Annotated in this window: 55 protein-coding genes, 1 tRNA gene, 1 other RNA gene and 4 pseudogenes (1 of these 61 running past the window's edge); 24 read left to right on the top strand and 37 right to left on the bottom strand. The window is 42.9% G+C overall.

From position 1 onward, the window contains the following. Positions 1-163: the final stretch of a helix-turn-helix domain-containing protein gene (locus tag AC6ER8_RS01950; RefSeq protein WP_497078894.1), read on the top strand. The gene continues 233 nt to the left of window position 1, outside the view; only the last 163 of its 396 coding nucleotides appear in the window; the start codon falls outside the window, past its left edge; it ends in the stop codon at positions 161-163. Positions 164-739: 576 nt separating this feature from the next. On the opposite strand, the gene yacG (AC6ER8_RS01945) is transcribed toward AC6ER8_RS01950, so the two are convergent. The 8 genes from yacG (AC6ER8_RS01945) to AC6ER8_RS01910 form a co-directional block, all read right to left on the bottom strand. Beyond that, complete coding sequence (gene yacG, locus AC6ER8_RS01945) at positions 740-880, bottom strand: DNA gyrase inhibitor YacG (RefSeq protein WP_497079563.1); 141 nt, start codon at positions 878-880, stop codon at positions 740-742. A 505-nt stretch (positions 881-1385) separates the two neighbouring features. Next, positions 1386-1526 carry a DNA gyrase inhibitor YacG gene (yacG, locus tag AC6ER8_RS01940; protein ID WP_497079561.1) on the bottom strand — a complete coding sequence of 47 codons (141 nt, stop codon included), beginning with the start codon at positions 1524-1526 and terminating at the stop codon, positions 1386-1388. A gap of 299 nt (positions 1527-1825) precedes the next feature. Continuing rightward, the gene (gene yacG, locus AC6ER8_RS01935; protein ID WP_497078892.1) at positions 1826-2080 is read right to left on the bottom strand and encodes a DNA gyrase inhibitor YacG; all 255 of its coding nucleotides are present in this window, start codon (positions 2078-2080) and stop codon (positions 1826-1828) included. Between the two features lie 113 nt (positions 2081-2193). After that, a complete protein-coding gene (locus tag AC6ER8_RS01930) occupies positions 2194-2958 on the bottom strand; it encodes a Maf family nucleotide pyrophosphatase (RefSeq protein WP_497078890.1) in 765 nt (254 codons plus the stop codon). Between the two features lie 222 nt (positions 2959-3180). Beyond that, positions 3181-3399: a translation initiation factor IF-1 gene (gene infA / locus AC6ER8_RS01925; RefSeq protein WP_007346335.1), complete on the bottom strand. Its 219-nt coding sequence runs from the start codon at positions 3397-3399 to the stop codon at positions 3181-3183. A 1587-nt stretch (positions 3400-4986) separates the two neighbouring features. Next, positions 4987-5142, bottom strand: a complete 156-nt coding sequence (locus AC6ER8_RS01920) for a hypothetical protein (protein WP_497078888.1) — start codon at positions 5140-5142, stop codon at positions 4987-4989. 2242 nt (positions 5143-7384) lie between these two features. Beyond that, positions 7385-7960, bottom strand: a complete 576-nt coding sequence (locus AC6ER8_RS01915) for a disulfide bond formation protein B (protein ID WP_497078886.1) — start codon at positions 7958-7960, stop codon at positions 7385-7387. Between the two features lie 10 nt (positions 7961-7970). Then, positions 7971-8123 carry a DUF5993 family protein gene (locus AC6ER8_RS01910; RefSeq protein ID WP_497078884.1) on the bottom strand — a complete coding sequence of 51 codons (153 nt, stop codon included), beginning with the start codon at positions 8121-8123 and terminating at the stop codon, positions 7971-7973. Between the two features lie 841 nt (positions 8124-8964). On the opposite strand from AC6ER8_RS01910, the gene purE reads away from it, so the two are divergent. The 11 genes and pseudogenes from purE to AC6ER8_RS01855 all read left to right on the top strand — a co-directional run bounded on the left by purE (position 8965) and on the right by AC6ER8_RS01855 (position 17517). Further along, complete coding sequence (purE, locus tag AC6ER8_RS01905) at positions 8965-9474, top strand: 5-(carboxyamino)imidazole ribonucleotide mutase (RefSeq protein ID WP_497078882.1); 510 nt, start codon at positions 8965-8967, stop codon at positions 9472-9474. Between the two features lies 1 nt (position 9475). Continuing rightward, positions 9476-10813: a 5-(carboxyamino)imidazole ribonucleotide synthase gene (locus AC6ER8_RS01900; RefSeq protein ID WP_497078880.1), complete on the top strand. Its 1338-nt coding sequence runs from the start codon at positions 9476-9478 to the stop codon at positions 10811-10813. A 973-nt stretch (positions 10814-11786) separates the two neighbouring features. Beyond that, positions 11787-11912 (top strand): type B 50S ribosomal protein L36, encoded by a 126-nt coding sequence (gene ykgO / locus AC6ER8_RS01895; protein ID WP_013545486.1) that lies wholly within the window; start codon positions 11787-11789, stop codon positions 11910-11912. Between the two features lie 202 nt (positions 11913-12114). Continuing rightward, positions 12115-12918 carry a tetratricopeptide repeat protein gene (locus AC6ER8_RS01890; protein ID WP_497078878.1) on the top strand — a complete coding sequence of 268 codons (804 nt, stop codon included), beginning with the start codon at positions 12115-12117 and terminating at the stop codon, positions 12916-12918. A gap of 40 nt (positions 12919-12958) precedes the next feature. Further along, positions 12959-13175 (top strand): annotated as a pseudogene (locus tag AC6ER8_RS01885) (hypothetical protein); the annotation flags it as partial. 73 nt (positions 13176-13248) lie between these two features. Then, a pseudogene (locus tag AC6ER8_RS01880) lies at positions 13249-13444 on the top strand (hypothetical protein); the annotation flags it as partial. Positions 13445-13535: 91 nt separating this feature from the next. Further along, positions 13536-13732, top strand: a pseudogene (locus AC6ER8_RS01875) (hypothetical protein); the annotation flags it as partial. Between the two features lie 878 nt (positions 13733-14610). Then, a non-coding RNA gene (gene ssrS, locus AC6ER8_RS01870) (6S RNA) lies at positions 14611-14772 on the top strand. 717 nt (positions 14773-15489) lie between these two features. After that, positions 15490-15906: pseudogene (locus AC6ER8_RS01865) on the top strand (5-formyltetrahydrofolate cyclo-ligase); the annotation flags it as partial. A 171-nt stretch (positions 15907-16077) separates the two neighbouring features. Then, positions 16078-16677 carry a 5-formyltetrahydrofolate cyclo-ligase gene (locus tag AC6ER8_RS01860; RefSeq protein WP_497078876.1) on the top strand — a complete coding sequence of 200 codons (600 nt, stop codon included), beginning with the start codon at positions 16078-16080 and terminating at the stop codon, positions 16675-16677. Between the two features lie 18 nt (positions 16678-16695). Next, complete coding sequence (locus tag AC6ER8_RS01855) at positions 16696-17517, top strand: TIGR00282 family metallophosphoesterase (protein ID WP_497078874.1); 822 nt, start codon at positions 16696-16698, stop codon at positions 17515-17517. Positions 17518-17865: 348 nt separating this feature from the next. On the opposite strand, the gene AC6ER8_RS01850 is transcribed toward AC6ER8_RS01855, so the two are convergent. Then, on the bottom strand, positions 17866-18564 hold the full coding sequence (locus tag AC6ER8_RS01850) for a hypothetical protein (protein WP_497078872.1): 699 nt from the start codon (positions 18562-18564) through the stop codon (positions 17866-17868). A gap of 1192 nt (positions 18565-19756) precedes the next feature. Here AC6ER8_RS01850 and AC6ER8_RS01845 point away from each other — a divergent pair. Continuing rightward, positions 19757-20131, top strand: a complete 375-nt coding sequence (locus AC6ER8_RS01845; protein ID WP_497078870.1) for a helix-turn-helix domain-containing protein — start codon at positions 19757-19759, stop codon at positions 20129-20131. 318 nt (positions 20132-20449) lie between these two features. On the opposite strand, the gene murA is transcribed toward AC6ER8_RS01845, so the two are convergent. Further along, positions 20450-21745: a UDP-N-acetylglucosamine 1-carboxyvinyltransferase gene (gene murA, locus AC6ER8_RS01840; RefSeq protein ID WP_497078868.1), complete on the bottom strand. Its 1296-nt coding sequence runs from the start codon at positions 21743-21745 to the stop codon at positions 20450-20452. Positions 21746-21902: 157 nt separating this feature from the next. Then, on the bottom strand, positions 21903-22049 hold the full coding sequence (locus AC6ER8_RS01835) for a hypothetical protein (protein WP_497078866.1): 147 nt from the start codon (positions 22047-22049) through the stop codon (positions 21903-21905). A gap of 177 nt (positions 22050-22226) precedes the next feature. Here AC6ER8_RS01835 and AC6ER8_RS01830 point away from each other — a divergent pair. Continuing rightward, positions 22227-22301: transfer RNA gene (locus tag AC6ER8_RS01830), tRNA-Thr, on the top strand. Positions 22302-23821: 1520 nt separating this feature from the next. Here the strand turns inward: AC6ER8_RS01830 and AC6ER8_RS01825 are convergent. Then, positions 23822-24586 carry a lambda exonuclease family protein gene (locus AC6ER8_RS01825; protein WP_497078864.1) on the bottom strand — a complete coding sequence of 255 codons (765 nt, stop codon included), beginning with the start codon at positions 24584-24586 and terminating at the stop codon, positions 23822-23824. 1116 nt (positions 24587-25702) lie between these two features. On the opposite strand from AC6ER8_RS01825, the gene AC6ER8_RS01820 reads away from it, so the two are divergent. After that, positions 25703-25972 (top strand): hypothetical protein, encoded by a 270-nt coding sequence (locus tag AC6ER8_RS01820; protein WP_497078863.1) that lies wholly within the window; start codon positions 25703-25705, stop codon positions 25970-25972. A 371-nt stretch (positions 25973-26343) separates the two neighbouring features. Further along, positions 26344-26577 carry a hypothetical protein gene (locus AC6ER8_RS01815; protein WP_497078861.1) on the top strand — a complete coding sequence of 78 codons (234 nt, stop codon included), beginning with the start codon at positions 26344-26346 and terminating at the stop codon, positions 26575-26577. Between the two features lie 731 nt (positions 26578-27308). Here AC6ER8_RS01815 and AC6ER8_RS01810 read toward each other — a convergent pair. The 3 genes from AC6ER8_RS01810 to AC6ER8_RS01800 form a co-directional block, all read right to left on the bottom strand. Further along, a complete protein-coding gene (locus AC6ER8_RS01810) occupies positions 27309-27497 on the bottom strand; it encodes a hypothetical protein (protein ID WP_497078859.1) in 189 nt (62 codons plus the stop codon). A gap of 2 nt (positions 27498-27499) precedes the next feature. After that, positions 27500-27889, bottom strand: a complete 390-nt coding sequence (locus tag AC6ER8_RS01805) for a hypothetical protein (protein WP_497078857.1) — start codon at positions 27887-27889, stop codon at positions 27500-27502. Between the two features lie 313 nt (positions 27890-28202). After that, positions 28203-28520 (bottom strand): XRE family transcriptional regulator, encoded by a 318-nt coding sequence (locus AC6ER8_RS01800; protein WP_497078855.1) that lies wholly within the window; start codon positions 28518-28520, stop codon positions 28203-28205. 458 nt (positions 28521-28978) lie between these two features. Between AC6ER8_RS01800 and AC6ER8_RS01795 the strand changes: the two genes are divergently transcribed. Together AC6ER8_RS01795 and AC6ER8_RS01790 are read left to right on the top strand one after the other, a co-directional pair. After that, positions 28979-30040, top strand: a complete 1062-nt coding sequence (locus tag AC6ER8_RS01795; protein WP_497078853.1) for a YdaU family protein — start codon at positions 28979-28981, stop codon at positions 30038-30040. 2 nt (positions 30041-30042) lie between these two features. Further along, the gene (locus AC6ER8_RS01790; RefSeq protein ID WP_497078851.1) at positions 30043-30186 is read left to right on the top strand and encodes a hypothetical protein; all 144 of its coding nucleotides are present in this window, start codon (positions 30043-30045) and stop codon (positions 30184-30186) included. 699 nt (positions 30187-30885) lie between these two features. Here the strand turns inward: AC6ER8_RS01790 and AC6ER8_RS01785 are convergent. Next, a complete protein-coding gene (locus AC6ER8_RS01785; RefSeq protein WP_497078849.1) occupies positions 30886-31275 on the bottom strand; it encodes a hypothetical protein in 390 nt (129 codons plus the stop codon). A 42-nt stretch (positions 31276-31317) separates the two neighbouring features. On the opposite strand from AC6ER8_RS01785, the gene AC6ER8_RS01780 reads away from it, so the two are divergent. Next, a complete protein-coding gene (locus AC6ER8_RS01780; protein WP_497079707.1) occupies positions 31318-34104 on the top strand; it encodes a toprim domain-containing protein in 2787 nt (928 codons plus the stop codon). Positions 34105-34136: 32 nt separating this feature from the next. On the opposite strand, the gene AC6ER8_RS01775 is transcribed toward AC6ER8_RS01780, so the two are convergent. From AC6ER8_RS01775 to AC6ER8_RS01735, 9 genes are all read right to left on the bottom strand, one after another. Further along, complete coding sequence (locus AC6ER8_RS01775) at positions 34137-34829, bottom strand: hypothetical protein (protein ID WP_497078848.1); 693 nt, start codon at positions 34827-34829, stop codon at positions 34137-34139. A 320-nt stretch (positions 34830-35149) separates the two neighbouring features. Then, positions 35150-35614, bottom strand: coding sequence for a hypothetical protein (locus tag AC6ER8_RS01770; RefSeq protein ID WP_497078847.1), 465 nt, complete (start codon positions 35612-35614; stop codon positions 35150-35152). A gap of 121 nt (positions 35615-35735) precedes the next feature. Next, positions 35736-35957 carry a hypothetical protein gene (locus AC6ER8_RS01765; protein WP_497078845.1) on the bottom strand — a complete coding sequence of 74 codons (222 nt, stop codon included), beginning with the start codon at positions 35955-35957 and terminating at the stop codon, positions 35736-35738. 5 nt (positions 35958-35962) lie between these two features. Further along, the gene (locus AC6ER8_RS01760) at positions 35963-36262 is read right to left on the bottom strand and encodes a hypothetical protein (RefSeq protein ID WP_497078843.1); all 300 of its coding nucleotides are present in this window, start codon (positions 36260-36262) and stop codon (positions 35963-35965) included. A gap of 133 nt (positions 36263-36395) precedes the next feature. Next, complete coding sequence (locus tag AC6ER8_RS01755; RefSeq protein WP_497078841.1) at positions 36396-36560, bottom strand: hypothetical protein; 165 nt, start codon at positions 36558-36560, stop codon at positions 36396-36398. Positions 36561-36611: 51 nt separating this feature from the next. Next, positions 36612-36785 (bottom strand): hypothetical protein, encoded by a 174-nt coding sequence (locus AC6ER8_RS01750; RefSeq protein ID WP_497078839.1) that lies wholly within the window; start codon positions 36783-36785, stop codon positions 36612-36614. A gap of 495 nt (positions 36786-37280) precedes the next feature. Next, on the bottom strand, positions 37281-37466 hold the full coding sequence (locus AC6ER8_RS01745; RefSeq protein WP_497078837.1) for a hypothetical protein: 186 nt from the start codon (positions 37464-37466) through the stop codon (positions 37281-37283). A gap of 221 nt (positions 37467-37687) precedes the next feature. Beyond that, a complete protein-coding gene (locus AC6ER8_RS01740; protein WP_497078836.1) occupies positions 37688-37810 on the bottom strand; it encodes a hypothetical protein in 123 nt (40 codons plus the stop codon). Between the two features lie 33 nt (positions 37811-37843). After that, positions 37844-38077, bottom strand: coding sequence for a hypothetical protein (locus AC6ER8_RS01735; protein WP_497078834.1), 234 nt, complete (start codon positions 38075-38077; stop codon positions 37844-37846). 74 nt (positions 38078-38151) lie between these two features. On the opposite strand from AC6ER8_RS01735, the gene AC6ER8_RS01730 reads away from it, so the two are divergent. After that, positions 38152-38715: a hypothetical protein gene (locus tag AC6ER8_RS01730; protein ID WP_497078832.1), complete on the top strand. Its 564-nt coding sequence runs from the start codon at positions 38152-38154 to the stop codon at positions 38713-38715. 4200 nt (positions 38716-42915) lie between these two features. Beyond that, positions 42916-43239 carry a hypothetical protein gene (locus AC6ER8_RS01725; protein WP_497078830.1) on the top strand — a complete coding sequence of 108 codons (324 nt, stop codon included), beginning with the start codon at positions 42916-42918 and terminating at the stop codon, positions 43237-43239. 207 nt (positions 43240-43446) lie between these two features. Here AC6ER8_RS01725 and AC6ER8_RS01720 read toward each other — a convergent pair whose 3' ends face one another. The 3 genes from AC6ER8_RS01720 to AC6ER8_RS01710 all read right to left on the bottom strand — a co-directional run bounded on the left by AC6ER8_RS01720 (position 43447) and on the right by AC6ER8_RS01710 (position 46503). Then, a complete protein-coding gene (locus tag AC6ER8_RS01720; RefSeq protein ID WP_497078828.1) occupies positions 43447-43602 on the bottom strand; it encodes a hypothetical protein in 156 nt (51 codons plus the stop codon). A 1338-nt stretch (positions 43603-44940) separates the two neighbouring features. Continuing rightward, complete coding sequence (locus AC6ER8_RS01715; RefSeq protein ID WP_497078826.1) at positions 44941-46113, bottom strand: DUF6990 domain-containing protein; 1173 nt, start codon at positions 46111-46113, stop codon at positions 44941-44943. A gap of 21 nt (positions 46114-46134) precedes the next feature. Further along, positions 46135-46503 carry a hypothetical protein gene (locus tag AC6ER8_RS01710; protein ID WP_497078824.1) on the bottom strand — a complete coding sequence of 123 codons (369 nt, stop codon included), beginning with the start codon at positions 46501-46503 and terminating at the stop codon, positions 46135-46137. Between the two features lie 1035 nt (positions 46504-47538). Between AC6ER8_RS01710 and AC6ER8_RS01705 the strand changes: the two genes are divergently transcribed. Next, positions 47539-47856: a hypothetical protein gene (locus tag AC6ER8_RS01705; RefSeq protein ID WP_497078823.1), complete on the top strand. Its 318-nt coding sequence runs from the start codon at positions 47539-47541 to the stop codon at positions 47854-47856. 330 nt (positions 47857-48186) lie between these two features. Here the strand turns inward: AC6ER8_RS01705 and AC6ER8_RS01700 are convergent, their stop codons facing one another. The 4 genes from AC6ER8_RS01700 to AC6ER8_RS01685 all read right to left on the bottom strand — a co-directional run bounded on the left by AC6ER8_RS01700 (position 48187) and on the right by AC6ER8_RS01685 (position 50230). Further along, positions 48187-48759: a hypothetical protein gene (locus AC6ER8_RS01700; RefSeq protein WP_497078821.1), complete on the bottom strand. Its 573-nt coding sequence runs from the start codon at positions 48757-48759 to the stop codon at positions 48187-48189. Positions 48760-49153: 394 nt separating this feature from the next. Then, positions 49154-49354 (bottom strand): hypothetical protein, encoded by a 201-nt coding sequence (locus AC6ER8_RS01695; RefSeq protein WP_497078819.1) that lies wholly within the window; start codon positions 49352-49354, stop codon positions 49154-49156. A gap of 572 nt (positions 49355-49926) precedes the next feature. Continuing rightward, positions 49927-50130 carry a hypothetical protein gene (locus AC6ER8_RS01690; RefSeq protein ID WP_497078817.1) on the bottom strand — a complete coding sequence of 68 codons (204 nt, stop codon included), beginning with the start codon at positions 50128-50130 and terminating at the stop codon, positions 49927-49929. Further along, positions 50102-50230, bottom strand: a complete 129-nt coding sequence (locus AC6ER8_RS01685; RefSeq protein ID WP_497078815.1) for a hypothetical protein — start codon at positions 50228-50230, stop codon at positions 50102-50104. Before AC6ER8_RS01685 ends, AC6ER8_RS01690 begins: the two co-directional genes overlap by 29 nt. Before the next feature lie 621 nt (positions 50231-50851). On the opposite strand from AC6ER8_RS01685, the gene AC6ER8_RS01680 reads away from it, so the two are divergent. Beyond that, a complete protein-coding gene (locus tag AC6ER8_RS01680) occupies positions 50852-51409 on the top strand; it encodes an NADPH-dependent FMN reductase (RefSeq protein WP_497078813.1) in 558 nt (185 codons plus the stop codon). Positions 51410-51447: 38 nt separating this feature from the next. Then, positions 51448-51963: a Rossmann-fold NAD(P)-binding domain-containing protein gene (locus AC6ER8_RS01675; protein ID WP_497078811.1), complete on the top strand. Its 516-nt coding sequence runs from the start codon at positions 51448-51450 to the stop codon at positions 51961-51963. A gap of 1884 nt (positions 51964-53847) precedes the next feature. Here the strand turns inward: AC6ER8_RS01675 and AC6ER8_RS01670 are convergent. From AC6ER8_RS01670 to AC6ER8_RS01650, 5 genes are all read right to left on the bottom strand, one after another. Beyond that, positions 53848-54096, bottom strand: coding sequence for a hypothetical protein (locus tag AC6ER8_RS01670; protein ID WP_497078809.1), 249 nt, complete (start codon positions 54094-54096; stop codon positions 53848-53850). Positions 54097-54361: 265 nt separating this feature from the next. Then, complete coding sequence (locus AC6ER8_RS01665) at positions 54362-55510, bottom strand: DUF6990 domain-containing protein (protein WP_497078807.1); 1149 nt, start codon at positions 55508-55510, stop codon at positions 54362-54364. 13 nt (positions 55511-55523) lie between these two features. Continuing rightward, positions 55524-55886: a hypothetical protein gene (locus AC6ER8_RS01660; RefSeq protein WP_497078805.1), complete on the bottom strand. Its 363-nt coding sequence runs from the start codon at positions 55884-55886 to the stop codon at positions 55524-55526. A 305-nt stretch (positions 55887-56191) separates the two neighbouring features. Continuing rightward, positions 56192-56560 carry a hypothetical protein gene (locus tag AC6ER8_RS01655; protein ID WP_497078803.1) on the bottom strand — a complete coding sequence of 123 codons (369 nt, stop codon included), beginning with the start codon at positions 56558-56560 and terminating at the stop codon, positions 56192-56194. Between the two features lie 861 nt (positions 56561-57421). Next, a complete protein-coding gene (locus AC6ER8_RS01650; RefSeq protein ID WP_497078802.1) occupies positions 57422-57601 on the bottom strand; it encodes a hypothetical protein in 180 nt (59 codons plus the stop codon). Positions 57602-57671 lie beyond the last annotated feature (70 nt).

The raw sequence follows: 57671 nt of genomic DNA, 5'->3' as shown, positions 1-57671 counted from the left end.
AGATCTTTTAACAAAAGATATTGCCACAAAAGAAGATCTTCAAAAAAATCCCTCACACCATGATCAATACATGTTCAGCGAAAAAGAATTTTCCCTTGTGAAAAACTTTAGAGAGCTTCAGCCCAAAAAACAGAAGGCAATCTTGTGCTTGATTTCAGATTAAGCACCCTCAAACATTCTGTGTTCATATATGCAGCCTCCCCCTGCTTAACCTTTTCCATGTCTCATATCACCGCCCCCTCAAAGGATAGTGTCTTACGGCATGAGAGGATAACAAAAGCCTAACCACCCCCTAAAAGACACACAACGCATAAACAAAGCACGCACAAAGCATAAATCACCTATGCCTTAAAACTTCCCCTTAACTTTCACGATTCCACGTTTTTACAGTTTCACAGAAAACAGTCAATGAAACTTGCAAACCACCACCGCCCCCTTTCTTTACAAAATTCTCCAAAGGATAAAATCTCCCTTCCCCCACGCTGCTCTGTAAACCCCACACTGCTCTGTAAACAAAGATCTGTAAACGATAATCCAGCCATTTACCCCGCGCGCCCTATCTCAGATCATCCTTCTCAACGCACATGCTAGTGCTTTGTCGACATCCCACCTTCTCTCAAACAAACTCAAGCCCCTTACTTCACTGCTTTCTCCCTAAGCCTGCTTTTAAATTCAATCCGCAAAGCTAAAGCAGCATCCCGCTTCAAAACGCACGCCCTCCACCATAGGCATATCCCTCTTAAAGAATGCTCCCTTTATTCTTCTTCATCACGAACCTGTGGTGGGGGTGGTAAGATATAAGAACTTGGAAAAGCCAGCGATTAAGATCAAGAGCGCGGCATCGGGGAGAACAAAAAGGATAAGCAGACTTTTGTGACATCTTACCACCAATAGAAAAAATACGAAAGGCTATCCCCCCAGTCACACAACTCTAAAACTTCTTCTGATAACACCCATGCCTTAAAATACCTACGCTTTCCCTGCACTCAAATGCCTAGTGCTTGCCTAACATCCCACCTTCTCTCAGACAAACCCAACCCCCCGACTTCACAGCCCCCCTTACTGCACCACTTTTCCCCAAACCTTGCCTTTTAAATGCAAAGAGCTTAGGCAGCATTCTCCAACCGTTTCCGAACCTTCAACTTTTTCATCCCCAACCTTACTCTCCGAAAATTCTCTTGCAACCCCATATCTTTTTTACCCAATCTCCCCTCTCAACGCAAATGCCTAGCGCTTTGTCGACATCTCAACTTCTCTCAGCCAAAGCCAGCTCCCCTTACTTCACTGCTCTTCCCTAAAACCTTGCCTCAATCCACAAAGTTTACGCACGCTATTCCACCTCAAGACACAAAGCGCACGCAAGCTCCACCATAGGCATATCCCTCTTAAAGAATGCTCCCTTTATTCTTCTTCATCACTAACCTGTGGTGGAGGTAGTAAGATATAAGAACGTGGAAAAGCCAGCGATTAAGATCAAGAGCGCGGCATCGGGGAGAACAAAAAGGATAAGCAGACTTTTGTGACATCTTACCACAAATAGGAAAAAAATACGAAAGGCTATCAGCCCCAATCATACAACTTTTTTCTGATAACACCCATGCCTTAAAATGCTTGTATTTTCTTACAAATCAAATACCTAGTGCTTTCCTGACATCCCAACGTCTCTTAAAGAATACCCCCTTATTTCACCGCTTTCCCCCCAAGCTTGCCTTTAAATTAAATCCGCAAAGCTTAAGCAGCATTCCGCTTCAATCCACAAAGTTTACGCAAGCTATTTCACCTCAAAACGCAAAGCTTGCGCAAGCTCCACCGTCGATTCTCTCCTTTATTCTTCTTCATCACTAACCTGTGGTGGGGGTGGTAAGATATAAGAACCTGAAAGCCAGCGATTAAGATCAATAGCGCGGCATCGGGGAGAACAAAAAGGATAAGCAGACTTTTGTGACATCTTACCACAAATAGGACAAGGATGCGGAGGACGAGACTCTTGGAGCACATTTGTCTCTTTTAGCTCAGAGCGTTCTTTTTGGCTACAGAGCTTCTCTTGACTTTGAGAGAGCTGTTTTTTTTCCTCTTTCATTAAATTTTCTTCTGTTCCTATTTTTTCATTTTTCTTTATTTAATTTTCGCTTTGCACTTTTGGGTATTTTTTTGCTACCTTTTACCCTGCATAGCTCTTGCCTTAAAATTTCTCTACTGCATTTCTTCAATCCACTGAGTGTAAAGTGGATAATGATAAGCAGTCAAGAGATCGGCTGTTTCAGCCAAAGGCAATCCCACGACATTGGAGTAAGATCCAGCGATATAGACCACAAAAGCCCCAGCTTTTCCTTGGATAGCGTAGCCACCGGCTTTTCCTTGCCATTCTCCTGAAGCAAGATAAGCCTTCATCATGGAAGAGGTTAAACGTCTAAAACGAACACGGCTTTCAACCAATTTTACAGTTATTTTTCCCTGTTCATTTAAAGCACAAATGGCGCCATAAACCTTGTGTGCCCGTCCAGAAAGGTATCGTAAACATTCATAAGCCTCATCCTCACCTTCTGGTTTTGGAAGAATAGTGCGCCCCACAGCCACCACCGTATCTGCGGCCAAAATAATCATTTTCTGCCCAGGCAATTTTCTTTGAACGTCCTGCAATTTTTCTTTCTGCAATTTTTCTTGGAGATTTTTATTTTCTTGGATCTTTTGCGTGTACCAATGCAAATTCTCTTGTGCTTTGAGCGCTTTTTCTTTTGCCAAACGTTTGGCAAGGTTTGCGGGATGTTCTTTTAATTTTGGTGTTTCATCAATATCGCTTGCATAAACCTGCTGCGGCTCAATACCCATTTGCGCTAAGAGCATTAAACGCCGTGGTGAAGCGGAGGCAAGCACCAAATGAATTTCTTCCCCCAAATGAATTTTTCTTCCAAGAGTTTCTGCCAAATGTTTTTTCCCCCATTCTCTTATAATTTTCATTTCTACCCCTTGTAACAATTGGCTTTTCTCTTACCCCATTGTGCCCTTGATCTCCTTATTCTTTTTATGCACTGATTTTACATTTTTTCAAGGTCATGATAAATCTTCGCCTTTTTTCATGTATTGAAAACGCCCGCAAAGTTTACGAAAAACAACAGAAATAATATTGTAACTTTTTATACAAAAGCACAAACCATTCCATGCAATTTCTTAAACATGCAATTACTTATAACGGTATGTAATGCGTCCTTTGGTCAAATCATAAGGGGTCATTTCCACCATGATTTTATCACCCACCAACACCCGAATACGATTTTTTCGCATTCTTCCAGCAGTATGTGCAATAATTTCATGATCATTTTCCAGTTTCACACGAAACATCGCATTGGGTAAGAGTTCAGTAACGATACCAGAAAATTCTAAAACTTCTTCTTTTGACATAAACCATTATTTCCTTTACAGTGCATTATTTTTCAGCGTTCATACCCTATTTTCTCGAATTTGTGAATAAAAATTGCACAAAAAGGGAAAGGTTTTTCAAGTTTTCTCTCTTATGTTCTCAAAAAACCACCCCAGACTCTGAGCATAAAAACTTCTTCCCAGCCATTTTATCCACCAATTTCTGCTCATTTTTTAAGATGATTTTTCTTTCAGCGTAACAAGAAATAACGCTCAATACCCAAACTTTTCCCTCTCCATACTCTCAACACGCCCTCCTCCTTTCGTGCTTCCCTCTCCCATCAACACCCCCAATACATCATCTTACCGCAACTTACTCTCTCCATTCACAAGCCTCTTCCCTCCAATTTTCCCCCATTCCACACCATAATAAAAGCCTCCCCCCAAAGCACACACGACGCATAAACAACACATAAAAGCCTTCACACCCTAAAAACTTCCTCTTCTCTTTTACGTCTATACGTTTTTACGCTTTACCAGTTTTACTGAAAAAAACAGCCATTGCCAGCCACCACCGCTCCCCTTTCTTAAAAAAGTCTCCTAAAGCATAAAACTTGCCACTCACTGCCGCCGCCTCATCTTAAAAAAAACGCCCTTAAAAGACACAGAATTTCCACTCCGCACCACTAGAAGTAAATAAGGCCTGAAAATAACAACAAAGCTTCTTACCCCGCACGGCGTGCCTATCTTCCTCCTCAAAGGCCCCCTATTGCAAAAAAAGCACCAAGCAAGCCTACCCTTAAACTATTCACCACGCACACACAAAAAATACCTATATGGATCAATCTATAATCCAACATCAAAGAGCATTTTTACCCCATAAAAAGAGTTATTTTTTTACAGCATGATAGGGTAATTATTGAGATCTCCAAAATGATTTCCCCAAAATGGTTGCATTGTCTAAATGTTTTCATTTTTCTTGCCAATCTTTTGCAATTCCTTTATTGATAAGCATGTGTTTTTGATCATCTACGCACCGCTCAAGAGGGAACTAAAAGCCCTAAACCGGAGCGTACAATTAAACCCATTTTTGTGGGTATCCTGGAATTCCGGGAGATTTTGCACTGTCCAGGTGCTCGACCGCACTAAAAGCAAAAAGCTGACTCGGATTCAGTACTTGTTACTCTCGGAATACCAACGCGAGGACGCTCGCACTAGGCAGGGGCTTAAAGTGCAAACCAAAAATCCACGTTTTACCAAAAATCCGCATTTCATTGATATTTCAATTGGCAAGAGAATTCGTCACGAGACGCATTGCACAACATTTCTCCTGCTTAACATTTCCCATATCTTATATCACCGCCCCCTCAAAGCACAGTGTTTTACGGCATAAAAGGATAATAAAAACCCAAACCACGCCCCCAATATCCCCCCAACACATACCTCCACACACCCTAAAACTTCCCCTTTTACGGTTCTACATTTTTACGCTTTTACTGAAAATGGCCAATGAAACTTGCCAACCACCTCTGCCTCCTTCTAAAAAAATAAAAAAAACAAAGGACAAAAGGAGTACCTCGCAGCGCTCTATAAACAACAATCTAGCCTCTTAACCCAATGCCTCCCACTTCATCGAAGCTTACCCCGCACCAACCTATCGTTAAATCCTCCTTCAAACGACACTGCTTCATCAGATACAATAGACAAATCGCATTCCTTCACGCTATTTTTCACGCATCTCGTTACAGCAACTCTCATCCATACCACCGCCTTTTCCTCCTCCACGCCACACTCCCTCGTCCCTTCTCCCATCACCCCCTACACTTAACATCGCTCTTCATTCTAACTTATCCCTTCATTCTCCTCGTCATACCCTATGCCCCAACAGCGCTCTTTATCCCAAACCTATCGCTCCATTGTCTCTTGCCTCCAATCCTCTCACGCCACACCATGCCACAAGCCTTATATCACCAGCTCCCCAAAATGGTGTTTTACCGTATGGATAGGATCAAAAAAAGCCTAAACCACGCTCCAACACACCCCATCCCCCCAAAAAACATACACGAGGCATAAACAACACATAAAAGCCTCCACACCGCAAAACTTTCCTTTATCCTTTTTACGGCTCCACATTTTTACGCTTTTACAGTTTTAAAAAAATCTCTGTGCAAAATGCATAACACAATAATATTTAAAAAAACTCCTTTAAAATCTCATCCCTCATTCTCACTTAAACTCCCCCCATTTTTTACGCTCATTATTAAAGACAAAACCGGTTCATTATCGCACGACTTATCATCGCACGACTTATCATCGCACGACTTATCATCGCACGGCTCATGATCACATTGACCAACACAAAGCTTTACAGCCAAATTTTAGCAAAGGCTAAATCTGAACAATTGAAGAATTCTGAAGAAGCATTTTTACAGTTTTTTTAAGCGTTTTTCTTCACAAGCAGTATTTTTTGTGACAGACACAGATCATGTAAATTGCTTCACGCGAAAAAAATGGGATATGGAAAACAGGACATGGGAGAACTTTTGCACTTTTTCCCCTAGCATATCCTCAATGATTTGGCATATTCCCAATGATAAAGTATCCTTACTCAAGTCGACATTGTTTCATCACCAAGAAACATTGTCAAAACACTTCCCCCTTTTCTAGGATAGAAACTTCACACTGAAAAGAAAACATCTAAAAAGGAAATAAAAAAAAGGTCCGTCTTTTAAGAACAAACCTCTAGAGAAAACCATTTAAATAGTTTTCAAAATTGTTAAGCGTTCTAGAAGCACTCAAGACATCTCAGAAGCACCAAAATGAATACCAGAATTTATTTAACACAAAGTTAAGAAAAGTCAAGAGCCCATAAGAATTATCGTTAATAAACCTTTAAAAAACAAGGATTTTCCTTGCTCTCAACAATTTTCCAGTTCAATAACGCAATCCTCCAATTGAGTAATCTGTCTCCCTCTTTACCACCGTGTCCCGTGACAGTGTAAAAACTTTACCAAGCCAATCTTCTCTTACAAACTCAATCACAAGCACGCTTAGGAAGAAGCCAGTACATCTTATCCCCTCCATCGCTGGTAATCCCTCCATCGCTGGTAATGGTTTTATGCTGTTGTTAACCTTAAAAGAGCTTTTGTTTTTTTCTTGCCTGTAAGTCAACATTCACGCCCAGAGCCTCCACATGTTGAAGACAACGATTAAGACGATTTAGTACAGCACAAGCTGTTCCAGCTTTTCTATGTCAAATAGGAGCAAGTGTGTTCGCATTTCTTTAGGTTGCGTAATCCATAAAACCGCCAGCCCCCCTAATTTGACAGCCTAATTTAGGCAGAATCTGCAGTTTTAAAGGTGATTCCCATTTTTATCGTCCTTTTTTAATTCAGTTTTACGACTTAAAGTATCGAGAACCATGTCTTTTGAATAATGGAGATATTGTAAATAATAGAGATATTGCCTTTTGTTTTTCACATGGTCTTTCATGAGATCTCAGCCCTTCCCGCAAAATAGAATGTCCCAAATAGAATATCGATATATTGCCAATTCACGGGCTTGTTTTAAAGAGAGACATCTCGCAAAACGCGCGCCCCATTTTGTGACAGCCCCTGTCAATAGGATAATGGTAAATCCATTGAAGACCCAACTTTAAAGCTTATGGCGTAACAAGCCGGCGCTATCCACACGACTTTTAGCCGGCCTTTGAGTGTTGCGAACCATTCCTTGGGCATCTCTTAGGCTTGTAAGATGATTCATGGAAAACCACTTTTGGTCTTTTCTTATACAGTTTCACGCCATGCACCAACCCCGCTTGTGCCGTACCAGCAAGTGATTTTTATTGATTCAACATGGAAAGATTTGAAATGAGAGAATCTCACGCTATCTGATTTTTGCGTTCAAGTTGAATAACACGAGATTATTATAAATCAAAGTTTATACCCAAAAAAAGAAGCGGATATCTTGAGATATCCGCCTCTTTAACAGTAAAATTATGACGAGGGATAATTAAAAAAATTCAAGACTATGAAGGGAACCAATTTGACAACAATTCATATCTTACAGGATCATCTGCGCATTGTCCGCCACCACATTCTAGTATGGTCGAAATCAAATTTGCCGCAATTAAAAATACAAATAAGAAACTTGCCGTTTTACCGAGGATTGGGAAAGGAGAAAATTCTTTAACCTTGTGTGCCAATTCGCCTAAAATCATGAGGCAAGTCACAGCAAAGATACAAAGAACAGAAATAATGAAGGCCCAAGTATAAAAATGCAATCCAAAAAATGTTGAACCATATCCCAAATCATCCGGTGTAATATGCAAAAATACCTGTCGAGCCGCAATAACACTGGTTACCATACACCCCAGAATAACCATACCATAATGCGTATTTTTCACCTTATGGTGAATATTAAGCAAGAACCCACATCCTGCCAGAATCAATCCAACGCGCTGCAGCAAACAAAGGGGACAAGGTAACTCAAACTTTGCCAATTGATAATAAAAAGCCACCAACAAGACAATGGATAACCCAATCAATCCTAGTGTATTCATAAAGATGACGAAATGGGGATTTTTTTGTTCGACATTTTCCATGATTATTCTCTCAAAAAGATAGATTTAAAGTAGAAGTTGCGTGATGATTAAAGGTTAGAAGAATGACAACAAACAAAATTACCCACAAAGCATAACTTATATTTTTCTTGCCATACACCGTCGTTATTGCAGTGCCTAAAGCGATTAAAAATGGAAAAAACATTTCTTTTAAATCTCCTTTCTTAAAGATTTCCGGTTTCTTAAATATTCCGGTGTTTAATACTTAACTTCTTAAATTCATCAGCGTTCAACATATTACAAAATTGGGCAAAAAAGAGACAATCAATTTATTATTCACATCTCATCCTTCACTTTTATTTTCATTATATTGACGTGAAGAAATACACAGCTCTATGTGTGCTCTTTAATGCCTCGCAATAAACGAACGAAAGCGTTGATTATCCGCCTTCTTTATCCCAGAATTTATTTTTTATTTTAGCCGTTATGAAAAAGCCTTTTCCCCCCACCACTGATTAAACAATAAAAATAAGGCGTTTTAAAATTGAAAGAGTTTCCACTCTCTTATTCCCCAAAAACACCCTTATTTATACCACATTTTCAACATAAAGCTTCTTTTTTTTGTCAAAAACGTTTCAAATTGCGTCATTTTTTCCCAGTATATGGTGCAAGTGCTTATTTTAGCAAACAAAAAATGAAATATTTTCTAAAAAACCTTTGTATCCCAGAGATGTATTTGAGCCAGAAATGTCGATGTATTTGAGTATGTATTTTTTTTGCTTTTTCTTAAAGTAAATGCCAATCCATCAGTATAACAGCCCCCCTTTAAGCTCAAAAGCTCAAAGAACGATGTTTTCATGCGCTTGAAAACGATCATTTTTCAGCTGTTATTGCACCTTTTAAATTTTGATCTTTCAATTTTATAAAAAAAACTGTTTCTCTCTCATCAATTAGCTTTGCAAAGAGCGTATAAAACTCTTAAAAAAAACAATGGTAAAGAATCGCCTTGAACCTTTGAAAAGGATGACGTTTGAAAAGGATAGGAAATGATAAAGAAATCATGTGATGTCGGGATTTTAATGGGGAGCCAATCAGATTGGCAAACGATGTGCCATAGTGCAGATATTTTGACGACTCTTGGTATTTCTCATAGTTCGCATATTGTCTCAGCCCACCGAACCCCTGAACGCCTTTACCACTTTGCCAAAGAAGCAAAAACAGCAGGGTTTAAAATTTTAATTGCCGGTGCTGGTGGGGCTGCCCATCTTCCTGGTATGCTGGCAGCACTCACGCCCCTTCCTGTTTTTGGTGTTCCTGTACACTCTCATTCTCTCTCTGGTCAAGATTCTTTGCTTTCAATCGTGCAAATGCCCGCAGGAATACCGGTTGGGACACTCGCCATTGGCAAAGCAGGCGCTATTAATGCCGCCCTTTTAGCCGCCGCCGTTATGGCCGTTTACGATCCTGATCTCGCTCAACGGTTAGAAGATTGGCGTCAACAACAAACAGCCAATGTCGCTCAAACGCCTGTATCGACACCTGTATCGGAGGTTTAAAATGGCACCGTCTTCCCACAGCAACACTACGCCCTCCAACACCCCAACACCCTCCAGCACCACTCCTTCATCCAACACGTCTGCACCCTCTCACACGCCCACGCCCTCTCACACGCCCACACCCTCCAGCGCCACCACGCCATCCGATACCCTCGCTTCATCAGATACCCCTGCACTCTCTAACACCACTCCTTCATCCAATGCGCCCATATCATCCAATGCGTCTGCACCCTCTCACGCGTCTGCATCCTCTAACATGCTTTCTCCTGGCAGTGTCATTGGTTTAATCGGTGGTGGACAGTTGGCACGCATGCTCGCCATAGCGGCCGCAGAATTAGGTTTTCGAACTGTTATTTTCTGCCCTGAAGCCGATTGTCCAGCGGCTCAAACAGCCAACAATCACATTGTTGCTGCCTATGATGATCACGCCGCCCTAGATGAGTTTATTGCTCAGTGTGATGTTGTCAGTTATGAATTTGAAAATCTTTCCCTTCAAACAATTCAATATGTAGAAAAAAGCAAGGCTGTTTATCCTGCTTCCAACGCCTTAGAAATCACACAAGATCGACTTTTTGAGAAACAATTTTTACGTCATCAAGGAATCAGCACCGCATTATGGCATGCTGTTGACGATTTTTCTGCGCTTGTTTCTGCTCTTGATACCTTAGGTGGCCGTGGTCTTTTAAAGACGCGTCGTTTTGGGTATGATGGAAAAAACCAGATCAAGCTTGATCACCCTGATGAACAAACCCTTGAAGAAGCCTTCAACACTTTTCAAGATCAGCCTTGTATTTTGGAAGAAATTGTTCCTTTTTTATCGGAAATTTCAGTTCTCTCGGCCCGCACAAAAAAAGGAGAGCATATTTTTTATGACTGTCCTGAAAATCAACATAAAAACGGGATTCTTCACAAGTCCTTTGTTCCCTCCCATATTCCCCTTGAGGTGCAAAAAACCGCTCAAGAAATCAGCGTTACAGTGATGAATGCCCTTAATTATGTTGGTGTTCTTTGCATTGAATTTTTTGTTTTAACGGATGGTCGTCTTTTAGTGAATGAATTAGCACCGCGTGTGCATAATTCTGGTCATTGGACACAAAAGGCATGCATTACTTCACAATTTGAGCAGCATATCCGTGCTATTTGTGGCCTTCCCCTAGGCAGTCCCTATCGCCATAGCGATTGCCAAATGACCAATCTTCTTGGGAACAATTTGAACACCTTAAAATATTACCTTACCCAAGAGCGCACTTCGATCCATTTATATGGAAAAAGTACGATTCTCCCCCACCGCAAAATGGGACATGTTATCCAATTAACCGGCCCCGCCAGCAAGTCTTAACCCCCACAGATCCAAACGCACACTTTCACACCTTTTCATACCTTGTTCACACATTGCTTCTCCATGCCCCTATAAAAGACCACCCCACCATTCTTGTCACACCACTTAAAAATCCCATGGCTCAGCAACGCCCTCCTCCCCTCAACAAACCAACGGCCCAGCAATTTTCCCTCCTCCTTACCAACAGCCCTCCTCCTTACCACACTCCGCTGCAGTGCCCCTCACTCTCTCAAACACCACCCCTAATCCTTACCACACCCCACCGCAGTATCCCTCATCCTTACCACACCACCCTCTTTCCAAAAAGCATCCCAAAAACGTAGAACCATCCTCCCACCCCTCCAACGACTCTCCCCTCACCTTGACACAGCACCATGCTTCTCTCACGCTATATCCCTTAACAGCTCCATATTTCTTCACAGCCCCATTAAATTCTCATCGTTAAACCCATCGTAAAAAAAGCCTCCCATCAAAGATCAAGCCCACCACCCGTTTATACTGCTATCCAGCAACTCAATGGTTTTCCCTCCGCTTTCATTCCCTTCAACATTTCCCTTAACAACATTGATTTGTTTAATGCTTTATTTCATGGCGAAAAACTTTTGGTTTGTTCTCATCCCTTATCCTGCTTTTGCTTTTTTACGTTCAAAACAACCATCAAGATACCCTAGGAAATTTGTAAGACACCCTTGACAAAAATAAGACTTCTTGTTAGGTTAGCACTGTTTTTTTGCAATTTTCACTTACGCGTTGTGTTAATGAAGTGGGCTAATACGTGCCTTAAAGGTACGTTTTTTCTTTTTATGGTCACAGTGAATAAAGTGTGTTGTATAATGTTATGATGCAATGATAATCGCCTAATGCAATGTTTATGTATACGGTGTTATCGTATTGGGGTTGCAGCATAATGTTATCGTTTGCAATTATTGTGTTATAATGTTGTGTTATGTAAACTGTTTAAACGGTGAATAGAATGAAAATTAAAAATTCGCTTAAAGCACTCAAGGAACGTCATCGTAACAACCGTTTGGTGCGTCGTAAGGGTCGTATTTATATTCTTAATAAAACCAATCCCCGTTTTAGAGCACGTCAAGGTTAATTCTTTCAGATATTTTTATGCCTACTTTTTGTAGGCTTAAAAATTGAGAGGTTTAAAGTTTTTTTAAATCTGGTTTAAAGTTTTTTTAAATCTCTTGGGGGATACTTGGGTGGTATAAGTCTGTTGGTTGCAAATCCACTATTTGATTACGAGTCTATTGTTTGATAATGTTTGGTGATTTATCTTTTAAGGGCTTGTTTTTATGGATCTTTCTATTTCAAAGGCTTTTCGATTTTTTTTAAAGGCTTTTCGATTTTTTAAAGTGCGTTTTTTTTGCATTTTTCAGCGCGCTTTTTTTCTTTCTCTTTTGAGTATTTTTTGTTTCATGTCTTTTAGCTATGGACAAAATCCCCCTTCACTTCCACAAGATCGACCTTCTCCACAATCGCTTTTACCGTTAGATGATCTGATTCCCAATTCTCCTCCCTCATCCTCCACGCCTTATGATTCTGATTCATCTGCGATTATTCTTGAAGATTTTGACTCAGAGCAGCTTTCCTCCGTTGACAGGATTAAGCAACACAAAGAGGCAGAAATTTCACGTTTACTCAAAGAATTAAAATATTGTGCTGATGTTGCGAAAGCAAAAAAGATCAATCAACAACTTCAACTTTTATGGTCTCAATCGGGGAGTGAAACGATTGATCTTTTAATGTCATGGGCTGAAAATGCGATCAGCAGTGATGATTACGGACTTGCGCTTGATTATATTGATAATGCTCTTGCTCTTTTACCAACATACGCTGAAGCTTGGGTAAGACGTGCTTGGATTCACATTCAACTCAGTGATTTCAAGCTTGCCATGCTTGATCTCAAACATGCTCTTGAACTTGAGCCGCGCAATTACAGTGCTTTTTTTGAACTTGGTATTACCATGGAAGCAACAGAGCGCCCAAAACTTGCTCTTAAAGCCTATGAGAAGGCATTAGATTACTATCCACAAATGCAAAAGCTTCAAAAGCACATTGAGGATCTGTTAGACGAACAAACACCCCAAGCGCTTTAAACCCAGAAACAAAACATTGTACCCCTATTGGCAAGCTTGAATAAAACGAGCTTGGTTTCACATTCAACTCAGTGATTTCAAACTTGCCATGCTTGATCTCAAACATGCTCTGGAGCTTGAGCCGCGCAATTACAGTGCTTTTTTTGAACCTGACATTACCATGGAAGCAACAGAGCGCCCAAAACGTGGATCTTAAGACTGATGAGAAGGCATTAGATTACACTCCACAAATGCAAAAGCTTCAAAAGCCGCATTGAGGATTGACGAACAATCCCCCCCAAGCGCTTTAAACCCAGAAACAAAACATTTTACCCCTATGTGCAAGCTTGAGTAAAACGAGCTTGGATTCACATTCAACTCAGTGATTTCAAACTTGCCATGCTTGATCTCAAACATGCTCTTGAACTTGAGCCGCACAATTACAGTGCTTTTTTTGAACTTGATATTACCATGGAAGCAACAGAGCACCCAAAACGTGGATCTTAAGACTGATGAGAAAGCATTAGATTACACTCCAAAAATGTAAAAGCTTCAAAAGCACATTGAGGATTGACGAACAATCCCCCAAGCGCTTTAAACCCAGAAACAAAACATTTTACCCCTATTGGCAAGCTTGAGTAAAACGAACTTGGTTTCACATGCAACTCAGTGATTTCAAACTTGCCATGCTTGATCTCAAACACGCTCTTGAACTTGAGCTGCGCAATTAAAGTGCTTTTTTTGAACCTGACATTACCATGGAAGCAACAGAGCGCCCAAAACGTGGACTCTAAAGACTGATGAAAAAGCATTAGATTACACTCCACAAATGTAAAAAAACTTCCCAACACTTTCCCCCAATCGACCTCCTTATCGTCTCGCGCCATTGGCTTACAAAGAACATTCATTGTTTTGCAGCTTGGCTAAGAGCCCCTTAGTCGCTTCTCTCATTTCCAATTTATTCCCTATTGAATCAATCAAAACCATGTCGCGTGTATGTCATAAGCAGGGGAAGCCCCGTAGATAAAAATTATATAAGAAAAACAATAGCTTTTCATGAATCATCTTACAAGCCTAAGGGATGGTCCTCAACACTCAAAGGCTGGAGTCGTGTGGATAGCGCCGGCGCACTTCTTCACAAGCATAAAAGTGGGGGGATCAGTGGATTTACCGTTATACTATTTACAAACCGCCATCGCGAAATAGGCTTGGTATGCGCTTTGAGAAATGTCTCTTTTAAACAAGCGCGTGCATTGGCAACATGCCTATATTCCATTTGGGGCATGCTGTTTTGCAAACAAATGCCTCACGCATTGCCTTCATTTTTTCTTTCGACCACCACAGATAAAAATTTGCAAAACACACCCCAACATATTTCATGAGAAAAGCAGCAATCCACGCGTCTTTAATAAACTGTCATCATCTATTTTTTATTTTTATGCCCTTCAACCATCGTTTTACACGACCGCCTCAGCTCTCTTTTTCTCAAGACAAGACACAGCGAAAAGCCTTTAAAATAGAAAGATCCATAAAAAAAGCCCTTTAAAAGTCAATCACCCAACATGATCAAACAGAAGACTTATCACCAACAAACGGATCCCCCCCAATCCTCAGTGAAGTTGTAAAACTTTCTTGAAAAACTTTATGAGAAATAAGCCATTGCGGTTATTTTCTCTCTAGTAAAAAGTCTGAAATTGTTTTACATTAATGGTGGGTGTTCTGCGCTTCTCGACAGGAAAATAACGCATTCCTGAGACCTTAGTGATCTCCAAGGGAGCTGTCCCTGATTAGGCCCGTGGGCTTTTTCATATGGCGCCCACCTATTTGTATAGGTTCCCGGGATCAACCTTTTCCATCGGCCGTTGTGGATCACCCTTTTTTTGCATCATTTTTCCCCCTAACTTTCCGCTCCTAAAACTTTCCCTCCCTTAATTTTCCCCTCTAAAGCTTTATCAGAGACAAAATTTCCAGAAACAAAGTTGATCATGCCCTTTTGCATGAACGCCTCCTTTTGCAAGAGCCTCCCTCTTCTACAATTCCAGATATTGATTTATAAGGAATATTCATTTTTTTGCGTGTTAAATGAAAATATCCATTCTCTCATCACAACCCCTCTCATAGTGCATTCACCAAATTGAATCCATTCAATCTATTTTTCTTGCGCACCACCAACACGGTTGGCATGGGGGTAAAAACGGGACAAGAAAACGATACCTTTTCATAAATCGTCGAGAAATACCAAAAGTTAATCCCCAATAATATTCTTGTTCCACTTTCTGCGTTTGATCATCACTGTCAGCATCTTGACTGTTAGCATCTTGGTTATGGAGATAGCTGATACTTATTTCATAAGCACAGCTTTTATCCCAAAAGCAGTTGATAAAAGATCAGCCATGGATACAATGGATAAATACCGGTAGCTTATAAAAGAGCTTAATAAAATGCCTGCACTTATAAAACGCCGGGACCTATAAAACGCCAGATTTGGAAAGTGATATTGACGAGACTATGCCGCAATCTGATAAAACAATTTCAGCCCACCGCACCGAACTACGCAAGAGTGGTTTAGCGCCTCAAGATGCTCTTTAATGAGAAGAGCGAGCGCTCTTTTCACAACATGTTTGTCGCCATTTTATGGAAGTTTTTGAAAAAAAAGCAACGGATTTTTCACGCTTGCATTTAGCAGGCTATTGGCCTATCAAATCAGAAATTGACCCACGCCCTCTTCACAGAAGCGATAGCAGCACGCGGTGGACGTTTAGCCTTACCCGCCGTGCTTGATTCCACCACCATGATTTTTCGTTCTTTTTCACCCAACACGACTCTTAAAACCCATGCGTTTTGGCACTTTTGAACCCCAATATAGAACCAAAGTGTAGACCCCAAGACTAGGGCCCCAGTGCAGATCTAAGTGCAGAAAATGCCACTGTTGATCCCCAATAATATTCTTGTTTGCTTTCTGCGTTTGATCATCACTGTCACCGTCTTGGTTATGGAGGGGGGGTACACGGCTTATTTCATGAGCACAGCTTTTATCCCAAAAGCAGTTGATAAAAGATCAGCCATGGATACAATGAGTAACATACCGGTAGCTTATAAAAGAGCTTAATAAAATGCCTGCACTTATAAAACGCCGTTATTTATAAAACACCAGATTTGGAAAGCGATATTGACGAGACTATGCCGCAATCTGATAAAACAATTTCAGCCCACCGCACCGAACTGCGCAAGAGTGGTTTAGCGCGCCGTGATGCTCTTTCAAAAGAAGAGCGAGCGCTCTTTTCACAGCATGTTTGTCGCCATTTTATGGAAGTTTTTGAAAAAAAAGCAACGGATTTTTCACGCTTGCATTTAGCAGGCTATTGGCCCATCAAATCGGAAATTGACCCGCGCCCTCTCATGGAAGCGATAGCAGCACGCGGTGGACGTTTAGCCTTACCCGCCGTGCTTGATTCCACCACCATGATTTTTCGTTCCTTTTCACCCAACACGACTCTCGAACCCATGCGTTTTGGCACTTTTGGACCCGGTGCAGAAAATGCCACTGTTGTCCCCAATAATATTCTTGTTCCGCTTTCTGCGTTTGATCGTCACTGTCACCGTCTTGGTTATGGAGGGGGATATTATGACCGTGCCATTGAAGTGCTTGAAAAACAAGGACATCAAATGATGCTATGGGGCATAGGCTTTTCGTGTCAGGAGGTTTCTTCTATTCCAGCGGCTGAACATGATTTACAGGTTCAAGGAATTTTTACAGAAAAAGGTTTCTTAAAATGCTAAAATGTGATTAAAGCGCCTATGCGTTTTTTATTTTTGGGTGACATTGTTGGTAACACAGGCTGTAAAGTCGTTTTTGAACATTTGCCTCAACTGATTGAGAAATGGCAACTTGATTTTGTTGTGGTAAATGGTGAAAATGCCTCTGATGGTTTTGGTCTCAAGCAAGAAACATATCAAGATCTTTTAATGGCTGGGGTTGATGTTATTACCACTGGCAATCATGCTTTTTCTCAAAAAGAAGCCTTACAATATGCCCATGAGAGTGATCGTTTTTTACGTCCTGCCAATTTCTCGAAAGAGACTCCAGGAAGAGGGGCTGGTGTTTTTACAGCAAAAAATGGTGCACGTGTTCTTGTCGCCAATCTTTTGGGCAGTGTTTTTATGCCATATAAAGTTGCCGATCCCTTTGAAACAGCGGAAAATATTCTGCTTGCTTGTTCGTTGATGGAGCAAGCCGATGCCATTATTTTTGACTTTCACGCAGAAACGACGAGCGAAAAGCAATGTTTGGGTCATTTTCTTGATGGTCGTGTCAGTGTGCTTGTTGGTACGCATACACATATTCCCACGGCTGATGCGCAGATTTTAGAAGGTGGAAGTGCTTATTTAACAGATGCCGGCATGTGTGGCGATTACAACTCATCTCTTGGTATGGATAAAGAAGAGCCGTTACACCGTTTTCTTTATAAACAGAAGCAAGATCGTTTTGAACCGGCGCATGGTCCAGCCACCCTTTGTGGTTTTGCCGTTGAAATTTCAGATCGCACAGGCTTAGCAGAAAAAGTCTCGGCAGTGCGCATTGGTCCGCATTTAAAGCCTGAAGTTCCAGATTTCTGGTAAGCTTCAGTCCCTTTTAAAGCCGCTCTCCTCTTTTAAAGCCCGCACCTTTTTATTAAGCCCCCTTTTATGCCCACAGGCCCCTTGTCCTTTTGCAAACTCAGCAAGACGATTTTTCACGCCCTCTCCCCACAAAAACTTAAGCACCAAAGAAAGCAAACTATTGAAGCAGCTATAGGCATCCCCCTCCTCTTGCCTTCAAAACACACGCTTTCAAAGGACTCGCCTCCCCCCCCACCTTCTACAACACTCACCCCCAAAGCCAATCTTACCCTCCCCCCCTTCTATTGAATAATGAAAAGAAAACGGCTCACTTCTACCCCTTTATCAAGCAGAGATTTAAGCCCCCCATTAGGACTCGCCACCAAACATATCTGGAAAATGCCTGATGATGCCTGATGCCTGATGCCTGATGCCTGATGCCTGATGCCTGATGCCTGATGCCTGATGCCTGATGCCTGATGCCTGATGCCTGATGCCTGATGCCTGATGCCTGATGCCTGATGCCTGATGCCTGATGCCTGATGCCTGATGCCTGATGCCTGATGCCTGATGCCTGATGCCTGATGCCTGATGCCTGATGCCTGATGCCTGATGCCTGATGCCTGATGCCTGATGCCTGATGCCTGATGCCTGATGCCTGATGCCTGATGCCTGATGCCTGATGCCTGATGCCTGATGCCTGATGCCTGATGCCTGATGCCTGATGCCTGATGCCTGATGCCTGATGCCTGATGCCTGATGCCTGATGCCTGATGCCTGATGCCTGATGCCTGATGCCTGATGCCTGATGCCTGATGCCTGATGCCTGATGCCTGATGCCTGATGCCTGATGCCTGATGCCTGATGCCTGATGCCTGATGCCTGATGCCTGATGCCTGATGCCTGATGCCTGATGCCTGATGCCTGATGCCTGATGCCTGATGCCTGATGCCTGATGCCTGATGCCTGATGCCTGATGCCTGATGCCTGATGCCTGATGCCTGATGCCTGCCCCTTGAAAGGAATTCCTTTCCCCCCAAAAAAATCAAGTACAAAAAAGCAAATCATTAAAAAAAATACACATCACCCTCCTCCTACCTCCAAAGGACACGCCTCCCCAGCACACCAGCCCCCTCAAAATATGTCTTAACGCAAACGCCCCAAACAACCGTACGGCATTTTTAAAACCCATAAAGCCATGCTCTGATAAATTTTACACTCTTGACAAGTTTCACACAGATATCCGTTGAATTTTCGCGACCACAATGGATTTCTTCCAACCTCTCAAAAGCCCCGATCAAGATGATAAACACGATTAACGATTGTTTCACCCTTGGCAGCCCCCTTTGGCTTCCCCCCTTGGCTTCCCCCATATAACGAGATATTGTAACAAGATATCATGTAACAAGACAAAGAGAGCCGCAATCACCAGAGAAACAAAAAGCCACACCAATCCGTTGCCATCACGGGGGCTCCTTGTAACTTCTCTGCTCCATAAAATGCGTTACCGTTTGTCCATCGCGCTTTATCTCAAGCCCCGAAACGATTAAGCTCTTAAAAGATGCATAAAACAATTGTCAAAAATCATCTCCACAATCAGGCGCGGGTTTCTTCACTCCCGTTTCATAGGGCGGCGCCCCCGACCGTGACTCTAGGAAAACGGTAGCAAGCCCCCATCACCCCCCATCATCATCCCCCATTATAAAGTGCCATCATAAAATACCATAAATGACGCACATGATCTTAAAAAAACGCAAGAGCGAGATAATCAAAGCTCTAAAGAAAAACCATGCTCTTCATAAGTTTTACATTCTTGATGCGTTTTCACACAGATATCCGTTGAATTTCCTTTAAGGTTATTTTGTAAGTTTTCTCTTTTGGGGGGATTTTAAGGGGTATGCGTCCTCTCAATAAATGCAGTTTTTCTCTTATGGTTTTGGAACGCGCGCAACCGGAGAGTTTGAGAGATCTCTCCTAAAAATAAACCCTGCTTTAAATTTTATTGCCAATCTCTCGAAATTACTTTATGAATGAACACTGTAACTTTGGTCGTATACGCAGCGATCAAGAGGGAACTGAAAACCCTAAAGTTTGGTACATAAAATTAATCCACTTTTGTGGGTATCCCGGAGTTCCGGGAGTTTTTGCCATGTCCAGGTGTGTTTTACGCACTAAAAGCAAAAAAACTGATCCAAACTCAGTGTTTTCAGACTCCCGGAATACTTCTGCGAGGGCGCTCGCAACCGGTAGGGGGAGCAAAGTGCAAACTAAAAATCCACATTCCAACGATATTTCAATTGGTAAAAGAATTCGTTTTAGACGCATTGCCATGGGGCTTTCTCAAAAAGAATTAGGAAGCTTTTTAGGTGTGAGTTTCCAGCAAATCCAAAAATATGAAAAGGGCATCAATCGTGTTGGTGCGGGGCGGTTACTGGAAATTGCTCAAAAACTACAAGTTCCGACAAGCTTTTTTTATGCGGATCTTTTAACAAAAGATATTGCTACAAAAGAAAATATCTTAAGCCCCTATGATGAAAGGATCTCAAACCAAGAAGAACACATCCTTTTAAAAAATTTCAGAGAGCTTAAACCAAAACAACAAAAGGCAATTTTGTGCTTGATTTCTGATAGATAAAAACACTGCTTTCATTGCCATGAGATGCGTTACCGTTTGTCCATCGCGCTTTATCTCAAGCCCCAAAACGATTAAGCTCTTAAAACGTGCATAAAACAATTGTCGAAAATCATCTCCACAATCATGCGTGGGTGCCTTCAACCCCGTGTCATTGGCCCCCCTGACCGTGACTTTAGGAAAACGCTAGCAAGCCCCCATCACCCCCCATTATAAAGTGCCATAAATGACGCACATGATCTTAAAAAACGCAAGAGCGAGATAATCAAAGCTCTAAAGAAAAACCATGCTCTTCATAAGTTTTACATTCTTGATGCGTTTTCACACAGATATCCGTTGAATTTTCGCACCACAACGGGATAATTTTTCTTCCAACCTCTCAAAGCCCCGATCAAGGTGATAAACACGATTAACGATTGTTTCACCCTTGGCTGCCAAGGCCGCAATCACCAGCGAAACCGAAGCACGCAAATCGGTTGCCATTACAGGAGCGCCTTGTAACTTTTCTGTTCCATAGACGGTTGCTGTTTGTCCATCGAGCTTTATCTCAGCCCCTAGACGATTAAGCTCTTGAACGTGCATAAAACGATTTTCGAAAATCGTCTCTGTAATATGTGAAACGCCTTCAGAGCGTGTCATCAGCGCCATAAACTGTGCTTGCAGATCGGTTGGAAAAGCAGGATAAGGGCCGGTTTTAATATCAACGGGCATAATTTTTGTGTTTTTGGGATTGCGCTTCACGTGAATTCCTTGCGGTTCTATTTGAATCTCAAGTCCTGTTTTTTGCAAAACCTTCAACACAGTTGTCAGATGATTAGGGTTGGCATTTTTAAGAAAAACATCTCCCCCCGCCATCGCCACAGCCATTGCATAGGTTCCCGCTTCAATTCGATCGGCAATGACTCGTATTCTTGTTCCTTTGAGTTTTTTCACCCCTTCAATGGTCAGCGTTGTTGTGCCTTCACCGGTTATTTGAGCGCCCATCGCATTCAAGGTGCGAATAAGATTTGTTACTTCTGGTTCACACGCCGCATTCTCAAGAACGGTCGTTCCTTTAGCCATTGTTGCGGCCATTAACAAGACATGGGTCCCCCCAACCGTGACTTTAGGAAAACGGTAATGGGCCCCTTTTAGTCCCTTTGGGGCTTTGGCATGAACATACCCACTCTCAATGGCTATATGAGCCCCTAAAGCTTTCAATCCTTCCAAAATAAAATCAACGGGTCTTGTTCCAATAGCGCATCCTCCAGGAAGCGAAACATAAGCCTCTAAGCATCGTGCCAGCAAGGGTCCGATAACCCAAAAGCTTGCGCGCATTTTTTTCACCAATTCATAAGGGGCACGCGTTGTGGCTATTTTCTGCGCCGTAAAATGGATTGTTCTGGCATTCACACCCTCGTCATCAAACTCTTGTCCATCAACGGCATATCCAACACCATGATTGTTGAGAATACGAATAAGCAATTCAACATCAGCAAGATGAGGAATATTCTCAAGCGTGAGCGTTTCTTCTGTCAAAAGCGCCGCAATCATAAGAGGCAATGCAGCATTTTTTGCCCCAGAGATCGGAATTGTCCCTTTCAGTTTTTCCCCACCAACAATTCGAATAGAATCCATTGTATTTTCCCTCTTTTTCCTCGCGCATCTCTTCCAAAGTTTTTTTCCTTTGAAAAACTTCATGCTAAGCATTTTTTAAACGCATTCTTATTTATGAGAACAAATGACTGAGACATTTGGTTGCAAAGAGCCGTTAAAAAAACTTTTTTTTTGCATTTTAGAGCTCTGTTTGTGCTCTTTTTCGACTTTGCTCTTTTCGACGTTTTAAGTTTTGTCGCAATTGTTGTGCCAATCTTTCCTGGCGTCGTTTTTCTTTTTCCTCTTGATGATTCACTTCATCATGCTTTTGTTTTATTTGTATCATTGCGCAACCTTTTGATCAGTGTTGAGCTTCTATCCAAGCAACTCACGACTTTAAATATGTAAGAGTATAAAAACGTTTATGTCATGACATAAGATACGTTTTCTTGCAAGAATATACAAATGTTCTCTTGCCTATTTTCTAACAATATGGCACAAGACAGCGCAACGATTGAAAACGGCTGCGGTAGCTCAGTGGTAGAGCACTCCCTTGGTAAGGGAGAGGTCGAGAGTTCAATCCTCTCTCGCAGCACCATTTTATGCTTCTTTCGCCTCCTAGCTCTTCTTATCCCGATAAGCTCTTATCCCTCCAAACCTCTCTCCCCTCATTCCATACCATGCCACAAGCGCAAACCACGCCCTAAAAAACACACACAACGCATAAACAAAGCATAAAATCTTCCACACTCAAAAACTTTCCCTTACTTTCACGTTTTTACATTTTTACAGAAAATAACAAATAGAACATCCAAACCACAACCGAACACTCCCTCATCTTAAAAAAAAACGAAAGGAGACAACTTCCAAACCACCCCCTTCTTAAACAATCCTCAAAGGACCAAACTTTTCACCCCACGAAATAAATAAAGGCCTACACTTCAACCTCTTTCCCCAATCCTCTCTCCCCCCATTCCATACTATGCCACAAGCGCAAACCACGCCCTAAAAGACACACCAAGTCTCAATCTTTTTCTCTTAAAACTCTATTCGCTCTTATCAAAATCCTCCATCCTTTAACCCCCTCCCTCCTTTAAATATGCGCTTTCAACAGCTTTAAACTCAATGATCGGCTTCAAAATCAATACGCATCAATGACACGCTTAATCCCCAAACGCTCTGCAAACAGCTTTTGAAACTGCTGCACCACAAAAAAACAAGTCCCTCTCTCATCTCCCTCTCCTCTCTCATCTCCCCCTTTTTTATATGGGCCCCCTCCTCCACTTGGTATCAAGCCGCACTGTCGCTATAATCATATCCCCCTTTGTCTTTGTTCCCCTTATTTTACAGCCCCTATCTCTCTTTTTCCTTGCAAGCCCTCCTAACTTGAACGTCTTCCTCATCATCCTCGCCCCCTGCTAACCGCACCCCAATTCTTCAAAACATGCTCCCCCTTTCCCCCTAACGTGCCGCTCTCACCCCTTTAGCTCCCTTTCTCCCTATCGGCTCCCTTTCTATCAGTAAAAACGCCCCCACCCCCCACAAGAGAGCCCACACACATAAAAAAACAGCGCCGCAACGCCCTCCCAATGAACCAAAGCATCCCCCCCTTCTTGATCCTTCGTGAAAAAACACTTAAAGCCCTCCACCACCTTATTTGCCAACATCTCCCTCAACCTATCCCGTCAACGCGTCCCTCAATCTATCTGTCAATTTATCTGTCAATTTGTCCGTCAATGCGTGGCATAGGGGAGTGATGGGGGGGGCATTGCCCCACAAACAAAGCCTCCACAAAAACAGCCAAAACCGCATGCCTCTCTCTTCTCGCAACTGAATTTCCCCCCATTACTGCCTTATTCCAAGCGACTTTATTCCAAGTTATCTTGTTCCAAGCTAGCGTGTTCCAAGCTCGCTTGTTCCAAACTAGTTTGTTCCAATATCTTGCCTTCAAAATGCTTCTTCATCTCCCCACGTGCTTACATCACCCCGCCATTTTCTTCCCCCCACGTGCCTCCAAAACCACCCACCATTTTCTTAAAGCAATACGTGTCATTCCAAGCGTCTTATCCTCTGCAAAATTCACCTATTTTTCTGCTTTTGCCTTCTTATATGCCCTTATTATAAAATTTTTCTCCACTGGACAGATCCCCTTCTTCCTCGCCGCAGTCTTGTTTTGCCTTCCAGAGGCTTTTTCTGCAACGCTCTGCCTTCCCCCTCCTTTAACGTCCTGTCTGTTTTTATCCTACGGTCTGTTCTTATGCCAAAGCCTGTCTCAAAACACTGAATGTGCTGGACCATTTTCTCCAAAGCCTCATTAAAACGGTTAATTTCATTTTCAAGCTTGCTGATATAGGCTTCATCACGATAAGCCCGTTTAATCAAAGGGGGCATATCCGGCCAATAGAGCATTAAATCCACCCATTCGCGTTGCGAAATCCATAACCCTCCTTGACATTGTGCTTTATGTTCTGCTGGAAAACGCTTTTCCATAAAATGCGGAATTAAAATTTCTGGTTTTTTTGTTTTAATTTCCAACAATCCATTTTTTCCCACAAAAGCATCGGGGGAAAATCCTTTTCTACGATCATCGGCCAAAACAAAGCCAATACATTCCGGTTCTGTTTCTGTCAGTTTGCCATAAAGCTGTCGCGCGCTTGGTTCTAATTCTGTTCCCCGTCGCATCGACACTGTTGTCCCTTCCTCAACGGTTTTTCCAGTAATTCTTTCTCCTGCCAATTTCATCATCACACTATGATATCGTGCTGTTTTTTGCCCTTGTTTTTTTTGTGCCATGACCATTTCAAACAAAGAAGCCGTAATTAAACCATTGCGCGCTTTTTGCCATTCCTCTGTTCCTTGAATACAATCGATAATGATTGGCATGGTATTTTCCCCCCTTTGATCTGGTGCTATATATCCTCTTTAAAACATCACACTTTGCGTATTCACACTTTATGTATTTCCCTAAACGAGCCACACCCCAGCTGAAAACACAACAGAGGCATCCTCCCCCCCAAGCCCCTCAAACCTCTGTGAAACGCCTCCCACACTGTTTTCTCTTCCCTTCTCTTTTCTCACGTCCGCGATATCTTTCCCCAAAGTGCTTCCTTGCCTCTCGTCTTTCGCTGGCCCTCAAAAATGCCCTCTCAAAAACAGCGCCCCCAATGAACGAAAGCACAAACAAGCATCATTGTTGCCCCAATGCAAAAAAAACACTTGAATCCTTAACGTCTCTCTCACCTTGCTTGCCAACATCTCCCTCAACGTATTCGTCAACGCGTTCATCAACTTATCCGTCAATTTATCTCTCATAGGGAGAGCTCATTGCCTCCAAACAAAGCCAAGATAAAAACATCCAGAACCGCGCGCGCCTTCCTTACTTCCCCGATATCTTACCTCCCAAAATACGTCCCTTATCCCCCACGGGCTTTACCCCTTCAAACACCACCTGCTATTTTCTTAAAGCAACGCTTGTTACGCTAGGCTTCTGCCCCCTCCACTTGCCCCCTTTGAACTGACCTTTTGATATCCCCCCGTCTGGCTTTTCCCCTCTTCATACTTCATGGCACTTTACTGCCCGCAGAAACTTTGCTGATCACACTAAGCAGCCTTCTCCCATTGGACTTCCTCGCTGCTTGTACATTCTGATCTCTCTTCCCCCTATCTTACAGCCCCACCTCCCTTTTTCCTTGCACGCCCTCCTAACTTGCACGCCCTCCTAACCGCTCTTGCCCCCTTTGAACTGACCTTTTGATATCCCCCCCGTCTGGCTTTTCCTCTCTTCACACTTCATGGCACTTTACTGCCCGCAGAGGCGTATCACTGCAAGATTTTCTCGCCATCTTTCCTCCTTGCCTATCTCTCAAAAATCAACCAACATCTAACCTTTTCCCCCTAATGTGCCGTACCCCCTTTTTTCCTATCGGCTTCCCCGGCTTCAAAAACGCCCCCACGAAACACCCTCTGCAAAACAGTGCCCCTGCAAAACAGCTGCCCCCAATGAACGAAAGCACAAACAAGCATCATTGTCGCCTCAATGCAAAAAAACACTTGAATCCTCAACGTCTCTCTTACCTTGTTTGCGCAACATCTCCCGTCAACTTATTCCGTCAACGCGTTCATCAACCTATCCGTCAATTTATCGATCATGGGGGGCGCTTTTTTTCATTCTGCTCTTGTCCACCTCCTATTGGACAACAGAAAAATCATAGCAGCAATATTCTTCCTCCAAGTTTTTTGCCATATCCTCCGCCGCCTCTTGCGATATAAAAAAGACAGCGTTTTCTTGTTGTCTGTTTATTCCCATACCAACCCTACGGGTAGTGTGCAAAAAACACAATGTTGATGACTTCAATAGGAAAGCGTTTGTGGTGAGAAAACGATAGTCGGGATTCTCATTTAACACACAAAATAACACGCAAAAAATGAATATTTTTGATAAATCAAGACGGTGCCTTATAAAAACATGCTCTTCATGCCCTCCTTTCCCCTAATGTGCCACTCTCACGCCTGCCCCCCTTTTTCCTATCAGATCCCCCAGCTTCAAAAACGCCCCCACGAAACACCCTCTGCAACACGGCACCCCTGCAAAACAGTGCCCCCAATGAACGAAAGCACAAACAAGCATCATTGCTGCCTCAATGCAAAAAAAACACTTAAAGCTCTCAACGTTTCTCTCACCTTGTTTGCGCAACGTCTCCCGTCAACTTATCGGTCAACGCGTTCATCAACCTATCCGTCAATTTATCGATCATGGGGGGCGCTTTTTTTCATTCTGCTCTTGTCCACCTCCTATTGGACAACAGAAAAATCATAGCAGCAATATTCCTCCTCCAAGTTTTTTGCCATATCCTCCGCCGCCTCTTGCGATATAAAAAAGACAGCGTTTTCTTGTTGTCTGTTTATTCCCATACCAACCCTACGGGTAGTGTGCAAAAAACACAATGTTGATGACTTCAATAGGAGAGCGTTTGTGGTGAGAAAACGATAGTCGGGATTCTCATTTAACACGCAAAATAACATGCAAAAAAATGAATATCTTTGATAAATCAAGACGTTGCCTTATAAAAGCATGCTCTTCATGTTCTCCAAAACCACCCGCCATTTTCCCTGCATATTTGTTACCCTAAGCTCCCCTTCACCATCCCCTTGCCCTCTCTGAACTGACCTTTTGATATCCCCCCATTCAATACTGTCTGGCTTTTCCTCTCTTCATACTTCATTACACTTTACTGCCCGCAGAAACTTTGCTGATCACACTAAGCAGCCTTCTCCCATTGGACTTCCTCGCTGCTTGTACATTCTGATCTCTCTTCCCCCTAATGTGCCGCTCTCACGCCTGCCCCCCTTTTTCCTATCGGCTTCCCCGGCTTCAAAAACGCCCCCACGAAACACCCTCTGCAAAACAGCTGCCCCCAATGAACGAAAGCACAAACAAGCATCATTGTTGCCTCAATGCAAAAAAACACTTGAATCCTCAACGTCTCTCTTACCTTGTTTGCGCAACGTCTCCCGTCAACTTATTCCGTCAACGCGTTCATCAACCTATCCGTCAATATTATCGATCATGGGGGGCGCTTTTTTTCATTCTGTTCTTGTCCGTCTCCTATTGGACGACGGAAAAATCATAGCAGCAATATTCTTCCTCCAAGTTTTTTGCCATATCCTCCGCCGCCTCTTGCGATATAAAAAAGACAGCGTTTTGTTTTTGGGGCTCGAGTTTGATTAAATTGCGAATATTTCCAGCATAATAAAGTGGAATGCCTCGATAAGAAGTCTTAAGATAACTTGGCATGATTACCACCAATAATCGGCCAAGACATCACAGGGACGTAAACGATGCTGTTTTTCATAAGAGCCATAAAGATGATCTTCATAATCACGCGCGGCCCTTTCATATAAACACACATGATAGGCTTCACTATTCAAAATGAACGGCTGCAATTGTGTATTATCTTCACTGATCTCGTAATTTTCGGTATAAAAATCCGCGATTTGTTCGCTCACATCTTCAGAATGATTTGTTGTCAGATCAAGTCGTAAAACTTTATAAACGGTTTCAGATTCTGCAATCAGATCGAGTACTTCTTCAATTTCATCGATGGGTCCTTCATAGGTATCAGGCTTTTCATCTTCGCAGAGAATGATAATGATTTCATCCTCTTTAATGAATGGAATATTTTTCATAATTTTCCCCCTTTAGATCGTTAATAAAACCTAGCTTTGTCTTGACAAGGCCAAATATAGCGTTAGTCTTATATCCTCTATAGGAGAGATGTCAATCATTTTATCCTTCATAAAAGATATATTTTAAATCTTTGCGGGGCTCCAATGACATATGTCAACAAAAATTTATTGTTCTCAGCGCCCCTCATGTTCTTTTGTTGTTCTCTATTTGTTCTTACTCAATTGCAATTATAAACACACAGGAGAGATAAAATGAATGATATACGCTTAATAGAATACTGGAATCGCCTTGATTCAAAAGCACAGAAGGAACTTATTTTGAAGCTTCGTCGACAGGTCGCCGCAAAAGAGTTAAAATTGCCTGCCTCTCCTGCGGAGAGAGTTTTGAAATAAGCTCTATAAATTCTTTATCTTCAGGACTAGCGCCCTTATCGTAAAGAATATAATTCATACTGATATTAATTTCGTGACAAATTCGCGAGAGGGATTCGATTGTTGGTTCTTTTCCTTCAGAAAGAATAGAATGCAGATACCCAGCGCCTTTACCGGCAGCAAGGGAGATCGATCTTTTTGACCGTCCACTTTTTTGCACGGCGGTCTTTAGTCTTTGACGCCAACCATCAATATTCATGATTTCACCATATAGCGCGTCTTTAAAAAAAAACACGTCCTTTTTATAAAACGGGCTTGCAATATCCTCTAAAAAGGATAAAATTAAGGCAATAAACTTTATTTTTTAAAGGAGATTTTTTTATTTTGGGATCATAAAAGCACCTTAACCACCCAACAGAGTACAAAAGACTATCTCGAAAAGCTGACATATTGAGCTCCAAAGCTGATATATTAAGCCTTAAAGCGAACATATTGAACCCTAAAGCTAACATATTGAAAATGTGTTTTTTTCTTTATTTTTTTCATAACCGCACACTCAAATTGTAAGTTTGCCTATCCTTATCAACACACACGCATTTATAAACGTTATAAAGAAGTTCCCATCATCAAACAGAACCACACACAAATTCATTTTCTGTTTGCGCTGTTATCGTCAGTAAAACTTGTCGTTTAAGAAAGAAGAAAGTAGATTGTCGTATGAAACACGCTCATCAACAAGAAGCTCCTCATTATGAATCGTCCAGACTTCCTTATGTTTGTTGGTATCAAAATGACTTTCTAGGGGGTGTTCGTGGCATGCGTGCGCACGAGATTGGAATTTATACGATTCTTCTCAATGAAATGTATGCACGGGGTCGTCCTCTAGAGATATCGGAGGAACGTTTAGCGCGTCTTTGTGGTTGTGACAAGCGAACTTTTGTTAATGTTTTAAAAATGCTCATTGAAGAGGGAAAAATTTTAAATTTAGCCAATGGCTTATGGAACCAGCGTTGCGAAAATGTTTTTCAAGAGCGCGAAAAATTGCTTGAACAAAAATCCTTTGCGGGGCGTTCTTCGGCTAAAAAGCGCAAGAAAATCAATGCTGAGATACAACAAGTGCTGAACGAGCGGACAAAAGATGTTTCACAAAGCTCAGAAACTCAAAAGGCAGAAGAAAAGAAAACACCTATCGGTGTTTTAGAAAAACAAGTTTTATTTTCTAAATTAGACCCTGGTCTTTCCTGCGAAGAGAGTCTTGAACAAAGCAATCCCTCTTCGGCTTTTTTTTCGCCTCCAGCAACGGAACACTCTCCAAAAGAAACAGAACAAAACACCGGCTCGCTCAAGGCTCCCCAAGCAAATCTCCATAGCGCTCATGCGCCATCGGCCACTCTTACCCCCACTGTTGCTGTGGAAAAAACTAAAAAAAACGCCTCTCGCTCTTCTTCCAAGTCAGCTTGTTCCAACACGCCCCCCACTGTCTCAACAGCCCTTGTGAAAGGACACCGACTTCCCAAAACTTGGCAAGCAGACATCGAGGCAGCTGTTTTGGAAGGTTTAAGTGAAAGCCAAGCCCATTGGCAAGCCAAAAAGTTTCGCGATTATTGGCAAGCCAAGAGCGGTAAAGAAGCGCTTAAAGTAGATTGGCAAGCCACATGGCGCAACTGGTTTCGCCGTGAGATCGAACGGCTAGAACAGCAAAAACAGGCAAACTCACAAAATCTTTCTGAAGAAAACGAAAACCTTTACCGCAGTCTGATCAACTATAGCGACGATTAACGATGCCAACGATGCCAACAATACCAACGATGATTGACACCACACGAACAATTTCAAACAAAGGCGGGGGCACACATGTTTCAAAAGCACAAAAAAAACCACTTCAGGCAAAACCACATCCAACCAAACCACACGGAACAAAATAACGGGGATAAAAACACCCCTGCACGCAGCCACAGCCAAAGGCTTTTCCCAGTCTGCTTTTCTCACAACAGCGCGCACCCCACACGCCTCATCTTTACTTCTCAAAGGAACAGAACACCCGTACGCTGCTCCACCCTCTTCACGCACACACCATGCCCCACCGCCCTTCTCATACAAGGACGCTATTTCCCCAACAGGAAAACAGACATCAATACAACCGCTTTGGAAACCTCCAACAAAGAACAAGCCTCAACACCCGCAAGCCGCTCCACCCTCTTCTTCACGCACACACCATGCCTCACTGCTCTTCTCATACAAGGACGATGCTTTCCCAGCCGGCAAACAAATATCAAGGCAGCTGTTTTAGAAGGTTTGCGTGAGAGCCAAGCCCATTGGCAAACCAAAAAGTTTTGTGACGATTGGCACGTTATTTTCGCTTCAAAAAACGCATTTTTTGCTGCATACAACCAACATTTCAAAGCCGTAAAATGCCCATTCTCTTCACACGGGGGAAAGCCCCTAAACAATAGGCAACAGCGCGCACCCCACAAAATACGGAAAACATCTCTGTATGCCCCGTCTATCTCATCCACATAAAGGACAACGCCTCAGCACACACCGGCTGCCAACACAAAACCACCGCTTTTATTCAAAAAAAACCACCTTCTTAGAAGCTTGAGCAAACACAAGAGTGGAGCTTTTCAAAAAGACAAGCCAAGCGCCATAGCACAACAAATTTCGCCATCTGATCTCATGGCGAGAACAGCAAAACAATCCTTTTGAGAAAAACGAATAAGATCACCAATGACCATGAGTACAATTTTTGAAATCAAACAAAAACTTATCGCACAAGCAAATATCAATATAACCGTTTTAAAAACTTCCAACAAAGAACAAGCCACAATACCCGCAAACCACCCTACAGCCCCCCTCCCTTTCACGCACACACCATGCCCTACCGCCGCTCTCCTTATGCAAGGGCGCTGCTTTCCACGCAGACAAGCCGATTGAAAAGCCCAAGAGTGGAGCTTTTCAAAAAGATAAGCCAAACGCCATAGCACAACGGATTTTTCCGCACAATCGAACAGCAAGAACAATCCTTTTGAGAAAAACGAATAAGATCACCAATGACCATGAGTACAATTTTTGAAATCAAACAAAAACTTACCACCCAAGCAGAGAGGATCGCAGAAATGCTTCTTCCCCAAGGGCACAAACGTGGCAACCATTGGATTGTTGGCAACACACGCGGTGAGCCCGGTCAAAGTTTATCGATTTGCTTAAGCGGCAGTAAAGCAGGGCTTTGGTATGATTTTGCCGAAAGTATTGGAGGCGATCTTTTAGACCTTTGGTGTGAAGTCAAAGGCATGAACCTTTCTCAAGTATTAGAAGAAGCACGCGCAACGCTTAATCTGACACGCCCCAAACCCTTTATGGCGCCCCAACGTTCCTACCGCCGTCCACCGATGCCTCAAGGACGCTCTCCACAAACCCTCGTCAAAAACTATCTTCACAAAGAACGCCATATCCCTCTCGAGGTGATAAAGCGCTACCGCATAGGAGAAGACGGCGAAAAAATCATTTTCCCCTTTTATAAACCCGATGGCACCCTTGCTTTAGTCAAAGAACGTCTCGCTCAAGCAGGCGCAAAAACAAAACCGACAGCCGCCCAATGTGAACCGATTTTATTTGGTTGGCAAGCCCTTTACCCCACAACCCACGCCGCCACGCACGCCTCTCAACCCACAACCGCAAACCACACCGGCACGCAGGCCCCCCAACCCACAGCCACAAACCACACCACCCCGCACGCACCCCAACCCGCAGCCGCAACCCAAACCGGCACACACACCTCTCAGCCCACATCCACAACCCACACCGGCACGCACGCACCCCAACCCGCAACCGCAAACCACACCGGCACGCACGCCTCTCAACCCACATCCACAGACCACGCCGCCACGCACACCCCCCAACCAGCGACCACAACCCACGCCAGCACGCACACCCCCCAACCCGCGCCCACAGCCCACACCGGCACACACGCCTCTCAACCCGCAGCCACAACCCACGCCACCACGCACGCCTCTCAACCCGCGACCACAACCCACACCGGCACGCACGCACCCCAACCCGCAGCCGCAAACCACACCACCACGCACGCACCCCAACCCACATCCGCAGACCACACCAGCACACACACACCCCAACCCACATCCACACCCCACACCGGCACGCACGCACCCCAACCCGCAGCCGCAACCCAGACCACCCCGCACGCCTCTCAACCTGCAACCGCAAACCACACCACCCCACACACCTCCCAACCCACAGCCACATCCCACGCCACCACACACACCCCCCAACCCGCAGCCACAACCCAGACCACCCCGCACGCCTCTCAACCCGCAGCCGCAGCCGCAGACCACGCCGCCACGCACGCACCCCAACCCGCAGCCACAAACCACACCACCACACACACCCCCCAACCCACATCCACAACCCACACCGGCACGCACGCCTCTCAACCCACAGCCACAAACCACACCACCACACACCCCCCCCAACCCACATCCACAACCCACACCGGCACGCACGCACCCCAACCCGCAACCGCAAACCACGCCAGCACACACACCTCTCAACCCACAGCCACAGACCACACCGGCACGCAGGCACTCAAAAATCACACGACGTTTCCCACGCTTTCTTCCAAAAACCGGACAATTGTCATCACGGAAGGGGAAATTGATGCGCTATCGCTTGCGGCCTATGGCTATCCGACGGTCTCACTTCCCTTTGGCGGTGGAAAGGGTGGCAAACACAATTGGATTGAAAATGAATTTGATCATTTAGAAGCTTTTGAAACCATTTTTTTAGCCACCGATATGGACCAACCCGGAGAAGAAGCCGCCCGTGAAATTGCCAGCAGGCTTGGGCGTCATCGTTGCTACCGTGTGCGTTTACCTCTCAAAGATGCCAATGAGTGTTTAACCGAAGGGATTGATGCAGCCACCATAAAAGCGGCTTTTGCTTCTGCTCAATGCTTTGCACCAGAAGGCTTACGGCGCGCCTCAGACTATAAAGATCAAGTCATTGGGCTTTTTTGGCCAGAGCCTGAAAAACATGTTGGCTATACGGTTCCCTATCCTAAACTTAAAGGAAAACTCCATTTTCGCCCGGCAGAATTAACGCTATGGAGCGGCGCCAGTGGTGCCGGCAAAAGCCAATTGTTATCTGACTGTATTCCCCATTGGATTGCGCAAAACAGTCGTCTTTGCTTAGCCTCTCTAGAAATGAAAGGAGAACAATCACTCCGGCGTTTAACCAAACAAACGGGCGGCTTAGAAAAACCGACAAAAGAGACCATTGAACGCATTTTGCATTTTTTAGACGAGGGGCTTATCCTTTATGAACATGTTGGCAAATCAAACGTTGAGACCCTGCTGGATGTCTTTGACTATTGTCGTGCGCGCTATGGATGCGATCAATTTATTATCGACAGTCTCATGCGGCTTGGCATTGCCTCGGATGATTATGCCGCACAAGAACAAGCAGTTTATAAAATGGTTGATTGGGCTGTTTTAAACAATGTGCATATTCATCTTGTCGCGCATGCCCGTAAAGGGGGGCTGGATAAAGATATCCCTGGAACAGAAGATATTAAAGGCGCCTCAGAAATTGGTGCCAATGCTTTTAACATCATCACCATTTGGCGCAATCGGTCTTTAGAAGATAAAATTTTTGCCGCCTCTTTGACAGCAGAAAAAGCCGATTTAGTCAAACGTCCCGGTGTCATTATGAATATTGCCAAACAACGTTCTGGCGATTTTGAAGGCAAAGTAGGTCTGTGGTTTGATCCCCAAACCTATCGCTATCGCTGTTCTTTTGAACAATCCTTACCCCGCCAGTATCTTTAAGCGCCCCACGCTCTTAACGCCCCACCACTTTTTTAAAACACGCCTTCCCCTTCACGACATGCAGACTTCACTGTCTGATTAATAAAAAGAAAAAGAGGCACAAAAATGCAGGTCAAGACATCCCTATTCGAGAACCAAAGCCAGTCAAATCCCAGATGCTCTGCTCCCAGAGAAACAAAGAACAAGATCAATCCCATAATGCAGCCAAGCAGGAGTAAATCCAAAAGCCACAACACCCCAACCGTATCGCGATGCGCGCGTACAAAGAACCTCAAGAGCAGTTTTAACGCTACAGCACAAACCAACACCGTCAAGAATATCCCCCTGATACGATCCATATCTCTAACGCCCACCGCAAAAAGCCACAGGATACCCCCTATCAAGCAACAAAACACCACCGCCTTCACAAACTCAACCCAAGCCACAGGCAGACTTTTTACACCCAAATGCATCACACCCAAAACAGCGGCAAACATGCAAGAAAACACCACCCCCTTCAACAATAACGCCCCGCTCACAGCGCCGCTTCTAACATCATCTGCGGAAATAAACCCCCCCGCAAATGCAAAATCAAGATAAAGAGCCATGACGCCATAAAAGACCACCCATCTCCAAAAAGGCAGCCATCCTCTCACCCCGCAACGCGCGGCAGCCTTATAAAGAAAAGCCAAGCCAACAACCAAAATGCAGACCAACAACAGCAAAAACAACCCATTAAGTGACATCAACGCACGCCCCCATAAAGTCATACAAAATCATACAAAATCGCACTCATACAAAATCACACAAGGAACCCCTCCACAATGCAAGCTCCCTCTCTTCAAGATCCAAGGACAATTTCAGCCATATCTCATTACCCCCCATATACCATTCGTCCCCATATTCCCTTTACCCCCATGCTCCATTTACCCCCCTCCAGCCATTTACAAATGCTGAAAACACGACTCTATACAGACAAGCCCCAACATTTGCTCCTTGTCATACCAAAATATTTGGGCTGCGACAAAAGCACAGATGAGGCAAAAGGCGACAATGAAGCCAACAGCTATTCTTTTCCATAACAAGGCCCGCGGAACAACCGAACGCTTCCCCCCACATAAAGAAAATCAAACCAAGTCACCCCAAGGCGCTTTGCAAGGATAGCAGCAAAACCCCCAGCAAAACCAAAGACAAGCCCCAAAAGGACACTAAACACCCCCTTATTGGAAAACCAAAGCCAAGACAAACCAACACGCTCAGCTTGCTTATAAATAAACTGAGAGACAAGGGCCAAAATGAAGCCAAACAACGCCATTTTGAAGAACTGCCCCTTCGTTACCCCACGCCGCCGCAGTACTTCATAACCCACCATAAGGAGAATGCCGGACGTCCCATAAAATGCCAAAGCCCGTAAAAAGACGCCCCACGTCATCCCAAGATCCTGCATTTGCACATAAACAGCCCCACAGACAGCAAGCACAATGCAGAAAAACACCCATCTTCTAAAGACAAAAACGCCGCGCACCATCATGCCACTCCCCCATCAAGTCATACCGCCATCACACCACTGTCTCATCAAATTATTCCCCCATCAAGTCATGCAAAGGAAAAACCACCATGCAACAAAGCCCCCCTCTTTTCAAGATTCAAATCTATTCAAGATCCACGGGGAGGCCCCCCACACGAACACGCGCGCGCCCCCCAAGACAATCCAAGACACCCCAAGCACCCCAAACAACACAACCGTACCCTCCACAGTACACATCCCCCCACGCAACCACACACATGCCATACTGCGCACTCCACCACCCCTCCACACACACGCCACAAAACACCAAACGACCACGTGCCCCCGCAAGCCCCCGCATCAACACCGCTCTTACCCCTTCAAAACGCAAAATGCCAAACCTTCCATACCAGCTCCAAACCGCATCAGCCCGCCGTTCCCTTTACACACAAACCGCAACACGAGCCCCGCATACCCCACAGCTCCCCGCGCTCTCCATACCCAACACCATGCGCGCTCTGCACACGATGCAACAAAAAGCGCTAGACAACTGTGCACGCTCCCCTCACGCGCCATGCCGCAGCGAAATCTCTCTTCTTTATCCAAGGAACAGACAACATTTTCAGCAGGAAATTTTTTAAAAACCAAACCCATCGTTACCTGGAATGCCATTTTCAAAATATGAAAGCCCCTAATAATCCCACATCACACCAACACGCCTTACGATCCGCCCTCCAAGAAAAAACAGTAACCCAAGAAAACAGCCGCAATGCCTTCCTTCAAGCACCCAACAGAGACCTGCGCTTCAACCAAATGCCAACACGTCTTGAATACCCCGCACGCACCGCACACATGCCAAACCCACGCACCGCACACGACCCCGCTCCACACACACGCCACAAAACACCAAACGACCACGTGCCCCCGCAAGCCCCCGCATCAACACCGCTCTTACCCTTTCAAAACGCAAAATGCCAACCCTTTCATACCAGCTCCAAACCGCATCAGCCCGCCCTTCCCTTTACACACGAACCGCAATACGAGCCCCGCACAGCACACGCCAGCCCCATGCACTCCACCACCCCCTCCATACACACGCCACAAAGCACCAGAAGCCCAACATGCTCACATCACCCCCCCCTAAACCTCTTTCAAAACGCAAAATGCCAACCCTTCCATACCAGCTCCAAACCACATCATCCCGCCCTTCCCTTTACATACGAACCGCAATACGAGCCCCGCATACCCCACAGCTCCCCGCGCTCTCCATACCCAACACCACGCGGCGCTCCGCACACGGTGCAACAAAAAGCGCTAGACAACCGTGCACGCTCCCTCATGCGCCATGCCGCAGCGAAATCTCTCTTCTTTATCCAAGGAACAGACAACATTTTCAGCAGGAAATTTTTTTAAAAACCAAACCCATCGTTACCTGGAATGCCATTTTCAAAATATGAAAGCCCCTAATAATCCCACATCGCACCAACACGCTTTACGATCCGCCCTCCAAGAAAAAACAGTAACCCAAGAAAACAGCCGCAATGCCTTCCTTCAAGCCCCCAACAGAGACCTGCGCTTCAACCAAATGCCAACACGTCTTGAATACCCCGCACACGGCCCCGCTCCACACACACGCCACAAAACACCAAACGACCACGTGCCCCCACAAGCCCCCGCATCAACACCGCTCTTACCCTTTCAAAACGCAAAATGCCAACCCTTCCATACCAGCTCCAAACCGCATCATCCCGCCCTTCCCTTTACATACGAACCGCAATACGAGCCCCGCATACCCCACAGCTCCCCGCGCTCTCCATACCCAACACCATGCGCGCTCCGCACACGGTGCAACAAAAAGCGCTAGACAACCGTGCACGCTCCCTCATGCGCCATGCCACAGCGAAATCTCTCTTCTTTATCCAAGGAACAGACAACATTTTCAGCAGGAAATTTTTTTAAAAACCAAACCCATCGTTACCTGGAATGCCATTTTCAAAATATGAAAGCCCCTAATAATCCCACATCACACCAACACGCTTTACGATCCGCCCTCCAAGAAAAAACAGTAACCCAAGAAAACAGCCGCAATGCCTTCCTTCAAGCCCCCAACAGAGACCTGCGCTTCAACCAAATGCCAACACGTCTTGAATACCCCGCACGCACCGCACACATGCCAAACCCACGCTCCACACACGGTGCAACAAAACACCAGACGACCACCTGCCCCCACAAGCCCCCGCATCAACACCGCTCTTACCCTTTCAAAACGCAAAATGCCAACCCTTTCATACCAGCTCCAAACCGCATCAGCCCACCGTTCCCTTTACATACGAACCGCAATACGAGCCCCGCATACCCCACAGCTCCCCGCGCTCTCCATACCCAACACCATGCGCGCTCCGCACACGGTGCAACAAAAAGCGCTAGACAACCGTGCACGCTCCCCTCACGCGCCATGCCACAGCGAAATCTCTCTTCTTTATCCACATTTATCCAAAGAGCAGGCAACGTTTTTTTAAACGAAAATTTTAAACGAAAACGATCATTTTGAAGGAGATGTTATGAACCCTCAAGAGAAAAAACACACACACCTTATTGATGCACCAGAGAAAGGAAAGAATATGGGTCATCTAAAAACACAAGAAATCCCCTTTGAGACAAGTAATCCTTATTTTCAATCCAATCATCCAGAAAGCGCTAGCAACCCGCGTACGATAAAAGTCCTTGTTAATGCAAAAAACCACCCCATTGCGCTTTTATATGCAAAAGGACATATTAGTCTGGCCCAATATAAAGCGGCAGAACGTTTTTATTTTTACTGGCGTCACAGTCAGGCAGATCTCCACATGAGCCTTGACTACACTCGTGAAAAGGTTTCTTGTAGCCAAGGTGCCACCCACCCTATTGAACGTCAAATAGAAGCCTCCAATCATTTAAAAAACCTCAAAGGACAACTGGGTATTCTTGGCTATTCATTGCTTGAGCGGGTTATTGGCTATGGCCAAGCGATCAAAGAATTAAGTTCTTCAAAACGCAAACAAAACTCTCTTGCCGATCATTTACGCGATTGTTTAGACTTACTTGCCTTTCATTGGGGATATACAAACCGCAAACCTTGTGAATAATCCCCCTCCAGGGCAGCATAGGAATGTTGCCCACCCCTTTAAAAAAAACGCACACAAACACCCCACAAACACCGCACCCCAGCGGAGCGCGCCTTTCCAGTCTCCCAAGGACACAAGAGTGTAACCCCATCAAGCCACTCCCCCATTAAGCCACTCCCCCATCAAGCCACTCCCCCATTAAGCCACTCCCCCATTAAGCCACTCCCCCATTAAGCCACTCCCCCATTAAGCCACTCCCCCATTAAGCCACTCCCCCATTAAGCCACTCCCCCATTAAGCCACTCCCCCATTAAGCCACTCAAAGAAAATATATGAGCATCCCTCCAAAAACAAAAAAATAAAGACCCACGCCCCCCTCTTTACACACGGCACCATAAAAAGCGCTCCATAACCACGTCCCCCCTTTCAGTCTGCTGTTCTCCCCACGCATCTCGAGCCACGCCTCCCACACGAGCGCACAAACACCGCACTCCACAAAGCGCGCCTTTCCAAGCCCCACCTCCAGCCGACACCATCATGCATTTAACAAGCCCTAAAATGCTCAATAAACCCCAATGCCACAATAACCCCCAATGTTATGAAAAAACAAAGTCACAATAAAACAATGTTATAAAGCTTGGCATTTCTTAACGATTTATGAAAAACGATATCTTATCTTCTCTCATTTTGACCCACAAACGCATCCCGCTTGTGACGTGCAAACAAATGATTTTGATAAATACAGTATAAGCGAGATTTGAAATGCGAATATCTCACAGGGCTTAAGGCTTTCACTCGCGTTGAAAAATGATAAATTATCTTTATAAATCAATAAGACAAAAATATTGACGCAAAATTCATAAAACCCTGCGCTTCATAAAACCCCGCACTTTACTTGCGTTTTAAAGGTACGCCTTTTAAAAAAGACAACGCCCCTTATCTACCTTACCAATCTATAATCATCAGGTGCTTTATTTATTGATTATTTTAAGTAACGATGCGCATCATCATCTCTCTTATACATCATCATATCTGCAAACACTGAATTGACATTGAATTTCACAATAAACATTCCATAAAAAACGCTTCTTTAAGCTTTCGTACACAAAAAGCTTTCGTACACAAAGAACAAAGTTTTCTTTTTTGTAATAATTGTTTTTTGATATTGTTCTCTTTTCAATTCTCTGTTAGTCATAAAGTAACGGGTTTTAAGTATGAATTTATATATTGAAGACGATTTTTTTTAATTCATATTTTTGGGTATTTTTTACCACCCAATGTTGGAAATTCTCTTAAATTATTGCCTTCTGTTACCAACAGAGGGCTTTTTTTTAAAGGCTATATTGCCTTACCCCTTCTTTGTTCCATTTTTCCAAAAACATTCAATCAACAGAAGAAAAAAGAAGAAAGATAAAGAGGAAAAAAGACTCATCACTGTTCATATTCAAGTATTTTCTTCCCGCTTAAATTGCAATAAAGCAAAAATAGAGTCCCTTATCGCGCTTCCTGCTCTCAAAAAATAAAAATTGATACGCTTTATATTGATACGATTTATGATGCTATCTGATGAAGCATCATTTTTTCATATATAATATTTAACCAATTGAAATAAATGAAATATTAAGCCAATATCTTTGGCTAAAACAAAAAGCCAAAGGGGAGAAAAATGCCTTATAGATCTTGTATGATCAAAAAAATCACAAAAAAAACAAAAAAAAGGCACAAAAATATCTTAATTTTTGTAGACTCGTTAGTCTCCTTCACAATAAATGAATTAGCGAGTCTTTTTTATGAATATCTCAAGTATTGAGAAAACAAAGTGAGTAAAAGTGAGTATCTGTAACAAATGTAACAACCGATAAGAATAAAATAAAAAAATACATCTCTTGGACTTTCTCTATCGTTTATAGAATATGTCTTTCTTTGAGGATGCATGCAAATCTTCTCAAATAGCATGCACCCTTTCCCTTAAACCAGTCCATACCTCCCTTTCAAAAGAGAGAGGCATGGTTTTAAAACTCTAGAGGATGCACGCAAAGCTTTCAAATGCGCGCACCCTTCCCCTCGGGATAAAGGCCTGCCTTCATAAAGGCCTCTATCCAAAACTCTAGAGGATGCACGCGAAACCCCTCAAATGCGCGCACCCTTCCCCTCGGGATAAAGGCCTGCCTTCATAAAGGCCTCTATCCAAACTCTAGAGGATGCACGCGAAACCCCTCAAATGCGTGCACCCTTCCCCTCGGGATAAAGGCCTGCCTTCATAAAGGCCTCTATCCAATCTCTAGAGGATGCACGCAAAGCCCTCAAATGCGTGCACCCTTCCCCTCGGGATAAAGGCCTGCCTTCATAAAGGCCTCTATCCAAACTCTAGAGGATGCACGCAAAGCCCTCAAATGCGTGCACCCTTCCCCTCGGGATAAAGGCCTGCCTTCATAAAGGCCTCTATCCAAACTCTAGAGGATGCACGCGAAACCCCTCAAATGCGTGCACCCTTCCCCTCGGGATAAAGGCCTGCCTTCATAAAGGCCTCTATCCAAATCCTAGAGGATGCACGCGAAACCCTTCAAATGCGTGCACCCTTCCCCTCGGGATAAAGGCCTGCCCTCATAAAGGCCTCTATCCAAACTCTAGAGGATGCACGCGAAACCCCTCAAATGCGTGCACCCTTCCCCTCGGGATAAAGGCCTGCCTTCATAAAGGCCTCTATCCAAATCCTAGAGGATGCACGCGAAACCCTTCAAATGCGTGCACCCTTCCCCTCGGGATAAAGGCCTGCCCTCATAAAGGCCTCTATCCAAATCCTAGAGGATGCACGCGAAACCCTCAAATGCGTGCACCCTTCCCCTCGGGATAAAGGCCTGCCTTCATAAAGGCCTCTATCCAAACTCTAGAGGATGCACGCGAAACCCCTCAAATGCGTGCACCCTTCCCCTCGGGATAAAGGCCTGCCTTCATAAAGGCCTCTATCCAAATCCTAGAGGATGCACGCGAAACCCTTCAAATGCGTGCACCCTTCCCCTCGGGATAAAGGCCTGCCCTCATAAAGGCCTCTATCCAAACTCTAGAGGATGCACGCGAAACCCCTCAAATGCGTGCACCCTTCCCCTCGGGATAAAGGCCTGCCTTCATAAAGGCCTCTATCCAAATCCTAGAGGATGCACGCGAAACCCTTCAAATGCGTGCACCCTTCCCCTCGGGATAAAGGCCTGCCTTCATAAAGGCCTCTATCCAAACTCTAGAGGATGCACGCGAAACCCCTCAAATGCGTGCACCCTTCCCCTCGGGATAAAGGCCTGCCTTCATAAAGGCCTCTATCCAAATCCTAGAGGATGCACGCGAAACCCTTCAAATGCGTGCACCCTTCCCCTCGGGATAAAGGCCTGCCCTCATAAAGGCCTCTATCCAAATCCTAGAGGATGCACGCGAAACCCTCAAATGCGTGCACCCTTCCCCTCGGGATAAAGGCCTGCCTTCATAAAGGCCTCTATCCAAATCCTAGAGGATGCACGCGAAACCCTTCAAATGCGTGCACCCTTCCCCTCGGGATAAAGGCCTGCCCTCATAAAGGCCTCTATCCAAACTCTAGAGGATGCACGCAAAGCCCTCAAATGCGTGCACCCTTCCCCTCGGGATAAAGGCCTGCCTTCATAAAGGCCTCTATCCAAACTCTAGAGGATGCACGCAAAGCCCTCAAATGCGTGCACCCTTCCCCTCGGGATAAAGGCCTGCCTTCATAAAGGCCTCTATCCAAACTCTAGAGGATGCACGCAAAACCCTCAAATGCGTGCACCCTTCCCCTCAAGCGAGCCCATACCTCCCTTTCAAAAGAGAGGCATGGTTCAAACCCTAGAGGATGCACGCAAGCCCTCAATGCGTGCACCCTTCCCCTTACGGGTCTGACGTAACTCTCATCACTTTTTACTCTTAATGAACCCTCGTTTTTATAAATCTTTGGTTAATGGCATAAAAAATTCATGAGTATTTCTTTTGCCATTTATCTTACGCGATTCCACTTCCGGACAGAGTTTGTAAGCTTTTTACATATCCACAAAATAGAATCTCAAAGAATTGATTAAGGCAATTAAGTGTAAATTTTGTCAATTTGTAGGCAAACTTTATTCTTTTTTATGACTGTTGTATTTTTACTATAGTCATTTAAAGTGAATCTATATATGATACATATCGATATTTATTTAGGGAAATAAATATAGGAGAAGAACTATGAATATCAGATATTTTTTCATAGCGGGGGCAATTACAAGTGGTTTAGCGCTTGCAATTCAAAAGTCTGATCGTATAGTCAATCAACAGCCCTCTCCTATTGTTGCTCCTTATACTGTTGAAAAAACACCTTTACAGTTTTTCCAACAAGTAAGTAGCCCATTGGATACATTGAATATACAGAAAACAGCAAATAGAACTGCATCAGAACAAGCATCAATAGATGATATGTATGCAAAAGGTAAAAGTTTATTAAACGCTATTGCTAGTTTTTTAGGCTCACTGATGATGTATTTTCTGCAGATGGTTTCTTCCAGAGTATAAAATACAAAAAGTATTTGGAATGAAATTATATACATTTTCCATACAATAAAAAATTAAATAAAAAGGCCCTATGAATATAGGGCCTTTGTTTTATTTTAATTTGTATTGTGTTTTTACACACCCAAGAACAACACGTTCTTTAAACTTCCTTTAATCTTCCCCACTTCTTAAATGATAAAGACTCCCGATCTCAGGCTCTTTCAGCATTCATCCCCCTACAGCCCCCCTACAACCTTGATCAATAATGCGCCACAATTTTGCTCTTTTTTCAGCCAATTTTTCAGCCAATATTGTTGTTTTTAAGAAAATGCCGCCCCACTTCAATACTTCAATGAGCTTTATTTCCAAGCTGCAATCAGGCAAAAAGAGCCCCAAATAAGCCCCCTACAATACATAAAATGCCCCTATCACGATCTTCCATTTCCAACACCGTTTTAATGAACAAGGATCTGCAGCTTTGCTCTATGCAGCTTTTTCTTCGCTCTATTCAGCTTTTTCTTCTAGTTCTTCCTGTTCCCCTAGTTCTTCCAGAAAACCCCTTTTTATTTTCAAACAAATTTCTCTATAGACCACGCCATAGATTAATTTCGATTAATTTCTAAACCTTGACCAATAAAGTGCCTAAAAATACGAAGAAAGCACTCTAAAATTTTCATCCCCCTCCCCACACGACTCAAGGGATGATTATTGTGTCATAATGCAGCAAGACATTGATTTATATAGATATATCGAACGTTATCCAACTTGAATTGAGAGTCCTGAAGACCGTAAGATTTTCTCATATCCACTCTCTCTCATGGTAAATCAATCAGAATCATTTTCTTGCACACGACAAGCGGCATGAGTGTACGCATAAAAATGCGTATCTGGATAAAAAACGGTATAATAAGGTATAATAAAAAGGCTTTTTCATGAATCGTTGAGAAATGCCAAAGGGAGATTCCGTAATACTCAAAGACAAAAAATTATAAAGCTGATGCCGGCATGCTCCTGATCAAGCATAAAGATAATGGTGCTCAATGTTCTCCATCGAAAAGAGTTCTCCACCCAAAAGAACAAAATTTCTTAACCTATGGTCACTTCTGTAAAAAAATCTCGTTTTTCCTAAAGCATTTGTGCCTATGGCACGCTTTAATCACCACACCGTGATAATGTTTTCATGCGCTTTATGGACAAAGCAACCCTATAGACAAATCGTGCCCGCAAATATTCATCACACACTTTTATAAAAAAACACACTTTTACAAAAAGCATTAGAATGTATAAAATATCATCCCATTTAAACTATATGGTATTTTACCAAGTTCATCATGATGTATTAAGTATGTATTTTTTTATTCAGTAGAATAACGTCTCATCTCGAGAAGGCTTTTTTCACATCAACAAAGCGTTTCTTCTAAAAAAGAATAGACTAAACAAAAAGGAACAAACTAACCATCCCTTAACCTTATCTCCTTATTTTGAGATAACACATTATTTTCAGCTTATTTTTTTTAATAACATGCTGTTTTTCTTGATTTTTCAAGACCCTTATTATGTAGGCCCTTTATTATACTTGTATTGTGCATTATGCTTTTATGATGCTTTGGTGTAAAAGCTTCTCAATCATGAGACTTATGCTTTTTTTAACAAGCCTTACCTTCTTTTAACAACAATGCTTATTTTTTTAATAAGAGAGATTTTCTTCAACAAGTGCGTGAATTAATCAATTTTTATATCCATAAATGCAGGCTCACCATCTTTGATATAGGTAATATCAGGCGCATATTTTATCCCCTCTGCTTCTATGACGATTGGTTCATCACTGACAACATATCCTTGTTTTCTTAATTCTTGTTTTTTCTCCTCGACTATTTTTTTATGAAACGCTCGTTTTTTATGACATAAATTAAGATCTTTCACTCTAAAAAGTTGATAGCCATTCACTTCTATGGAAAAGATCTTTGCCACCTGTTCCAGCAGATCATAACTGAATTTTCCTGCCTTTTTCACCTCTTGAGCCATCACCATCGCGCGTTCCAAATGGACTTTTTCAATGGTTTCATCAAAGCCAAGCATCTTGCCTACCGAAAAACTTTCATCATAAGAAGCTAACGTCTCCACATCCCCCAGCAAGGCAAGAGCAGCAAGATGCAGCAGAGCATAAGGAGCTGCCTCAGCTTCACCCTCAGACCACACTAAAGAATCTTTTTCCCAAGGTGGAATGCTATATTGAGAACGAAACATTTCATGCAAACAATCACCTTCCATTGCCCATTTTAAAGTTTTGTCCAGTTCTTTCTTGAAACGCTGGGCACGCACTTTTTCTTCAAAAATTTCTAATCCATTGGGCACAAAATTCATAAATACCATTGGTAAAACACCAGAATTATGAGGATTAATCGTCCAACAAGCCGCGGCAAAAATACCACTCATCACGACAAGTCCACGATCAAAGGGGGAAAATTCTTCGATGTGTTTCTCGTTATAGAGAAACTGCACTTCGCGATCCGGCAAAAAGAGTATGGCCACATGATCCCCTTTTTGCATCAATTCCACGGACCACCCCAAGCTTTTTAACAGCGCTGTTGCACTTTCCATCGTAAGAATTTCATCATCATTAACCAAGGGTTCTTTCATCTCCGTACTACCTTTTTCCTTTTGTTGTAAACGCGTCTCGAGCACCTCAGCTTCATCTTTCCAAAACTGCTGCCTTGCCAGATCATTTTCGTAAAGCACTCGTTCCAGCGCACCTTTCACTTGGGAATTCATTTTCACTCGTTTAAAGACAGAGGCATAAAAAGCCAAAACCAGCATGATAATGATCAGGAAAACCGCAACCATTACCCAAAACTCGAGATCTAAGAAAAGTACGGCGATAGGATTGCTGTTCATTCTTCCCCCCTTACCTTTTTATTAAAGCCCATGCGACATAGCGTTTATGTACTCTCGCATACGGATTGCTTCTTCTAGTTTCTGAATATTTTGTTGCAATTCATTCGTCAGGTTACGACGCACTGGAAATATAAACGGAATAAAAAGAATGGCACCGACCATTATGATTAATGTTGTTCTAAACAGAACGAAATGCACGGCATATTGCCACCCTGTCAGCTGCCAATTTAAGACATCTGGTATTTCTAGAATCATTCTCCACATGATAATAAGAACAGCAAGAGCGAAAATAACGATATAATCCTTTGCTGAAAGCAACGCTTGCTGCAACGAAAAAGAATGTGCTGCTTGATGCGTTTCTTGCTCTGCTGCCCAATTTTGTTCCTTCATTTTTCCCCTCTTAACTCTTTGACAAAGCCCGCATACTAGAGAGCTTATAAGCTCTCATACAGAAATTACTTTTTCTCGTTTTTGAATCTTTTTTCAGTTTACGCCATAATGATAATGCGCGCCCCCCTCAATATCACCGGAATCCGGGATCAAGAAAAGTGCACAGACGGTTTATGGTTTTTGTCATTATAAAAATCATCATATTCTTTTTGTATCTGCCCCCTCTTGCCTTCCTCACACCTCAAACACAAAAGACTTTCAAACCGCGTTAATCTATTGACAATAGTCACAATTTCGCCTTTTTTTCAAGCAGATTTCTTGACATCCTCGCCTTCTATAGAATTTACTTCCAAGCTTCGAGCAACAAGGCGTCTTAAAATACGAAGGAAACACCCTAAAGATTCTGTCCTCATATCCCCACATTGAAGCGGTCTTGAAAGCGCGACAAGCGACGACTTCAAGAAGATAAAAACCTCAGAAGCCAAAGAGCTTCAAACAATCCCAAACGGCTCTCATTTACCTTCTTTACATTTCAAACGATAACATCCAGTCAAAAGATGAAATCAAACACCAAGTTCTTCCTCTAGGCTCTAGAGGCTCTCAATTCCACGCTCTAGATCTCACATGGCTTTAATCCATGACAGTCCACAATTTTGCTGTTTTACCCCCAAATGCTTACCTTTCTTCCCACCTTTGAGAACAATATTTTAGAGCAAACCATAAAGCTCCATAAAGCTCCCCCAACATCTCAGAGATAAAATGTTATAAAGAGCAATCCCCATAGATGCTTACTGCCCCCATAATGAACCATTCGTTCCTTGCTTATGACTTCTCACACACGGTATCTTGTTCTTTCACTAGGATTTTTAGTTCTTTTCTTAAACAGCAATATTTTCTTACCTGCTTAAAGACACCATAATAAAGTTCCAAAATCATCATGGGAACAACAGCAAACCACATCACCACGAAAACAAATATTAAGACAAGAAGCTCGTCCATTTTTATCTTCACGCCCTTTTTATAGCAATCTTTTTGGTGCGTGGTTATTGCACCCCGTTGCTGATTGATTTTGTTCAATTGGCGCGTATTTTTGACCAACAAATGCCAAAATATGATACAGAATATCACCATAATAGGGATCAAAACCAAAACACACACGGTAATAATTTTCCAGAACGCACATACGAAAGAGAAAAAAAAGGTATCCTGCCATCCTATCAACTTCCCTTTTTCCAAGGAGGAGAGAAAAAAATTCTGTTCCACAACTCAATAAAGAGTGAAAGAAAACAAATGACAAAATATTCTCGCACAGAAAAATACTCTTTTTCAAAAAAAGAGCGTAGTCCGTTATAAAATGTTGATTTTTTCCCCTTCATGGCTCTTGCCTACACAACAAGCGCCTTTCTTTTCTCATGCCCACTCTTTTTCAGCAGCACTCTTTTTCAGCAGCACAAAAAACGCAAGGCATACTCTTCCTTGGTATACTCTTTCTTGTGTTTTCGCGTAAACCACCCCGCTTTAAAAAAACACACTCTTACATGCCAAATGATAAGAGCACCCTCCTTATCACAAACGACCATAGGCTTCTTCCCTCTCTTTGCCGAACGCACCCCTTTGCGCATTCTTTGTCACGCAAGCTACAACACATGAGCTTTTTCCCCTCACGGCTTTTTCCCCTCACAATTACAACCCAAACGCTTTGTTCGCCTTTTGTCTCACATGTTTCAATTCTCGTTTTACGCGATAATACATTTTCACGCGCCTGAAAACAAAATAATAAAATTCTAAAATGAGCATAATAATCCCCGCTGTAAAAGACAGTGTCAATAAAACGATGAAGCAAAAGAAGGCTATAAAAAAAGGGCTTATTTGTTCTCTATCGTCCTTTGACCGATTATTTTGCCCCCCGTTATTTTCCCCCGTTATTTTCCCCCGTTGCCGTAGAATCTCATCCAACTGCTGAAGCTGTTTTTTCAACAAATGCGTTAAGATGAGATAAAGCCCCCCTAACACAGGCAATAAGGCCAACACACAAACCATGATGACTTCACGCAGTATAAAAAGTGCTAACAAAGTGCTATCTTGAGCTGCGGTCAACGGCCACTTGAATTTCAAGGGGATCAAAAGACTCTCATGACAAATTTCGATAAGAAGAGCGATAAGACCTATAATAATATGGTCTTTATAAGAAAGGAATGACTCTTCAAGAACAAAAGAGCACAGTTCTTGATCCCTCGTTGAATTTTTTCCCTTCATTGGTTCTGCCTTTTACGCAACTGTTTATTGCTCTTTTATGAGAACAGGCATAATCTTTAAAATACAATCCCTAAAATAAAACCCCTAGAATATTGTCATCAAAAAGAGCGCTCCATAAATACAATCATTATCCATATCCGTAATCCCCCTCCAAGCGCTGTTTTTAAAAAACACCTCTCAAAATACCCTAGCCTCTTTTGCAAAGTCGCACATAAAAAGGAATATCCCCCCACCTGATGAATAGTCAGCCCCCTCTATAAAATCTATCACGCTTACGGCTTTAATAATTTAATAAAATATGTCCGCCACCACCCTTCCATATGCCTCTGCGAACAAACTTACCCCGTAGACAAGCCCCCTTCCTCTGCGAACCAACCGCACCACCACGACAAACCTATCCACCACCACCACGCCCCCTCTCTGTACCACCATGGATAACCTCACCCCTAAAGACGAGCCTACACGGGGCTTCCTCTGCGGTAGCCTCACCACCACGAAGCTCCTTATCCGCCCCCCTATCCATATCCCATGCCTCCCTACCGGCATTGCCACAAACAGCCCTAGCTGCCTTTACGATAAACCTCACCACCACCACGAAAACAACCTTTTGGAAATATTCATGAAAAGATATCCTTTTCCCATTTGTTCTTTTCTCAAAAATTTCCCCCTAACCTCGCTTCATGGCAGGTAAGAAAGAAATTGATGCGCTCTAAAAAGATTTGCAATTAAAAAATCTTAAAAACACACTTATTCAAACGAATGATCTTGCGCCCACCTACAGCCAACCTCACCCCCGCGCTCCTATCACCCCAGCCGAATAAAGCTCGTTCTTTTTCTGCTGCTTTTTAATCAATATCCAAGCCCAACGCATCTATATATTTGAGATAAATAAGGTCTTCGTCCATAACACGCTGTATCCGTTTTTATCTTCCAGATATCTTCCAGACCGAAGCAAGCCTATTCGTGTCGTTCTGTTTGAACAATCTCTGAAACTGGAATACAGCCTAGGGAATGAAGCTCATAAAAGAAACAACCAATATCCCCAAAAAACAATATCCAATCTGCTATCTCTTTTTCTGCTACTTTTTAATGCAGTTTTACGACTTTCAAAAGCATCTAGAGCCATATATTGCGTGACAATTATGCCTTACCTCACACTTTTATTGATCACGTATCTTTTATGCAATGATGTCCTCCACAGACAGCCTCACCTCTAAAGACACGGATAAGCCTCACCACCACCACGCCCCCTCTCCACACCACCATGGATAACCTCACCCCTAAAGACGAGCCTACACGGACCTTCCTCTGCGGTAGCCTATCCGCACCACCACGAAGCTCCTTATCCGCCCCCCCTATCCACATCGCCACAACTCGCCGTATCCGCCTCCCTATCCATATCCCATGCCTCCCTACCGGCATTGTCACAGACAGCCATACCTGCCTTTACGATAAACCTCACCACCACCACGAAAACAACCTTTTGGAAATATTCATGAAAAGATATTCTTTTCCCATTTATTCTTTTCTCAAAAATTTCCCCCTAACCCCATTTTATGACAGACAAAAAAGAAATTGAGGCGCTCTAAAAAGATTTGCAATAAAAAAATCTTAAAAACACGCTTATTCAGCTTAAAAAAGGTCAAGGGTCATTCAAAAGAAGGCTCTTCTATTTTTCAAGATTTTTACAAACCAATAACAGAGCACCTTGTAAGACCACTGTTCTTTTTGAACTCAAAAGTTTTTAAACTCTAAAGTTTCAGCCTTCACGACAAGCCCTCAAACACCACCACCACAAAAAAACATCCCTACAAGCCTTTTAAAGCATAACCCGGCGCGCCCTATAGCCAGCCCTCAGAAACCCTTCCAAGTTTTAGGTATTGTTTTATCAACAATCTTGTTAGTATCTATTGATTCTATGATCCCGCAGATATAATCGATCCTGGCAATTATTATAGCAGATATTATAGCAAAGCGTGTTGATAAGCGTCATTCATTATGACGAACAATATCACTGACAATCCTTCTATAAATTTTGCGTATCTTTCTTAAGTCTTGCGTGAAATTTATCGAAAACAAAAGGAGAATTCTGTTGAATATAGCGATTATTTTGGGGTCTGTGCGTCAACCTTCCTTCACAAGAACGCTCGCTCATTATTTAGCTGATTGCCTTGCAAAGCGGGGGGCCTCACTTCAGTGGATTGATTTGCGTGAACACCCCTTGCCGATAGCAGATCCAGATTATCATCATCAAGTTGAGAATCATCCAAGCGCAGCAGTCCGTCAGTTTATAAACACCATTGCAGCAGCAGATGGCATTATTCTTGCCAGTCCCCTTTATCAAGGCTCATATTCGGGGGTTTTAAAAAATGCTCTTGATCATTTACCATCGAATGCCTTTTTCCATAAACCAGTGGGTCTCATTTCTCATGGGAGTAGTACCAAAAAATGTGCACAACCGTGTGAACATTTACTTTTAGTGGTGCAAACGCTTTATGGTTATGCACTCCAATGCCAAATTGCTTCTTCTAATGAAGATTTTGCCTTAAATGATGAAGGAAATACTTGGCAAGTGATCAGTAAAGAGGTACAAACACGTTGTGAACGGCTTTCTGATGAAATGTGCACATTTTTAAAGCAACACGTTTAAAGTAAAGAGGTAGGATTTAACACAAAGGGGCGGGGAGCATGAGACAACATAACGCACGCTATCGTTATTTAATCTTAGGGGGAACGGGGATGCTTGCTCCTTTGTGTCAATCACTAAAGCCCCAAGAAGCCATTATTGCAACACGCTTTCTTTCGCAAAAAGTCCAGCTTGAGGCACGCCAAAAAAAACAGTTATGCGTATTCTTGGATTATGATTGTGCGTCTTCACGGAGCAAATTTTTAGCAGCCATGAAACAATGGTGTGATCTAAAATATTGCATATTTTGGCTTCATTCATCCGCGCATGCATTTTCTTGCGCATTAATTGAACAATTGGCTCTTTTGCCTAAACCACCGTGTATTCTTCATGTTTTTGTTTCCAACACGCATGATCAAATGATAACGGAGTGCGCCCGCAAAAATAAGATTGATTTCATCCCCATTCATTTAGAACAAAAAACAATATCAAAAGGTGCGCGCTGTCTGCCGCATCAAAAAATAAGCCAACAGATCCTAGACATCATAAAAAATCATATGAAAAAACAAACCTTATGATCAATCCCTGCTTTTTCTTTACAAATAAACAAACACTTCTCTATCCATACCCCTCTTAAAACCCCACCTTTCTTACACCCGTCATGTTCTTACACACTTCCACGCCTTTGCTTTTACAGCCCCACCCTTTTACGATTCTGCTTATCTGCAAAAAACAGTAGAGAAGTGATAACCAGGCTATTGATTAGCATCTGTCTTCCTCAGTTTTCCCCACCATTTCAACCTTTACGCACTTTACAGCTCAATCTTGGATGCCCCTTATACTACTCTCTTCTTCCGACCGTCCTTCACGACAACCCTCACACCCCACGCCTTTACAGTTTCACATTTTTACGATTTTGCTTATTTAAAGAAAACTGTAAACCTCCAGTAACCATCCCCAGCCTATTGATCTCATCTCCTTCCAACAAAGGAAGACGTCATTTGTGATAGGAAAAAAGGAGCCCCTCTATGCATGCCTTAAAGCCATGAAGCAACCGTATGACCTAAAATGATACCTTCTATGACTTGAGAATCCTAACCGCGCTTTTTCTAACGCTGCATCTCATTGCCGCAAACCTAGTAATGGGATCGTCATGCTCTAAACCCCACGTCCTTACAGTTCTACGTTTTTACGATTGCGCTTATTTACAGAAAGCTGTAGAATCTCAGTAACCATCCCCAACCTATTGATCTCATCCTCTTCAAACAAAGATACCCATGAAATGAAAAAACACCGTAGTGCACTATCCCCCTATGCATGCCTTAAAGCCATGAAGCAATGGCATAATTTTAAATCATGTCCTTATAAGCACGACACGTACTTTTTCTAACGCTGCATCTCATTGCCGCAGACCTAGTAATGGGATCATCATGCTCCACACCCCACGCCTTTACAGTTATATGCTTTTACGATTATACTTATTTGCAGAAAACTGTAAACCTCCAGTAACCATCCCCAGCCTATTGATCTCATCCCCTTCCAACAAAGGCAGACGTCATTTGTGATAGGAAAAAAGGAGCCCCCCTATGCATGCCTTAAAGTCATAAAACAACGGTATGATCTAAAATGATGCCTTCTATGGCGTGGAAATCCTAACCGCGCTTTTTCAACGCTGCATCTCATTGCCGCGTGACCTTATAATAGGAGATCAAACGCTTAATAAAAGAAATATACAGTGCCACAATGGGAGTATTAAGAAAAAATCCAAAAGCCCTCTGAACAAAAGCCATCAAAACGATCGTAGAAGCTGCCGCTATCTCGTAATGCATTTTCTTCCCTTTCTTTTATCAATCGCCCCTCCTTTATCAATCAATTGATTGGAGTACTTCAGTTACTTTTTCCAATTGCTGAATCTTCTTTTTCAACCGAGATGTTAAAATTTCACGAAGGATCACGATAACAGGAACCATTGCCAAAAGACATGCCGATAAAACAACAAAGGAAAAAAGAAAATATTCATAGAGATAAATTTCTTCTCATCGATCTCAACATTCACACCTTTATAAAAAGTCATATAGACTTTAAAAATCATAAGGATGCGCGAGAGGCATGAAAGAATGAGCGAGAAACATGCATGGATGACATAATCTTTAGTGGAAAAAAGAGAGCCATTTTTTAAACGAATAAGAACTTATTTCTGTCTCCAGGGTTAAATTTTGCTGCACACTTTCTTGAAGACTTTTTTTAGAAAAATAAAAACGCTGCGGCTGTTCTTTTATCAAACGTCTTTGTTTTTTCACTTTTAAAATAAGCCTCAAACGCTTGCTTAGACAATAATAAGGCGCCACAATAACCCTATTGACAAAAAGAGCAAAAACCGTCACAGCCTCGAGAAAAAACAGCCAAACGGCAGAAACAAAATAAAAAGGGTAATAACCTCACGTTTCATGGCGATCATCGCATCAACTGATTTGTGACAGCTTTGTTTCTTCTTCCCGTTTTTCCTGTGTTTTTTTCAATTTACGCTCTTTGAAACTACGCAGCCCCCAAAGGATCGGAAGAGGGGTTAAAAGACAAAACCAAATCAACACCGGTAAGAGAAAAATAAGAGAACCCATTCCCTCCCATCTGGCCCATTCCTCTGGCTCTATCAGAGATTTTGCGCCCGCAGGAACTTCTAAAGCTATCATGATAAGGCCCGCGTAAAACATTGTGTATCCCCCCCTGAAAAAAAACCTGCAAAACCCCGTGCAAAATATTGTGCAAAACATGATAAACAAGCGGCGCCCGATCATTTTGCACCACTCTCCCCCTTTACGGCTTGCCCCTGAAAACACCGTAGTTTTTTTGCATGAAAAGAAAGACTCTTCAAATATTGCGTTTTTCTGCTGCATTAATCCCCTCTGCTTTTTTTATTTTTACGCGCTCTTTTACGCTTTAAGCTTTTGTTAAAGTTATCTAAACTTTTTATTTTTTTCAATAGTTTATTTCATTAATCCCAATTTTTACATCCATATACTCTAATTGCCCATCCTTGATGTAAAGAATATGGGGACGCGTTTTTTTTCCATCAACCTCACAAATCGTGTCCTTTTCGTAAACCGTATAGCCCTGTTGCCTTAATTCTTCTCTTTTTTCCTCGATCAAATTTTCGTAAACAAACCGCCTTCTATTGCACAAATCGGGATCTGTAGCTTTGAAATAGTCATAGCTCTCCACCTCTAGAAAATAGGTTTTTGCTGTCTGTTTCAGCAAATCGTAACTGGGTTGCTTTGCCTTTTCTACCGCTTTAGCAATGGCTATCGCGTGTTCCAGATGCTCTTTTTTAATGCTTGTCTCAAAACCCAGCTCCTCACCTTCTATAAAGCTTTTGTGATAGGAGTCTAAAGTTTCAACATCCCCCAACAAGGCTAAAGCCGCAAGATAGCGCAATGAATAAGGTGTTAACTGCGGGACCGAAATTTTGTTTTCCCAAGGAAGGATGCGATATTGAGAGCGAAGCATGTTGCCAAGATCAACCTCGCCCATGGCCTTGTCTAAGGCTTTCTCAAGCGCAGAGCGTAAACGCGAGGCACTCACCTTTTCTTCAAAAATTTCCAATCCCTTCAGATCAAAACTCAACTCAAGAGCAATCAAACCTCCAGAGTTATAAGGGTCTATCGTTTGGCAAGCCGCCGCATGGATACCAGAGACCACCGCAATTGCACAATCAAATTGCGGATAGCCCTTTTTAGCATTATAAAGAAACTGCACTTCACGGTCTGGTAAAAAGAAGGTGGCCAAATGATCCCCTTTTCTCGTCATTTCCACCCTTCCCCCCAAACTTTTTAACAGTGCCGTTGCACTTTCCATGGTGAGAATTTCCTCATCTAAAACTTGAGAAAAATCTTTGTGTTCTTCTTCCGCAGATGATGCTTTCATCATCGGGGTTTCCTCACTGGATGGCTCAAGGCTGCTCGGTTGTTTACGCACGCGCTTTAATTCTTTGATCACTTGGCAATACAGTTTCACCCGCTTGAAAGTAGAATAATACAAGGCCCAAATAAACATCATGACCACAGCAGAAAGCAGTGTGAAGAACGTCAAGCCCACACCCCATGAAAATATGACAAGGATATCTTTCATTTTCCCCTTCCCCTTAGAGCTTGTTTTGTTGATAAGGAGCCGCTATCGGCTGCCCCATTGCTTGCTCTAACTGCTCGATCTTTTTTTTCAACAAATGCGTAAAAATAATACGGACCACAAAAGCAATAGGGATCAAGATAAAAGTTAAATCTAATATAAGCAGCATGAAAAAGAAGAGAAAAGCCATGACACCCGCTTCCCCTTCTGTCAGCTTCCACCCCAGCAACGCCGGTACAAAAAGACCTGTTCTCACAGCAGCAAGAGTCAAAGTAATGCAAAAGATAACTTTATAATTTTTGCGTGTTAGAAACGCTTCTTCCAAAGAAAAAGACCGTATTTTCCTACCCAATGGTGCATTTTTTCCATTACCCCGCATTTTTTACCCCTCATTTGTTTAAAACTTTAAAGCCATTTTCATGGAATAAAAGCTTTTATCCGCACAATCAATGTTTGTTTTAGATCAACACCTCACGATCAAATGCTTTTAGACCAAGTGCTTTTAGATCCATTTATTTTCAACCAAGCGCTTTTAAACCAATTGCCTTGTCTTTGTCCCCGCTTTTATGGAAGAGAGCATCTTTTCCCTTCACATCAAACAGCACCCCCATAACAGCACCCCGATAACGCATAAAAAGACATAAAACCCCGTATATTCATATTTCCCTCTCCTTTACGCGCTTTTTATTCATAAGGAACTTTTCTCCACTTACCCATTGCTTGCTCCAATTGCTCGATCTTTTTTTTCAACAAATGCGTAAAAATAACACGGACCACAAAGGCAATAGGGATCAAAATAAAAAGAAGCACAGATATAAGACCCAATATCAATGTAACAATGAAGAGGCTATAATTCCACCACCCCGTCAAATCCCACTCAAATAACACAACAAGTATCATTTTAAAAACCTCAAGAATAAAGGCAAGGCAGAAGATGACTTTATAATTTTTACGTGTCAGAAACGCTTCTTCCAAAGAAAAAGCCCGCGGTTTCCACTCCGCTATTGAATGTTTCCCCCTCTCTGATATTGAACTCCCCCCATTGTGCCTCATTTTTTATCCCTCGTTTGTTTAAAGTTTTAAAGCCATTTTTATGAAATAAAAACTTTTGTCCCGCACAATCAATGCTTGTTTTATACCCATTCCGCATGATCAAGTGCGTTTTAGATCACTTTCTTTTAGAGCACTTCCTTTTAGAGCAGGCGCTTGTCTTACCCCATCTTTTATGGGAGAGAACATCTTTTCCCTTAACGTCACAGATTATATCTTCTCTCCACATCATATATCTCTCTTGATATATCGCACTTTTTTTCATGCTTGCTTTTGTCTCCTCACCCCATTTTTATAAAAGACCTTTTGTCTTACATATGTGTCAATCTCTAGCTCTCAAGTTCTAAGTGCTTTTTATTCCCCCGGTGATAAGCTTTTTTCATAAGCTGCTTTCAAAAAGAAAAATAAACCGATTGAAAAAATCGTCACTGGATCGTTTTATCTTTATGACGGTCTACCCCCTCACCAAAGCACGGTCAAAATGCATTCAATGCTTTTTTTAACCCACTCACCTTCTCGTCAAAGCTTTTATCATCAGAGCGCTTTAACATCCCCCTCCATGTAAAAGCCCATAAGATAACGCAGCCCATAAAAAGAAAACAGAGAGATCACAATATCCTTTTGCCAAGAGAATATCCGCTCTTACAAGAAAATGTCTCCCTCTCACAAGCCCAAAACATTGCGAAGATCAACATTTTCTCTCACCGTTAACATCTCCCTACTTAAAACCTGCGAGGGCTTTGCCTTTCCTGCAAAAGTTTTTATCCCTTTTGCCTTAAAATTAAATTATAGAGTAAGAAACGCCCTAAAATGAGAACCATCTATCGCCTATCAAGTGATAGCATAGATAAGACCACCACAATTCTATTGATCAAGTTGCACACAATCTTTTTTATCCAGATAGAGAAACTTGCCCCACACAGTCTGGTCAAAAGAAAGGAGCATCCCCTTTTTCCAGCAAAAGTTTCCACCCTCCACCCAAAGTTTTTTAACAGTGCCATTGGTCTTTTCATAGATCAATATATTCTCATCAAAAACGGACATTTTTAGCTCACCTTTGTCCTGGGCTTTTACCGCATGCGCTTTTGAAAAAATGGACTCTTCTTTCCTCTTA

Source organism: Bartonella sp. SL320, assembly GCF_059687635.1.
Note: the sequence above shows the minus strand (reverse complement) of the source record. Positions and strands in the feature narration are given on the sequence as shown.

Excerpts from the sequence above, each read along its gene's own strand:
- yacG (WP_497079563.1), bottom strand. The coding sequence starts at position 880 with ATGTCACAAAAGTCTGCTTATCCTTTTTGTTCTCCCCGATGCCGCGCT.
- yacG (WP_497079561.1), bottom strand. The coding sequence starts at position 1,526 with ATGTCACAAAAGTCTGCTTATCCTTTTTGTTCTCCCCGATGCCGCGCT.
- yacG (WP_497078892.1), bottom strand. The coding sequence starts at position 2,080 with ATGAAAGAGGAAAAAAAACAGCTCTCTCAAAGTCAAGAGAAGCTCTGT.
- AC6ER8_RS01930 (WP_497078890.1), bottom strand. The coding sequence starts at position 2,958 with ATGAAAATTATAAGAGAATGGGGGAAAAAACATTTGGCAGAAACTCTT.
- infA (WP_007346335.1), bottom strand. The coding sequence starts at position 3,399 with ATGTCAAAAGAAGAAGTTTTAGAATTTTCTGGTATCGTTACTGAACTC.
- AC6ER8_RS01915 (WP_497078886.1), bottom strand. The coding sequence starts at position 7,960 with ATGGAAAATGTCGAACAAAAAAATCCCCATTTCGTCATCTTTATGAAT.
- AC6ER8_RS01910 (WP_497078884.1), bottom strand. The coding sequence starts at position 8,123 with ATGTTTTTTCCATTTTTAATCGCTTTAGGCACTGCAATAACGACGGTG.
- purE (WP_497078882.1), top strand. The coding sequence starts at position 8,965 with ATGATAAAGAAATCATGTGATGTCGGGATTTTAATGGGGAGCCAATCA.
- AC6ER8_RS01900 (WP_497078880.1), top strand. The coding sequence starts at position 9,476 with ATGGCACCGTCTTCCCACAGCAACACTACGCCCTCCAACACCCCAACA.
- ykgO (WP_013545486.1), top strand. The coding sequence starts at position 11,787 with ATGAAAATTAAAAATTCGCTTAAAGCACTCAAGGAACGTCATCGTAAC.
- AC6ER8_RS01890 (WP_497078878.1), top strand. The coding sequence starts at position 12,115 with ATGGATCTTTCTATTTCAAAGGCTTTTCGATTTTTTTTAAAGGCTTTT.
- AC6ER8_RS01860 (WP_497078876.1), top strand. The coding sequence starts at position 16,078 with ATGCCGCAATCTGATAAAACAATTTCAGCCCACCGCACCGAACTGCGC.
- AC6ER8_RS01855 (WP_497078874.1), top strand. The coding sequence starts at position 16,696 with ATGCGTTTTTTATTTTTGGGTGACATTGTTGGTAACACAGGCTGTAAA.
- AC6ER8_RS01850 (WP_497078872.1), bottom strand. The coding sequence starts at position 18,564 with ATGATTTGCTTTTTTGTACTTGATTTTTTTGGGGGGAAAGGAATTCCT.
- murA (WP_497078868.1), bottom strand. The coding sequence starts at position 21,745 with ATGGATTCTATTCGAATTGTTGGTGGGGAAAAACTGAAAGGGACAATT.
- AC6ER8_RS01835 (WP_497078866.1), bottom strand. The coding sequence starts at position 22,049 with ATGATACAAATAAAACAAAAGCATGATGAAGTGAATCATCAAGAGGAA.
- AC6ER8_RS01825 (WP_497078864.1), bottom strand. The coding sequence starts at position 24,586 with ATGCCAATCATTATCGATTGTATTCAAGGAACAGAGGAATGGCAAAAA.
- AC6ER8_RS01820 (WP_497078863.1), top strand. The coding sequence starts at position 25,703 with ATGAACGAAAGCACAAACAAGCATCATTGTCGCCTCAATGCAAAAAAA.
- AC6ER8_RS01815 (WP_497078861.1), top strand. The coding sequence starts at position 26,344 with ATGCAAAAAAAACACTTAAAGCTCTCAACGTTTCTCTCACCTTGTTTG.
- AC6ER8_RS01810 (WP_497078859.1), bottom strand. The coding sequence starts at position 27,497 with ATGCCAAGTTATCTTAAGACTTCTTATCGAGGCATTCCACTTTATTAT.
- AC6ER8_RS01805 (WP_497078857.1), bottom strand. The coding sequence starts at position 27,889 with ATGAAAAATATTCCATTCATTAAAGAGGATGAAATCATTATCATTCTC.
- AC6ER8_RS01800 (WP_497078855.1), bottom strand. The coding sequence starts at position 28,520 with ATGAATATTGATGGTTGGCGTCAAAGACTAAAGACCGCCGTGCAAAAA.
- AC6ER8_RS01795 (WP_497078853.1), top strand. The coding sequence starts at position 28,979 with ATGAAACACGCTCATCAACAAGAAGCTCCTCATTATGAATCGTCCAGA.
- AC6ER8_RS01790 (WP_497078851.1), top strand. The coding sequence starts at position 30,043 with ATGCCAACGATGCCAACAATACCAACGATGATTGACACCACACGAACA.
- AC6ER8_RS01780 (WP_497079707.1), top strand. The coding sequence starts at position 31,318 with ATGAGTACAATTTTTGAAATCAAACAAAAACTTACCACCCAAGCAGAG.
- AC6ER8_RS01775 (WP_497078848.1), bottom strand. The coding sequence starts at position 34,829 with ATGTCACTTAATGGGTTGTTTTTGCTGTTGTTGGTCTGCATTTTGGTT.
- AC6ER8_RS01770 (WP_497078847.1), bottom strand. The coding sequence starts at position 35,614 with ATGATGGTGCGCGGCGTTTTTGTCTTTAGAAGATGGGTGTTTTTCTGC.
- AC6ER8_RS01760 (WP_497078843.1), bottom strand. The coding sequence starts at position 36,262 with ATGGCATTCCAGGTAACGATGGGTTTGGTTTTTAAAAAATTTCCTGCT.
- AC6ER8_RS01730 (WP_497078832.1), top strand. The coding sequence starts at position 38,152 with ATGAACCCTCAAGAGAAAAAACACACACACCTTATTGATGCACCAGAG.
- AC6ER8_RS01725 (WP_497078830.1), top strand. The coding sequence starts at position 42,916 with ATGAATATCAGATATTTTTTCATAGCGGGGGCAATTACAAGTGGTTTA.
- AC6ER8_RS01715 (WP_497078826.1), bottom strand. The coding sequence starts at position 46,113 with ATGAACAGCAATCCTATCGCCGTACTTTTCTTAGATCTCGAGTTTTGG.
- AC6ER8_RS01710 (WP_497078824.1), bottom strand. The coding sequence starts at position 46,503 with ATGAAGGAACAAAATTGGGCAGCAGAGCAAGAAACGCATCAAGCAGCA.
- AC6ER8_RS01700 (WP_497078821.1), bottom strand. The coding sequence starts at position 48,759 with ATGAAGGGAAAAAATTCAACGAGGGATCAAGAACTGTGCTCTTTTGTT.
- AC6ER8_RS01675 (WP_497078811.1), top strand. The coding sequence starts at position 51,448 with ATGAGACAACATAACGCACGCTATCGTTATTTAATCTTAGGGGGAACG.
- AC6ER8_RS01670 (WP_497078809.1), bottom strand. The coding sequence starts at position 54,096 with ATGTTTTACGCGGGCCTTATCATGATAGCTTTAGAAGTTCCTGCGGGC.
- AC6ER8_RS01665 (WP_497078807.1), bottom strand. The coding sequence starts at position 55,510 with ATGAAAGATATCCTTGTCATATTTTCATGGGGTGTGGGCTTGACGTTC.
- AC6ER8_RS01660 (WP_497078805.1), bottom strand. The coding sequence starts at position 55,886 with ATGCGGGGTAATGGAAAAAATGCACCATTGGGTAGGAAAATACGGTCT.
- AC6ER8_RS01655 (WP_497078803.1), bottom strand. The coding sequence starts at position 56,560 with ATGAGGCACAATGGGGGGAGTTCAATATCAGAGAGGGGGAAACATTCA.
- AC6ER8_RS01650 (WP_497078802.1), bottom strand. The coding sequence starts at position 57,601 with ATGTCCGTTTTTGATGAGAATATATTGATCTATGAAAAGACCAATGGC.